The sequence below is a fragment of the Chromobacterium subtsugae genome (assembly GCF_001676875.1).
GTDB classification, from domain to species: domain Bacteria; phylum Pseudomonadota; class Gammaproteobacteria; order Burkholderiales; family Chromobacteriaceae; genus Chromobacterium; species Chromobacterium subtsugae.
On record NZ_JYKA01000017.1, the window covers coordinates 56,273 to 98,049 of the forward strand.

The 41,777-nt window shown below is 63.0% G+C and carries 43 protein-coding genes and 3 tRNA genes (1 of these 46 cut by a window edge); 19 read left to right on the forward strand and 27 right to left on the reverse strand.

All coding sequences use genetic code 11. From position 1 onward, the window contains the following. The 4 genes from MY55_RS17395 to MY55_RS22860 all read left to right on the forward strand — a co-directional run. Positions 1-28, forward strand: partial view of a hypothetical protein gene (locus tag MY55_RS17395; RefSeq protein ID WP_157889382.1) — the 3' end only. Its footprint begins 221 nt before the window's first position; only the last 28 of its 249 coding nucleotides appear in the window; its start codon lies off the left edge, out of view; its stop codon occupies positions 26-28. Between the two features lie 46 nt (positions 29-74). Beyond that, complete coding sequence (locus tag MY55_RS23805; RefSeq protein ID WP_157889383.1) at positions 75-434, forward strand: hypothetical protein; 360 nt, start codon at positions 75-77, stop codon at positions 432-434. 133 nt (positions 435-567) lie between these two features. After that, positions 568-807, forward strand: a complete 240-nt coding sequence (locus MY55_RS23810) for a hypothetical protein (RefSeq protein ID WP_157889384.1) — start codon at positions 568-570, stop codon at positions 805-807. Between the two features lie 22 nt (positions 808-829). Then, entirely contained in the window at positions 830-2,029 is a 1,200-nt protein-coding gene (locus tag MY55_RS22860) for a tyrosine-type recombinase/integrase (RefSeq protein ID WP_081284751.1), read from the forward strand. 97 nt (positions 2,030-2,126) lie between these two features. Here MY55_RS22860 and MY55_RS17400 read toward each other — a convergent pair. The 10 genes from MY55_RS17400 to MY55_RS17445 form a co-directional block, all read right to left on the reverse strand. After that, a tRNA-Pro gene (locus tag MY55_RS17400) sits at positions 2,127-2,203 on the reverse strand. Positions 2,204-2,233: 30 nt separating this feature from the next. Continuing rightward, a complete protein-coding gene (locus MY55_RS17405) occupies positions 2,234-2,599 on the reverse strand; it encodes a MerR family transcriptional regulator (RefSeq protein ID WP_230623367.1) in 366 nt (121 codons plus the stop codon). Beyond that, positions 2,568-2,870, reverse strand: a complete 303-nt coding sequence (locus tag MY55_RS17410; RefSeq protein ID WP_011134908.1) for an integration host factor subunit alpha — start codon at positions 2,868-2,870, stop codon at positions 2,568-2,570. Before MY55_RS17410 ends, MY55_RS17405 begins: the two co-directional genes overlap by 32 nt. A 69-nt stretch (positions 2,871-2,939) precedes the next feature. Beyond that, positions 2,940-5,297 carry a phenylalanine--tRNA ligase subunit beta gene (pheT, locus tag MY55_RS17415; RefSeq protein WP_043575495.1) on the reverse strand — a complete coding sequence of 786 codons (2,358 nt, stop codon included), beginning with the start codon at positions 5,295-5,297 and terminating at the stop codon, positions 2,940-2,942. A gap of 18 nt (positions 5,298-5,315) precedes the next feature. Continuing rightward, positions 5,316-6,302, reverse strand: a complete 987-nt coding sequence (locus MY55_RS17420; protein ID WP_065202809.1) for a phenylalanine--tRNA ligase subunit alpha — start codon at positions 6,300-6,302, stop codon at positions 5,316-5,318. A 142-nt stretch (positions 6,303-6,444) separates the two neighbouring features. Further along, positions 6,445-6,804 carry a 50S ribosomal protein L20 gene (gene rplT, locus MY55_RS17425; protein ID WP_043575501.1) on the reverse strand — a complete coding sequence of 120 codons (360 nt, stop codon included), beginning with the start codon at positions 6,802-6,804 and terminating at the stop codon, positions 6,445-6,447. Positions 6,805-6,817: 13 nt separating this feature from the next. Further along, positions 6,818-7,015, reverse strand: a complete 198-nt coding sequence (gene rpmI / locus MY55_RS17430) for a 50S ribosomal protein L35 (protein WP_011134904.1) — start codon at positions 7,013-7,015, stop codon at positions 6,818-6,820. 154 nt (positions 7,016-7,169) lie between these two features. Then, positions 7,170-7,697 carry a translation initiation factor IF-3 gene (gene infC, locus MY55_RS17435; RefSeq protein ID WP_080509618.1) on the reverse strand — a complete coding sequence of 176 codons (528 nt, stop codon included), beginning with the start codon at positions 7,695-7,697 and terminating at the stop codon, positions 7,170-7,172. Positions 7,698-7,730: 33 nt separating this feature from the next. Beyond that, a complete protein-coding gene (thrS, locus tag MY55_RS17440; RefSeq protein ID WP_043575503.1) occupies positions 7,731-9,632 on the reverse strand; it encodes a threonine--tRNA ligase in 1,902 nt (633 codons plus the stop codon). A gap of 191 nt (positions 9,633-9,823) precedes the next feature. Then, a tRNA-Val gene (locus tag MY55_RS17445) sits at positions 9,824-9,900 on the reverse strand. Positions 9,901-10,024: 124 nt separating this feature from the next. Here MY55_RS17445 and tgt point away from each other — a divergent pair. The 7 genes from tgt (at position 10,025) to MY55_RS17480 (ending at position 18,190) form a co-directional block, all read left to right on the forward strand. Continuing rightward, positions 10,025-11,140: a tRNA guanosine(34) transglycosylase Tgt gene (tgt, locus tag MY55_RS17450; protein ID WP_043575505.1), complete on the forward strand. Its 1,116-nt coding sequence runs from the start codon at positions 10,025-10,027 to the stop codon at positions 11,138-11,140. Between the two features lie 131 nt (positions 11,141-11,271). Further along, complete coding sequence (gene yajC / locus MY55_RS17455; RefSeq protein ID WP_043575507.1) at positions 11,272-11,595, forward strand: preprotein translocase subunit YajC; 324 nt, start codon at positions 11,272-11,274, stop codon at positions 11,593-11,595. A gap of 66 nt (positions 11,596-11,661) precedes the next feature. Further along, complete coding sequence (gene secD / locus MY55_RS17460) at positions 11,662-13,512, forward strand: protein translocase subunit SecD (protein ID WP_043575508.1); 1,851 nt, start codon at positions 11,662-11,664, stop codon at positions 13,510-13,512. Between the two features lie 3 nt (positions 13,513-13,515). Further along, the gene (gene secF, locus MY55_RS17465) at positions 13,516-14,451 is read left to right on the forward strand and encodes a protein translocase subunit SecF (RefSeq protein WP_043575510.1); all 936 of its coding nucleotides are present in this window, start codon (positions 13,516-13,518) and stop codon (positions 14,449-14,451) included. Positions 14,452-14,532: 81 nt separating this feature from the next. Then, complete coding sequence (locus tag MY55_RS17470) at positions 14,533-15,177, forward strand: DedA family protein (RefSeq protein WP_047237153.1); 645 nt, start codon at positions 14,533-14,535, stop codon at positions 15,175-15,177. A gap of 70 nt (positions 15,178-15,247) precedes the next feature. Next, positions 15,248-17,146, forward strand: coding sequence for a DNA mismatch repair endonuclease MutL (gene mutL / locus MY55_RS17475; RefSeq protein ID WP_065202810.1), 1,899 nt, complete (start codon positions 15,248-15,250; stop codon positions 17,144-17,146). A gap of 102 nt (positions 17,147-17,248) precedes the next feature. Beyond that, positions 17,249-18,190, forward strand: coding sequence for an alpha/beta hydrolase (locus MY55_RS17480; protein ID WP_047249031.1), 942 nt, complete (start codon positions 17,249-17,251; stop codon positions 18,188-18,190). A gap of 203 nt (positions 18,191-18,393) precedes the next feature. Here the strand turns inward: MY55_RS17480 and MY55_RS17485 are convergent, their stop codons facing one another. The 4 genes from MY55_RS17485 to MY55_RS17500 form a co-directional block, all read right to left on the reverse strand. Next, positions 18,394-18,714 carry a hypothetical protein gene (locus MY55_RS17485; RefSeq protein WP_065202811.1) on the reverse strand — a complete coding sequence of 107 codons (321 nt, stop codon included), beginning with the start codon at positions 18,712-18,714 and terminating at the stop codon, positions 18,394-18,396. A gap of 331 nt (positions 18,715-19,045) precedes the next feature. Beyond that, positions 19,046-20,335, reverse strand: a complete 1,290-nt coding sequence (locus MY55_RS17490) for an NAD(P)/FAD-dependent oxidoreductase (RefSeq protein WP_043575516.1) — start codon at positions 20,333-20,335, stop codon at positions 19,046-19,048. Positions 20,336-20,396: 61 nt separating this feature from the next. After that, positions 20,397-21,572 (reverse strand): ABC transporter ATP-binding protein, encoded by a 1,176-nt coding sequence (locus MY55_RS17495; protein ID WP_047238254.1) that lies wholly within the window; start codon positions 21,570-21,572, stop codon positions 20,397-20,399. Between the two features lie 394 nt (positions 21,573-21,966). Beyond that, positions 21,967-23,793, reverse strand: coding sequence for a GGDEF domain-containing protein (locus MY55_RS17500; protein ID WP_043575518.1), 1,827 nt, complete (start codon positions 23,791-23,793; stop codon positions 21,967-21,969). Positions 23,794-23,950: 157 nt separating this feature from the next. Between MY55_RS17500 and MY55_RS17505 the strand changes: the two genes are divergently transcribed. The 5 genes from MY55_RS17505 (at position 23,951) to MY55_RS17525 (ending at position 29,781) form a co-directional block, all read left to right on the forward strand. Further along, the gene (locus MY55_RS17505) at positions 23,951-24,739 is read left to right on the forward strand and encodes an alpha/beta fold hydrolase (RefSeq protein ID WP_047238253.1); all 789 of its coding nucleotides are present in this window, start codon (positions 23,951-23,953) and stop codon (positions 24,737-24,739) included. Between the two features lie 27 nt (positions 24,740-24,766). Beyond that, complete coding sequence (locus tag MY55_RS17510; RefSeq protein ID WP_043575522.1) at positions 24,767-25,555, forward strand: enoyl-CoA hydratase-related protein; 789 nt, start codon at positions 24,767-24,769, stop codon at positions 25,553-25,555. A 69-nt stretch (positions 25,556-25,624) separates the two neighbouring features. Beyond that, on the forward strand, positions 25,625-27,046 hold the full coding sequence (gene sbcB, locus MY55_RS17515) for an exodeoxyribonuclease I (RefSeq protein WP_065202812.1): 1,422 nt from the start codon (positions 25,625-25,627) through the stop codon (positions 27,044-27,046). Positions 27,047-27,174: 128 nt separating this feature from the next. Beyond that, entirely contained in the window at positions 27,175-28,803 is a 1,629-nt protein-coding gene (locus tag MY55_RS17520; protein ID WP_043575526.1) for a methyl-accepting chemotaxis protein, read from the forward strand. Positions 28,804-28,956: 153 nt separating this feature from the next. Then, positions 28,957-29,781, forward strand: coding sequence for an undecaprenyl-diphosphate phosphatase (locus MY55_RS17525; protein WP_065202813.1), 825 nt, complete (start codon positions 28,957-28,959; stop codon positions 29,779-29,781). A 4-nt stretch (positions 29,782-29,785) separates the two neighbouring features. On the opposite strand, the gene MY55_RS17530 is transcribed toward MY55_RS17525, so the two are convergent. The 5 genes from MY55_RS17530 to MY55_RS17550 form a co-directional block, all read right to left on the reverse strand. Beyond that, positions 29,786-30,190 (reverse strand): NUDIX hydrolase, encoded by a 405-nt coding sequence (locus tag MY55_RS17530; RefSeq protein WP_065202814.1) that lies wholly within the window; start codon positions 30,188-30,190, stop codon positions 29,786-29,788. A 4-nt stretch (positions 30,191-30,194) separates the two neighbouring features. Further along, positions 30,195-30,656 (reverse strand): thioredoxin family protein, encoded by a 462-nt coding sequence (locus MY55_RS17535; RefSeq protein ID WP_043575530.1) that lies wholly within the window; start codon positions 30,654-30,656, stop codon positions 30,195-30,197. Between the two features lie 14 nt (positions 30,657-30,670). After that, positions 30,671-31,138, reverse strand: coding sequence for an OsmC family protein (locus MY55_RS17540; RefSeq protein WP_043575532.1), 468 nt, complete (start codon positions 31,136-31,138; stop codon positions 30,671-30,673). Between the two features lie 68 nt (positions 31,139-31,206). After that, entirely contained in the window at positions 31,207-32,016 is an 810-nt protein-coding gene (locus MY55_RS17545; protein WP_146008452.1) for a carbon-nitrogen hydrolase family protein, read from the reverse strand. Then, positions 32,013-32,852 carry a segregation and condensation protein A gene (locus MY55_RS17550; protein WP_413783171.1) on the reverse strand — a complete coding sequence of 280 codons (840 nt, stop codon included), beginning with the start codon at positions 32,850-32,852 and terminating at the stop codon, positions 32,013-32,015. Before MY55_RS17550 ends, MY55_RS17545 begins: the two co-directional genes overlap by 4 nt. Positions 32,853-32,953: 101 nt before the next feature. Here MY55_RS17550 and MY55_RS17555 point away from each other — a divergent pair, with 101 nt between their 5' ends. Further along, on the forward strand, positions 32,954-33,379 hold the full coding sequence (locus MY55_RS17555; RefSeq protein WP_043575535.1) for a hypothetical protein: 426 nt from the start codon (positions 32,954-32,956) through the stop codon (positions 33,377-33,379). Here MY55_RS17555 and MY55_RS17560 read toward each other — a convergent pair. From MY55_RS17560 to MY55_RS17590, 8 genes are all read right to left on the reverse strand, one after another. After that, complete coding sequence (locus MY55_RS17560; protein WP_047238472.1) at positions 33,374-34,777, reverse strand: hypothetical protein; 1,404 nt, start codon at positions 34,775-34,777, stop codon at positions 33,374-33,376. The genes MY55_RS17555 and MY55_RS17560 overlap by 6 nt on opposite strands. Positions 34,778-34,875: 98 nt before the next feature. Next, positions 34,876-35,475 (reverse strand): cysteine hydrolase family protein, encoded by a 600-nt coding sequence (locus tag MY55_RS17565; protein ID WP_047238473.1) that lies wholly within the window; start codon positions 35,473-35,475, stop codon positions 34,876-34,878. A 61-nt stretch (positions 35,476-35,536) separates the two neighbouring features. Further along, entirely contained in the window at positions 35,537-35,953 is a 417-nt protein-coding gene (locus MY55_RS17570; RefSeq protein WP_065202815.1) for a VOC family protein, read from the reverse strand. Positions 35,954-36,056: 103 nt separating this feature from the next. After that, a complete protein-coding gene (gene htpG, locus MY55_RS17575) occupies positions 36,057-37,952 on the reverse strand; it encodes a molecular chaperone HtpG (protein ID WP_047238475.1) in 1,896 nt (631 codons plus the stop codon). 119 nt (positions 37,953-38,071) lie between these two features. Beyond that, on the reverse strand, positions 38,072-38,515 hold the full coding sequence (locus MY55_RS17580; RefSeq protein WP_043575544.1) for a ProQ/FINO family protein: 444 nt from the start codon (positions 38,513-38,515) through the stop codon (positions 38,072-38,074). A 181-nt stretch (positions 38,516-38,696) separates the two neighbouring features. After that, positions 38,697-38,781 (reverse strand) — tRNA-Leu (locus MY55_RS17585). 461 nt (positions 38,782-39,242) lie between these two features. After that, on the reverse strand, positions 39,243-39,374 hold the full coding sequence (locus MY55_RS24670; RefSeq protein ID WP_366241015.1) for an SPASM domain-containing protein: 132 nt from the start codon (positions 39,372-39,374) through the stop codon (positions 39,243-39,245). A 74-nt stretch (positions 39,375-39,448) separates the two neighbouring features. Then, positions 39,449-40,381, reverse strand: a complete 933-nt coding sequence (locus MY55_RS17590; RefSeq protein ID WP_047238476.1) for a GlxA family transcriptional regulator — start codon at positions 40,379-40,381, stop codon at positions 39,449-39,451. A gap of 82 nt (positions 40,382-40,463) precedes the next feature. Between MY55_RS17590 and MY55_RS17595 the strand changes: the two genes are divergently transcribed. Beyond that, positions 40,464-41,147, forward strand: coding sequence for a DJ-1/PfpI family protein (locus MY55_RS17595; protein WP_047238477.1), 684 nt, complete (start codon positions 40,464-40,466; stop codon positions 41,145-41,147). Between the two features lie 138 nt (positions 41,148-41,285). Next, entirely contained in the window at positions 41,286-41,663 is a 378-nt protein-coding gene (locus MY55_RS17600; protein WP_047238478.1) for a hypothetical protein, read from the forward strand. Positions 41,664-41,777: the final 114 nt, after the last annotated feature.

Here is a 41,777-nt window from a genome sequence, read left to right on the forward strand (position 1 = left end):
GAAGACCTCTATGTACTGGAAGAAATAGAGCGATAGTCATCGATTAGCTGCACTTATCATTCGGAATACATTTAATGAAAATTCAAGACGACATTCTGCAGCAAGCACGAAATCTGGAAAAGTCAATACCTGAAATTCTACGGCATTTCGCCTTGATAAAAGAGCTACTTCTTGAAATTCAAGGCCAACCTCATACCAATATCGAACATATGGATGCACATCTACAGACAAATGCCGGCCCACATGTTCGAATAACCGCCATAACAAGGGGGGTTCGTCCTGATGTGGCAAAGGCATTAGCCACAAAACGAAACCTTCCAATGAATTACTCAGCAACAACAGGAGATATTTATATCCACAGTGAGCCATGGGCCGTGCTAGTCATTTGTGACACTATGCTCAGCATTTCTCGCAACGTTTCAAACTCAATGTGACGAACAGCCCGCCATCGCGGGCTACTTTCACAGCACTATTCAACAAGCGCCTACTCACCTGCATCGCGGAAATCAAGAGTTTAGAATAGCTGACAGTAAAATGACAAGCAGAATCACAATTACACCGAGATTAATGAAACAAGTAGATGCTGCCGCATACGTTGGAATGTGTGACAAAACATTCCGTAAAATAGTCATGCCTCATGTTCCAAAAATTCCCATTTTTGAGCCTAGAAGCAAAAACAGCCCTGTCGAAATTTTCCATTACGACAGAATAGATCTTGACTCATGGATAGATGATTTAAAAAGGAAAAAATTAACGGGGAAAACCACAGCACAGATAACATTACCAGTCATCAACAAAATCAAATAAAAATCAAACAAGACAAAAGATCATGGCAAGAAAAACAATCTCCGGACTTACTCTGCGAAATAATATCTGGCACATTGATAAACAGATCAAAGGGTATGGACGACTTCGAGAAAGCACTGGCACTGACGACCGGGAAGAGGCGGAGAAGTTTTTAATACATAAACTAGATCAAATTCGCCAAGCTACAATATATGGGGTACGGCCTAAACGACATTGGAGGCAAGCTGCAGCCAAGTATTTATTAGACAATCAAGACATGCCTAGCATAGGAGATGTTGCCATGCACTTAAAATTCCTTGACCCTTACATTGGCGACTTAACATTAGACAAAATACATGATGGGACTTTGGAAAAATTTAAGAATGACAGAAAGAATGGGAGATTAAAATTTCAAAATGGAAAAGGTGTTAAAAACAGAACAATCAATATCGCAATTGAACTAGTAATTCGAATATTGAATCTAGCCTCAAAAAAATGGCGTGACGAATTTGGTATGACTTGGCTGGAGACTGCACCATCAATATCAAAGCTAGATGAAAAAAAAGAAAAGCGCGATCCATACCCCATGAGCTGGGAAGAGCAACGTCTTTTGATGCCACAACTTCCTAATCACTTGGCACGAATGGCATTATTCAAAGTAAATACCGGATGTCGTGAAAAAGAAGTCTGCCATTTAAGATGGGAATGGGAAATATTTATACCAGAGCTAAAAACCAGTGTATTTCTTATCCCCGCATCATTTGGCGGCAGAACTGAAAAATCAGGTGTAAAAAATGGAACAGATCGACTTGTCGTGCTTAATACAGTTGCGAAAGGGATCATCGATTCAATGAGAGGAGCGCACCCTATATACGTATTCCCATTCCACGAAAATAAACAACCAGGAGAAAATGATAACATCGAGAGGATGAACGGACACGCTTGGAGAAAAGCACGGAAAAGAGCCGCAGAAGAGTTCACCAAGCAATATTGGCGAAAAGCGAATCCCGGCTTTGCTGCGATCCGGGTACATGATCTGAAACACACTTTCGGACACCGGCTAAGGGTCGCAGGCGTACCATTTGAAGATAGACAAGTCTTACTAGGCCACCAGAGCAAGAGCGTTACGACGCACTACTCTGCCCCCGAAATCGGGCACCTGATCGCAATGGCAGAAAGGGTAAGAGAAACAAATCAACGACAGCTTGTCTCCCCCACCATGCTAAGAAGGAAAACCGCCTGATGCCACAACCCCACAAAATCCCCACATTATCAGAACGGGGGCAATAAAAAAGCCCTGCCGAAGCAGAGCTAATTTCTTGATAACTAAAGATTTAGTTTGGTCGGGGTGAGAAGATTCGAACTTCCGACCCCCTGCACCCCATGCAGGTGCGCTACCAGGCTGCGCTACACCCCGACTCAAGAGAAACGTATTCTAACCGATTTATTATGGCTTGCCAATACCCGAATCCAGCCAATTCAGGATGGATTCCAATTCGGCGCGCACTTCCTGCGCCGTGATCGGACGCTCGGAAACTTCCCCCATGCCCAAGCGCTGGCGCGCGCCCTGTATGGTGAAACCGTCGTCGTAAAGCAAGGCGCGGATGCGCCTTACCAGCAAAACCTCATGATGCTGGTAATAACGGCGATTGCCGCGCCGCTTCACCTGACGCAGCTGGGAAAATTCCTGCTCCCAATATCTCAATACATGCGGCTTCACACCGGTCAGCTCGCCGACTTCGCTGATGGTGAAGTAACGCTTGGATGGAATTGACGGCAGATCAGCCTTGCTTGTTAGCATGGTATTGCTCAACCATTCCCTTGAGTTTCTGGCTTGCGTGGAACGTTACCACACGACGCGCGGTGATGGGAATCTCTTCCCCAGTCTTGGGGTTGCGTCCCGGACGCTGCGGCTTGTCGCGCAGTTGGAAATTGCCGAAACCGGACAATTTCACCGAATCTCCCGACTCCAGAGCCAGCCGGATCTCTTCGAAAAACGACTCGACCATGTCCTTGGCTTCGCGTTTGTTCAGACCTACCTGGTCAAACAGCAAATCGGCCAGTTCAGCCTTCGTCAAAGTCATGACATTCCCCTCAAACTTCTAAGCAGCAAACGGCGGGCAGCCATCAATGGCTCCCCGCTCACTTCATAATCAAACGCGCAGCTGCGCGCCCAGTCCCGACACGGCATCCAGCAGCGCCTGCAGCGCAGGCTCCACATCCTCGTCGGTCAGAGTGCGGCTATTGTCCTGCATCAGCACGCTAAAGGCCAGACTCTTCTTGCCTTCCGCCACGCCTTTGCCACGATACACATCGAACAAGGCGATATCGGTGACAATTTGCGCGCGTTTCGGCGCGAAGGCTGCCATCAGCTGCGCCACAGTCACCTGCTCGTCCACCACCAGCGCCAAATCGCGGCGCACTGGCTGGAACTTGCTCACCGGCTTGGCCTTGATGCGGTCGCGGGCGATGGCGCAAGCCAGATCCAGCTCGAACAGCACCGGCGCGCTCGGCAGATCGTAAGCCTGCACCCATTGCGGGTGCAGCTCGCCGATCACGCCGGCCAGCTTGCCATCCACCAGCACCTCGGCGCAGCGGCCGGGATGGAAGGCCGGATGGGCCGCCTTGCGGTATTCCGCCTTGAGCGGATGCAGCAGCGCCTCGACATCGGCCTTCACATCGAAGAAATCGACGCGCTCGGCCTTGGCCGCCCACTGCTCGGCCAGGCGCGGCCCCCAGGCCAGGCCCGCCACTTTTTCCGGCTGCTCGAAGCCCTGCTCGCCGCGCAGGAACACTCGCGCCACCTCAAACAAGCGCACGCGCGGATGCTTGCGATTGATATTGCCGGCCAAGGTGTCCACCAGGCCGCCGATCAGCGTCGAGCGCATCACGCTCATCTGGCTGGCGATCGGATTCTGCAGACGAATGGCCTTGTCGTTGCCGGCGAAATCCCGCTCCCAGCGCTCGTCGACAAAGGCGTAGCTGACCACTTCCTGGTAGTCGCGCGCCGCCAACAAGTGGCGCAGCTGGTCTACCGGGCGCTGCTCTTCCGGCTGCTTGAGCATGCTCATGCCGGAGCGCGGCGCGTCGGACGGGATGCTGTTGTAGCCGTAAACGCGAGCCACTTCCTCAATCAGGTCTTCCTCGATCTCGATGTCGAAGCGGAACGATGGCGCCTGCACGGTGAACACGTCGTTTTCCAGCGTGTGCGGTAGGCTCAGGCGCGACAGGATGTCGGCGATCTGCTCGGCGCTCAGCGCCACGCCCAGCACTTTGGCCACGCGGGCGACACGCAGCTTCACCTCTTGGCGCTGCGGCAGCTCGGCAACCTCTTCCACCACCGGGCCGGCGGCGCCGCCGCAGATGTCCAGCACCAGGCGGGTGGCGCATTCGATCGCCTCGCGCTGCAGCTGAAAGTCCACGCCGCGCTCGTAGCGGTAGGACGAATCGGAGCCGAAGCCCAGCTCGCGCGCGCGGCCGGCGATGGCGGCCGGCGCAAAGAACGCCGACTCCAGGAAAATGTCCTGGCTCGCGGCGGTGACGCCGCTGTGCTCGCCGCCCATGAAACCGCCCATCGCCAATACCTTGGCGTCGTCGGCGATCACCAGATGATGCGGCTTCAGCTCGACAGTCTTCTCATTCAGGCACAGCAGGCTTTCGCCCGCGCGCGCCATGCGCACGGCGATGCCGCCCTCGACCTTGGCCAGGTCGAAAGCGTGCATGGGCTGGCCCTGCTCCAGCAGGATGTAGTTGGTGATGTCCACGATGGCGGAGATCGAACGCAGGCCGGAACGCTCCAGGCGCTGGCGCATCCAGGCCGGCGTCGCCGCGGCGGCGTTGACGCCCCTGACCACGCGGCCCAGGTAGCGGCCGCAGGCCTCGCGCGCCTCGATCTTCACCGGACGCACGTCATCGATGGACGGCTTCACCGCCTCGATCGCCACCGGGCGCAGCTCGGCGCCGGTCAGCGCCGCCACTTCGCGGGCGATGCCGCGGATCGACAAGCTGTCGGCGCGGTTGGGGGTGATCTTCAGCGTGAACAGCTGGTCGTCCAGGCCCAGGTACTCGCGGATGTTCTGGCCGATCGGCGCGTCGTCCGGCAGCAGCATCAGGCCGTCCACATCATCCGGCACGCCCAGCTCCTTGCCGGAGCACAGCATGCCGCCCGATTCCACGCCGCGCATCTTGGTCGGCTTGATCTTGAAGTCGCCCGGCAGCACCGCGCCCGGCAGCGCGCAGGGAATGCGCACGCCGACGGCGACATTGGGCGCGCCGCAGACGATCTGCACCAGCTCGCCGCTGCCGACGTCAACCTTGGTCACGCGCAGGCGGTCGGCGTTTTCGTGCTTGACGCACTCTTTCACCTCGGCGATCACCACGCCGGAGAACGCCGGCGCGGCGGCTTGCGTTTCTTCCACTTCCAGACCCGCCATCGTCAGCAGGTGGGACAGTTCATCGGTGGTCAGCGCCGGATTGACCCAGCTTCTCAGCCATTGTTCGGAAAATTGCATAGTCGGCTCCGTGCGCGATCAGTTGAATTGCTTCAGGAAGTTGAGATCGTTCTCGAAGAACAGGCGCAGGTCGTTGACGCCGTAGCGCAGCATGGCGAAACGATCCAGGCCGATGCCGAAGGCGAAGCCGGTGTAGGTTTCCGGATCGATGTTGGCGATACGCAACACATTCGGGTGCACCATGCCGCAACCGCCCACTTCCAGCCAGCGGCCCTGCTCGTCGAGCACGTCGATTTCGGCCGAAGTTTCAGTGAACGGGAAAAAAGACGGACGGAAACGCACTTGCAGATCGTCGCGCTCGAAGAAACGGCGCAGGAAGTCGGTGACCACCGCTTTCAGGTCGGCGAAGGACACGCCCTCATCCACCCACAGGCCTTCCATCTGGTGGAACATCGGCGAGTGGGTCGCATCGGAATCCACGCGGTAGACGCGGCCCGGCGCGACGATCTTGATCGGCGGGCGATGGCTTTCCATGAAGCGCGCCTGGATCGGGCTGGTATGGGTGCGCAGCACGTCGCCGTTTTCAACGTAGAACGTGTCCTGCATCGCGCGCGCCGGATGGTTTTCCGGAATGTTCAGCGCCTGGAAGTTGTAGAAATCGCTTTCGATTTCCGGGCCGTCGGCCACTTCGAAACCCATGGTGCGGAACAGGCCGGCGATGCGCTCCAGCGTCAGCGCCACCGGGTGCAGGCCGCCGCCGACCAGGCCGCGGCCCGGCAGCGTCACGTCCAGCACCTCGGCGGCCAGCTGGGCTTCCAGCTTGGCGGCGTTGAGCTGATCGCGCTTGTCGTTGTGCGCGGTTTCAAAAGCCTGCTTGGCCAGATTGATGGTGGCGCCGGCGGCCTTGCGCTCTTCCGGCGCCAGCTTGCCCAGTTGCTTGAGGAGTTCGGTCAGCTCGCCGCTCTTGCCAAGGTAGCGCGCCTTGACCTGCTCGAGCTCTATCAGATCGGCCGCGGCGGCGACTGCCGCCTGGCCGGCTTGGAGAATCGCGTCGACGTTGTTCATCGTGTTCCACACCGTATGCGAAAAGAAGGCTGACCACAGCAGGCGCTTGCCGCACCCGGTCTAATCAGCGTTCTTGCGGCGCCAGGGCGCCGATGGCAAAAAAAAGGGAGGCAGAAGCCTCCCTTTAGATCCGTCCAGACGATTAAGCAGCGAGGCTTGCTTTCGCCTTTTCGACGATCTGCGCAAAAGCGGCCTTTTCGAACACGGCCAGATCGGCCAGGACCTTGCGGTCGATTTCGATGCCGGCTTTCTTCAGACCGTTCATGAACTTGCTGTACGGCAGGCCGTTTTCACGGGCAGCTGCGTTGATACGAGCGATCCACAGTTGACGGAACTGACGCTTTTTCTGACGACGGTCGCGGTAGGCGTATTGGCCCGCCTTCATCACCGCCTGTTTGGCGATGCGATAGACGTTCTTCCGGCGGCCGCGATAGCCTTTCGCCAGTGCGAGGATTTTCTTGTGACGAGCACGTGCGGTTACACCGCGTTTTACGCGTGGCATATTTCAGGTCTCCTTAAGCGTAGGGCATCATTGCGCGAACAGACGCCACGTTGGTCGCGTCCACCATGGAGGTGCCGCGCAGCTGGCGTTTGTTCTTGGTGGTCTTCTTGGTCAGGATGTGACGCTTGAAGGCGTGTGCACGCTTGAAACCACCGCCACCCAGTACTTTGAGACGCTTTTTCGCGCTCGACTTGGTCTTCATTTTCGGCATGGAAATGCTCCTGCTGAATTTTGTTTAGATTAGACACAGGGTGGCCCGAAAGCTCTTGAAACCACTGCGTCACGCTTTTGAGCAGATCGTTGCCGACCTACAAAACCGACACGGCAGAGCTGAGTCTGCCGTGTCGGAAAAACGATTATACCGATTATTTCTTCTTCGGTGCAATCATCATCACCATCTGGCGGCCTTCCAGGCGCGGGAACTGCTCCACCGTGCCCACTTCCGCCAGATCGGCTTCCACGCGCTTGAGCAGCGCGAGGCCGATATCCTGGTGCGCCATCTCACGACCGCGGAAGCGCAGAGTGACCTTGGCCTTGTCGCCTTCAGTCAGGAAACGAACCAGGTTGCGCAACTTGACGTTGTAATCGCCATCGTCGGTGCCCGGACGGAACTTGATTTCCTTGATCTGAACTTGTTTCTGCTTCTGCTTGGCTTCGTGGCGCTTCTTGGACATTTCGTACTTGTACTTGCCGTAGTCCATCAGCTTGCACACCGGAGGCTGAGCGGTCGGGGAAATCTCCACCAGGTCCACATCACCCTCTTCGGCCAGAGCCATTGCTTCACGCAGACTGACGATGCCAATCTGCTCACCTTCCTTACCTACCAGACGAATCTCACGAGCGGTAATCTCGCCGTTGATCCGTGCTTCGCGTTCCTGAGCTATAGCTGAAATCTCCTAATAAATGATGAGTATGCCGCCGCTGGATCAGGCCTCAGGCATCTCAGCCTTGAGGCGCGCGATGAACGCATCCAGCGTGAGCTGGCCCAGATCTTCGCCCCGGGCGCGCACGGCAACCAGACCGCCTGCCTTTTCCTTGTCGCCGATCACGATCTGATACGGCAACTTCTGCAGGCTGTGTTCGCGAATTTTATAGCCGATCTTCTCGTTTCTCAAGTCAAGCGCAACACGGAAGCCTTGTTTCTCAAGAGATTTGGCCACTTCAACAGCATAATCGGCCTGCGCTTCGGTGATATTCATCACCACCAGCTGCACCGGAGCCAGCCACAAGGGGAAGGCGCCGGCGTGGTTTTCGATCAGAATGCCGAGGAAGCGCTCCAGCGAGCCCAGCGCCGCGCGGTGCAGCATCACCGGGCGTTTGCGACTGTTGTCGTCGGCCACATATTCGGCATCCAGGCGCTCCGGCAGCATGAAGTCCAGCTGCAGGGTGCCGCACTGCCAGGAGCGGCCCAGCGCGTCCTTGATGTGGTATTCGATCTTGGGACCGTAGAAAGCGCCCTCGCCCGGCAGCTCTTCCCACTCGACGCCGCAGGCGCGCAGCGCCTCGCGCATGCCTTCCTCGGCCTTGTCCCAGGTGGACTCTTCGCCGATGCGCTTTTCCGGACGCAGCGCCAGCTTGATCGACACCTTGTCGAAGCCGAAGCGGTCGTACACTTCCATCACCAGGCGGTGGAAGTCCTTGGCCTCCTGGTTGATCTGGTCTTCGGTACAGAAAATGTGGCCATCATCCTGCACGAAGCCGCGCACGCGCATGATGCCATGCAGCGCGCCAGACGGCTCGTTGCGGTGGCAGGAACCGAATTCGGCGTAGCGCAGCGGCAGGTCGCGATAAGAGCGCAGGCCGCTGTTGAATACCTGAACGTGGCCCGGGCAGTTCATCGGCTTGACCGCATAGTCGCGCTTTTCCGATTCGGTGATGAACATGTTCTCGCGGTAGTTGGCGGCGTGGCCGGAACGCTCCCACAGATGGGCGTCCATCATCATCGGGGTGCGGATTTCCTTATAGCCTTCGCGGTTCAGCTTGTCGCGCATGTATTGCTCGACGCTCTGCCACAGCTGCCAGCCTTTCGGATGCCAGAACACCATGCCCGGCGCTTCGTCCTGCAGGTGGAACAGGTCCAGCTGCACGCCCAGCTTGCGGTGGTCGCGCTTTTCCGCCTCTTCCAGCATATAGAGGTAGGCTTCCAGATCTTCCTTCTTGGCCCAGGCGGTGCCGTAGACGCGCTGCAGCATCTCGTTCTTGCTGTCGCCGCGCCAGTAGGCGCCGGCCACCTTCATCAGCTTGAACACCTTCAGCTTGCCGGTGGACGGCACGTGCGGGCCGCGGCACAGGTCGGTGAATTCGCCCTCGCGGTACAGCGACAGCACTTCGCCCTGCGGGATCGATTCGATGATCTCGGCCTTGTACGCCTCGCCGATCGACTTGAAGTAGGCGATGGCCTCGTCGCGCGGCAGCTCGTAACGCTCCACCGGAATGTCCTTCTTGGCCAGTTCGGCCATCTTCTTTTCGATGGCGACCAGGTCTTCCGGCGTGAACGGACGCTTGTAGGCGAAGTCGTAGTAGAAGCCGTTTTCGATCTCCGGCCCGATGGTCACCTGCGCCTCCGGGAACAGCTCCTTGACAGCGTAAGCCAGCAAGTGAGCGGTGGAGTGGCGGATGACGGACAGGCCGTCGGCGTCCTTGTCGGTGATGATGGCCAGATCGGCGTCGCCGTCGATCTGGAAGCTGGTATCCACCAGCTTGCCGTCCACGCGGCCCGCCAGCGCGGCGCGCGCGAGGCCGGCGCCGATGGAGGCGGCCACTTCATGGACCGTTACCGGTTTGTCGAAAGAACGGATAGAGCCGTCCGGCAAGCGAATGTCTGGCATATCAACTCCAACGAGGGCGAGTATTTTGTGTGATCGAATCTAAAACGAATTCAGAAAAAAGGGTAAAAAAAAGTGCGGCCTGAGCCGCACTTCTTTTTCGCATGGTACAACCCGCAAGGCTCAGCTTTGGTGAGTATGTCGGGTGGTGGTAGTTCGCAAGAAATTCACTTGGCAACTCCATGCATTGAATTTGGTAGGCACGATTGGATTCGAACCAACGACCCCCACCATGTCAAGGTGGTGCTCTAACCAACTGAGCTACGTGCCTGTCGTCGAGTGATGAATAATAAAGAAAGGCGCCTCTCTTGGCAAGAACAATTTTCCAGATGCGCCGCACATGCCGCGCTTCCTGTATACTAGCGGACTGATTTTGCTAAAAAAACATATCCAGAATGCTGAAGTTTACCGTACACAAGACCTCCGGCGGCGCGCGGCGCGGTACGCTGGAACTGAACCACGGCACCGTGGAAACCCCGGTTTTCCAGCCGGTGGGCACTTATGGCTCGGTCAAGGCGATGAGCCCGGTCGAGCTCAAGGATATCGGCGCCGAGATCATCCTGGGCAACACTTTCCACCTGTGGCTGCGCCCCGGGCTTGAGATCGTCGAGCAATTCGGCGGCCTGCACGAATTCATAGGCTGGGACCGCCCCATCCTCACCGACTCCGGCGGCTTCCAGGTGTTCAGCCTGTCCGACATGCGCAAGCTGACCGAGGAAGGCTGCACCTTCCAGAGCCCGATCAACGGCGACAAGCTGTTCCTGAGCCCGGAAATCTCGATGAAAATCCAGACCGTGCTCAATTCGGACATCGTGATGCAGCTGGACGAATGCACGCCCGGCCAGGTGGACCACGCCACCGCGCAGAAATCGCTGCAGATGAGCCTGCGCTGGGCCGAGCGCTCGCGCCGCGCCTTCGACGACCTGAAAAACCCGAACGCGCTGTTCGGCATCGTGCAGGGCAATCTGTACACCGACCTGCGCCAGGAGTCGCTGGAAGGCCTGCTGCAGGTTGGCTTCGACGGCATCGCCATTGGCGGCCTGTCGGTGGGCGAGCCCAAGCCTGAAATGTACCGAATGCTGACTGAACTGAAGGACATGCTGCCGGCCGACAAGCCGCACTACCTGATGGGCGTGGGCACGCCGGAAGACCTGGTGCACGGCGTGGCCAACGGCGTCGACATGTTCGACTGCGTGATGCCGACCCGCAACGCGCGCAACGGCTGGATCTTCACCCAATGGGGCGACGTCAAGATCAAGAACGCGCGCTACAAGGACGACAAGCGCCCGCTGGACGAGGCTTGCGAGTGCTACACCTGCAAGAACTTCAGCCGCGCCTACCTGCACCACCTGCACCGCGTCGGTGAGATTTTGGGCGCGCGCCTGAACACCATCCACAATCTGTTCTACTACCAGGAACTGATGCGCCAGGTGCGCAAGTCCATCGAAGACGACCGCTTCGAGGACTTCCGCCTGGAGTTCGCCGCCAACCGCGCGCGCGGCGTCAATTAATTAAAGCAGGGAACCAGGCGGCGCCGGAAACGGTCCCACGCCGCTGCCGCGCTCCATGGTTGGAAAAGCCATGGAGCATGGCTACAATGCCCTGTTTGAATCAGCAGCCATAACAACTAGGAGTCATCCTGATGTTCATCTCCCCCGCCTTCGCCGCCGGCAGCGGCAGCCCCGCCGGTTTCGACCTGATGGGCTTCCTGCCCATGATCGTGATTTTCGTGCTGTTCTGGTTCCTGATGGTGCGCCCGCAGCAGAAGCGCATGAAGGAAACCCAGAAGATGCTGTCGGAAATCCAGAAGGGCGATGAAGTCGTCACCCAGGGCGGCATCGTCGGCCGCGTGGCGAAAACCAGCGAGCAGTACCTGACCCTGGAAATCGCCAACGGCGTGGAAATCACCGTGCAGCGCGGCGCCGTCAGCGCCAAGCTGGAAAAAGGCACGATGAAGTCCCTGTAAGCAAGCCCCGGCCGCCCCGGACATCGTCCGCGGCGGCCTGTTCATTTCCCTCCCCAGAACTAGAACATGAACCGCTACCCTCTCTGGAAATACCTCGTCATCGTGGTGGCGCTGATCCTGTCGGCGATCTACACGCTGCCCAACTTCTACGGCGAAACCCCCGCCGTGCAGGTCTCCAGTTCGCGCCAGTCCGTCCCGGTGGACACCGCAGTGATGGCGCGGGTGGAAGAGGCGCTGAAAGCGCAGAACATCAGTCCTGACGGCGTCTTCCTCGACGCCGCCAACAGCCTGAAAGTGCGCTTCAAGGACACCGACACCCAGTTGAAGGCGCGCGACGCCATCCAGCACGCGCTGGGCGACAACTACATCATCGCGCTGAACCTGCTGCCGGCCTCCCCCGCCTGGCTGACCGCGCTGCACGCCAACCCGATGTTCCTGGGCCTTGACCTGCGCGGCGGCGTCCACTTCCTGCTGGAAGTCGACATGAAGGCCGCCACCGACAAGACCATGGAACGCTACGCAGGCGATCTGCGCCGCGAGCTGAAGAACAAGCAGGTGCGCTACGGCGCCATCAAGCGCAACGGCAATACGCTGGAAGTGCAGCTGCGCGACGGCGACACGCTGAAATCGGCGCAGGACGTGGCCTACCGCACGCTGCCGACCCTGGCGGTGCAAACCGACGACGCCAGCAACCGCCTGCTGCTGACGCTGAAGCCGGAAGAAATCACCAAGATCCAGAGCGACGCGGTCAAGCAGAACATCATGACGCTGCATAATCGCGTCAACGAGCTGGGCACCACCGAACCCATCATCCAGCAGGCGGGCCCCAACCGCATCGTGGTGCAGCTGCCCGGCATCCAGGACACCGCCCGCGCCAAGGACATCATCGGCCGCACCGCCACGCTGCAGGTGCGCATGGTGGAAGACGACCAAGGCAAGCTGAGCGACGCCGTCAACGGCAACGTTCCCTCTGGCTACGAACTGCTGGACGACGTCAGCTCGCGCGGCCACAGCAAGATCCTGCTGAAGAACGACGTGGAGCTGACCGGCGACAACATCAACGACGCCAACCCCAGCTTCGACCAGTTCGGCGCGCCCGCCGTCAGCATCACGCTAGACAGCGCCGGTGCCGCCATCTTCCGCCAGCTCACCGCCGAGAACGTCGGCAAGCGCATGGCGATGGTGCTGGTGGAAAAGGGCCGCAAGGAAGTGGTGACCGCGCCGGTGATCCGCCAGGAAATCGGCGGCGGCCGCGTGGAAATCTCCGGCAGCATGAACGCCGCCGAAGCCAACGACACCGCGCTGCTGCTGCGCGCCGGCTCCCTGGCCGCCCCGATGAACATCATCGAGGAACGCACCATCGGCCCGAGCCTGGGCCAGGAAAACATCGAGAAGGGCTTCCACGCCACGCTGTGGGGCTTCGCCGCCATCGTCGCCTTCATGGTGCTGTACTACGGCCTGTTCGGCGTGTTCTCCGGCCTGTCGCTGGCGATCAACGTGTTCCTGCTGGTGGCCATCCTGTCCGCGCTGCAGGCCACGCTGACCTTGCCCGGCATCGCCGCCATCGCGTTGGCGCTGGGCATGGCGATTGACGCCAACGTGCTGATCAACGAGCGCATCCGCGAGGAGCTGCGCAACGGCGTGCCGCCGCACTCGGCGATCCAGGCCGGCTACGGCCACGCCTGGGCCACCATCCTGGACTCCAACGTCACCACGCTGATCGCCGGCCTGGCGCTGATGATCTTCGGCACCGGTCCGGTGCGCGGCTTCGCCATCGTGCACTGCCTCGGCATCCTGACCTCGATGTTCTCGGCGGTGCTGGTTTCGCGCGGTCTGGTCAACCTGTGGTACGGCCGTCGCCGCAAACTGACCTCGCTGGCCATCGGCCAGGTGTGGAAACCGGAAAACAAGGGCTAAATCATGGAGCTTTTCCGCATCAAACGGGACATCCCGTTCATGAGCTACGGCAGGCTCACCACGGCGATCTCGCTGGTGACCTTCATCGTGGCGGTATTCTTCCTGGCCGCCCGCGGCCTGAATTTCAGCGTGGAATTCACCGGCGGCACCGTGCTGGAAGTGCAATACCAGCAATCGGCCGACCTGGACAAGATCCGCGACACCGTCGACCAGTTGAAGCTGGGCGAAGCCACCGTGCAGAACCTGGGCAGCAGCCGCGACGTGATGATCCGCCTGCCGAACAAGCCGGGCACCAGCTCGGCCCAACTGTCCGACAAGGTGATGGGCCAGCTCAAGGCCGCCGACAGCAGCGTGCAGCTGCGCAAGGTGGACTTCGTCGGCCCCAGCGTCGGCGCCGAACTGGTGTCCAGCGGCCTGACCGCCGTCATCCTGGTGTGCCTGGGCATCATGGCCTACCTGGCGCTGCGCTTCGAATGGCGCTTCGCGGTGGCGGCCATCATCGCCAACATGCACGACGTGGTGATCATCCTCGGCTGCTTCGCCTTCTTCCGCTGGGAATTCTCGCTGACCGTGCTGGCCGGCATCCTGGCGGTACTGGGCTACTCGGTGAACGAGTCGGTGGTGGTGTTCGACCGGATCCGCGAAAACTTCCGCAAGCCTGGCATGCGCGGCCAGGCGGTGGCCTCAGTCATCGACAACGCCATCACCTCGACGATGAGCCGCACCATCATCACCCACTTCTCCACCGAGATGATGGTGGTGTCGATGCTGGTCTTCGGCGGCCCGGCGCTGCACGGCTTCGCGATGGCGCTGACCATCGGCATCCTGTTCGGCATCTACTCGTCGGTGCTGGTGGCCAGCCCGATCGCGCTGTGGCTGGGCGTGACGCGCGAGCACATGATCAAGCCGGTGAAACCAAAAGAGGAAGCGGTAGTCTGACCTCCGCCCACTGAACGACTGGCCGGCCTTGTCCGGCCAGTTTTTTGTCCCGCCCACCCCGCAATACGCACTGGAACCCTCATGGAAGTTCTGACATTCCTGATCGATTTCATCCTGCACATCGACACCCACCTGGCGCAACTGGTGGCCGACTACGGCCCGTGGATCTACGCCATCCTGTTCCTGATCATCTTCTGCGAAACCGGCCTGGTGGTGACGCCCTTCCTGCCCGGCGACTCGCTGCTGTTCGTCGCCGGCGCCTTGGCCGCGATGGGCAAGATGGACGTGCACGCGCTGACCGCCACGCTGATCGTCGCCGGCGTGCTGGGCAACACCGCCAACTACACCATAGGCCGCTACCTGGGCAAAGCGCTGCTGCAGCGCTACCCGCGCCTGATCAAGCAGGACTACCTGGACAAGACCCACGCCTTCTTCGCGCGCCACGGCGGCAAGACCATCATCTTCACCCGCTTCGCGCCCATCCTGCGCACCTTCGCCCCCTTCGTCGCCGGCATCGGCGCGATGGGCTACCGCCAGTTCACCATCTACAACGTGGCCGGCGCGGTGATCTGGGTGGCCAGCTTCGTCTACGCCGGCTACTTCTTCGGCAATCTGCCCTTCGTGCGCAAGAACCTGGAACTGCTGGTGCTGGGCATCATCTTCGTCTCCTTCCTGCCGGCCATCATCGAATTCGCGCGCCACAAGCGCGCGGCCGCCAGGTCGTAATCCGTAGTAAAATCGACCAGGCCGCCCCAAGGGCGGCCTTTCGCTTTGATACCACGCCACAACGCCGCCCATGAAACGCATCCAACGCCTGCCCGACCACCTCGTCAACCAGATCGCCGCCGGCGAAGTGGTGGAACGCCCCGCCTCCGCGCTGAAGGAAATGCTGGAAAACAGCCTGGACGCCGGCTCGACGCGGATCAGCGTGGATCTGGCCCAGGGCGGCATCAAGCTGATCCGCGTCACCGACAACGGCGCCGGCATCGCGGCGGATGATCTGCCGCTGGCGCTGGATCGCCACGCCACCAGCAAGATCGCCTCGCTGGACGACCTGGAATCGGTGGGCACGCTGGGCTTCCGCGGCGAGGGGCTGGCCAGCGTGGCGTCGGTGTCCCGGCTGACGCTGGTGAGCCGGCCGCAAGACGCCGATCACGCGCACCAGATCATCGCGATAGACGGCACGCTGCACCCGGTGGAGCCGGCCGCACATCCGCACGGCACCAGCGTGGAAGTGGTGGACCTGTATTTCAACACCCCGGCGCGGCGCAAATTCCTCAAAAGCGAAAACACCGAGTACGCGCACTGCGTGGCCACTTTCGAGCGCATCGCGCTGGCGCATCCGCATGTCGAATTCCTGCTGCGCCACAACGGCAAGGTAGCGTGGCGGCTGCCGTCGCAAAGCGCCGAGGACCGCGTGGCCGCGCTGCTGGGCAAGGACTTCGTCGCCGCCGCCATTCCACTGGACAGCCAGGCCGGCCCGCTGGCGCTGACCGGCTTCGTCGCCTCGCCCACTTACTCCAAGGCCAGCCGCGACGCCCAGTACTTCTACGTCAACGGCCGCTTCGTCCGCGACAAGACCGCGCAGCACGCGCTGCGCCAAGCCTACCGCGACGTGCTGCACCACGACCGCCACCCGGCCTACGCGCTGTTCTTCACGCTTGAGCCGTCCGGCGTGGACGTCAACGTGCACCCGACCAAGATCGAAGTGCGCTTCCGCGAATCGCAAGCCGTGCACCAATTCCTGTTCCACAGCGTGCACAAGGCATTGGCCGGCACCAGCGCCGGCGCCGCTCCGACGGTGCAGGTGGAAGGCGCGGAACCGGCCGCGCCGCAGCTGCCGCGCGGCGAGTCGGCCCCGCTGTTCGCCAGCCCCGCGCCCCGGCCGGCCTCGTCCGGCGCGCCGGCGCCGCAAGCTTTCCAGTATCATCAACAGCAGTCCATCCCGCTGAACGTCGCGCGCGAGGCCGTAGGCGTCTACGACAAGATGTTCGGCGGCCTGCGCGAGGAAGAACGGGCGCTGTCGCGCGCCGAGCCGGCCATGCCCTCCCCCGCCGCGCCGCTGCCGCACCCGGCGATGCTGGCGATGCCGGCGCACGACGAAAACGGCATCCCGCCGCTGGGCTTCGCGCTGGCCCAGCTGCACGGCGTCTACATCCTCAGCCAATGCGCCGAAGGGCTGATTCTGGTGGACATGCACGCCGCCCATGAGCGCATCGTCTACGAACGGCTGAAAACCGCGCTGGAATCGGACGCCATCCCGCAGCAGCCGCTGCTGCTGCCGGTATCGTTCGCCGCCGACCGCATGGAAGTGGCCACCGCCCACGAGCACGGCGAAGAGATGAAACGGCTGGGCGTGGAGCTGGCGCCGCTGTCGCCGACGCAGATCGCCGTGCGCGGCGTGCCGGTGTGGCTGAAGGATGGCGATCCGGTGGACTTGGCGCGAGCGGTGCTGAAGGACGTGCGCGAGTTCGGCCTGACCCAAGTGCTGACCGAACGCCGCAACGAGCTGTTGGCCACCATGGCCTGCCACGGCGCGGTGCGCGCCAACCGCCAGCTGACCCTGCCGGAAATGAACGCGCTGCTGCGCGACATGGAAGCCACCGAGCGCTCCGGCCAGTGCAACCACGGCCGCCCCACCTGGAGCCGGCTGACCATGCGCGACCTGGACAAGCTGTTCATGCGCGGGCAGTAAGATTGTCGCGCCGCAGCCACGGCCGGCGTCTGCGGCGGCGACGCTTCATGACGTAGCAATACCCCGCGCCATATGATGGATGTTTCCCTGCAGGAGCCCATCATGCGTCTACTCCCTTACGCCGTTCTGCTTGCCGCGCTGGCGAGGCCCGCCCTGGCCGCGAACGAGTTGCCCATCGCGCTGGATACCGCCAGTGGCCGCATCGCCGGCTCGCTGCTGTTGCCGGAGCCCCCCGGCAAAGCGCCGGTCGCGCTGATCATCGCCGGCTCCGGCCCGACCAACCGCGACGGCGACAATCCCGGCCTGCCCTATGGCAGCGGCGGCTATCTGAAACAGCTGGCTCAGGCCTTGGCCGACGCCGGCATCGCTTCGGTACGCTACGACAAACGCGCCATAGGCGAAAGCCGCGCCGCCGGCCTGGACGAGGCGGCGCTGCATTTCGACGACTATGTGGACGACGCGGCCGGCTGGATCGCCAAGCTGAAAACCGACCCGCGCTTCTCCAAGGTCGCGGTGATCGGCCACAGCGAAGGCTCGCTGATCGGCATGCTGGCCGCGCAGAAGCAGAACGCCGCCGCGTTCGTTTCGCTGGACGGCCCGGCGCGCAACGCGGCCGATTTCCTGCGAGCCCAGCTGGCGCCGCGGCTGCCGGAAGATCTGGCCAAGCAGAGCGAGCGGATTCTGCAAGCGCTGCGGCAGGGCCGCGAAGCCGACAACGTTCCAGGCCCGCTGCTGGTGGTGTACCGCCCCAGCATCCAGCCCTATCTGATTTCGTGGTTCCGCTACACTCCCACCGAGGCCATCCGCGCGCTGAAAGCGCCGACGCTGATCGTGCAGGGCGGCGCCGACCATCAGGTGCCGAAGGCGGAAGGCGAAACGCTGCACGCGGCCAAGCCGGACAGCCTGCTGCAAAACATCCCCGGCATGAATCACCTGCTGCGCGACGACGATCCGCAGCATCAAGCCTCCTACGGCGCAACGCCGCAGCCGTTGTCGCCAACGCTGGCGCCATCGGTCATTCGCTTTCTGAAACAGGCCCTGTAGGGAAGAAGCCCGGCCTTGCCGGGCGTTCTGCCGACGCGCATAGACTTCTGCGCCTACATGCGTCATCGCACAGTGGGCCTGGCCAGCGATACAGTCTGGCTCACGATTGGACATGATTCATTTTGCCTGCTGCAGGAACACTGCTGTGGCAAACATCAGGCTTCACAGCTGCCGCGTCCCAGATCACCCCAAGATGCGCAGAGTCAAACGGCCTTGTCAGCCCGTTGCGTTTGTCCATGCTCAACAAGAAAGGCCCTCAGGACTTGGCAAATATATTGCGCATCGACCTTGCAACCCATCGCCAAAATTTCTATTTGCCTAGCCTCCGGCGGCTGAAGCTTAGGCGTTGCTGCCTTTTTCAATTCGATGATCAATCTCGGCTTGCTCGCTCTGGATCCATAGCAGAAATCAATATCATGAATCTCTGCCCATTCCAGCAAATAATGTCGCCCCTTGTCATCAAGGCTCAACCAGCTCTTCTCTATATCAATACGACCGCGACCTGAATCGCATTCAAACACCATGCGGCCATCTGTATCCACAGCTTGCTTTGGCCAACGCGTAAATCGTAGATATGACGAACCCAAGGGCCGTAGGTTGGGCTGAATAAAATGAAGCCCAACGTTTACCGAGAAAACCCAGGCCCCCCATAAATACTAATCGCCATACATCGCGATAAACGTCGGGCCTATCAAGCCCAGCTCGACCTACACCCCTAAAAATTCAACTCTTAAAAATCAGCACAATACCGCAAATAAACCAGCAATTATGTTCCAGCAAACAAGCAGTAAGTAAATAGCCCGAGCACACTCTCGCATGCCCGGGCTTCAGACATAACGCCTACGCCGGCGCTGTCTACAGATAATCCCGCATCCGGTAGTAAGCCATCCCTAACACCAGCGCCGGGGTGCGCAACAACTTGCCGCCGGGAAAGTCGCGGTGGCGGATCTTGCCGAACAGGTCCAGCCGCGACGAGGTGCCGGCGATGGCCTCCGCCACCACCTTGCCGGCCAGGCCGGTGATGTTGACGCCGTGGCCGGAGAAACCCTGCAGGTAATAGACGTTGCCCGACAAGCGGCCGAAGTCCGGCGCGCGGTTGGCGGTGATGTCGCAGAAGCCGCCCCAGGCGTAATCGATGCGCGCGTCCGCCAGCTGCGGGAACACGCGCAGCATGTCGGCGCGCATGGCGCCGGCCAAGTCGCGCGGCTCATGGCCGGAATAGCTGACCTTGCCGCCGAACAGCAAGCGGTGGTCGGCCGACAGCCGGTAGTAGTCGAGCACGAAATTGGTGTCGCACACCGCCATATTGTCGGCGATCAGCGCGCGCGCCCTCGCCTCGCCCAGCGGCTCGGTGGCGATCACATAGGTGCCGGCCGGCATGATGCGCCGCTCCAGCTGCGGCGCCAGCGCGCCGATGTAGGAATTACAGGCCAGCACCAGTTGGCGGCAGCGGACCACGCCGTGCTCGGTGAATACCTTGGGCGCGTCGCCCTGCTCGATGCGCAGTGCCGGCGTCTGCTCATGGATGGCCACGCCGGCCCCCAGCGCCGCGCGGGCCAGGCCCAGCGTATAGTTGAGCGGGTGCAGATGGCCGGAGCGCGGGTCGAACAGCCCTCCCTGGTAGCGTTCGCTGGCCAGTTTGCCGCGCAGCGCGGCGCGGTCCCACAGCTGCTGGCCGCCATAGCCGTAGCGCTGCTCGGCCTCGCGCTGCCAGTCTTCCAATTCCCGCAGATGGCGGGGCTTCACCGCCACGTTGACGTAGCCGCGCTGCCAGTCGCAGGCGATGGCGTGGCGCCGCACGCGCTCGTCGATGATCTCCACCGCCTCCACCGACATGTCCCACAGCGCCCGCGCCGCCTCGTCGCCCAGCTGGCGGCGGATGCCGTCGATATCGCCGGCATAGCCGGCGATCACCTGGCCGCCGTTGCGGCCGGAGGCGCCGAAGCCGACCTGCGAGCCCTCCAGCAGAATCACCGAGAAACCCTTCTCGCGCAGGTTCAGCGCCGCCGACAGGCCGGCCAGCCCGCCGCCCACCACGCATACGTCGCAGCTGGCCTCGCCGCGCAGCGGCGGCTGCGGATCCCAGGCGTGGGCGGTGGCGGCGTAATAGGATGGCGGATGCGGCTGATGAGCGAAGCGCAGCATGGATTCCTCGATGTCGATTGCGGATAGGCCCCGGCAAGCCGGGGCCGGACAGGCAGGCGTGTTACTGGGTCAGCACCACCGGCGCGTCGGAGCGCCAGCTGACATGCACCGGGTCTCCCCAGGTGGGCGGCGTTTCATTGGCGTCGCACCAGCGCGACGACGGCACGATGGATTTGACGACCTTGCCGCCCGCCAGTTTCACGTGATAGATGGAATAACTGCCCAGGTAGGCGATATCCTGCACCGTGCCGGCGGCGCGGTTGGGGCCGGGCGGCAAGGGCTGCTTGTCCAGCCGAACGTCCTCCGGCCGCACGCTGGCCCACACGTGCATGCCCTTGGGGCCTGTGATGCCGTGCTCGATGCGGATCACGCCGCCCAGCTCCTGCGAATGGATCTCCACCAAGTCCGGCTCGTCCACCGCCACCGCGCCCTCCAGCATATTGGTCTCGCCGATGAATTCGGCGGTGAAGCGGCAATTCGGGTATTCGTAGATCTCGGTCGGGGTGCCCACCTGCAGCAGTTTGCCCTCGCTCATGATGCCGATGCGGCTGGCCATCGTCATCGCTTCTTCCTGATCGTGGGTCACCATGATGCAGGTGACGCCGACCGCCTCGATGGTGTTGACCAGCTCCAGCTGGGTCTGCTGCCTGAGCTTCTTGTCCAGCGCGCCCAGGGGCTCATCCAGCAGCAACAGCTTGGGCCGCTTCACCAGACTGCGCGCCAGCGCCACCCGCTGCTGCTGGCCGCCGGACAGCTGATGCGGCTTGCGGCCGGCGAACTTGCGCATCTGCACCAGGTCCAGCATTTTCGCCACCCGCTCGGCGATTTCGTCCCTCGGCACCTTGTCCTGCTTCAGGCCGAAGGCCACGTTCTCTTCCACCGTCATGTGCGGAAACAGCGCGTAGTTCTGGAACATCATGTTGACCGGGCGCTGGTAGGGCTGCAGGCCATGCATGTCCTGGCCGTCAAGAATGATGCGGCCGGCGCTTGGCGTCTCCATCCCCGCCAGCATGCGCAGCAGCGTGGACTTGCCGCAGCCCGAGCTGCCCAGCAGGGCGAAGATTTCCTTTTTGCGGATATCTAGGTCGATGTGATCCACCGCCAGGTGTTCGCCGAATTTCTTCACCACCCCGGCAATCTTCAGATACGGGGCCTCCTCGTTGCCGCTGACGCCGGAAACGGCTCCGACGGCGGGAATGGCTGCTACGTGTTTCGTGGCCGCAATGGCTTCCGACATGATCTGACTCCCTCCAACTCTAACCCCGGGCAGGCGCGATGCCGATGGATGGCACGCGGCCTGCGAATGAATGGAACCGGGCAAGAAACGGGCTATGCCGCGGCGGGCAGCGACGGGCTACGCGCTACCAGCATGGCAAAGCACGGCCAGCCCTGCCTGATAAAGATGCAACGAAGTTAAGCGAAAAGCGAGCGGGAAGGCGCGGCGGGGACGGCGCGAGCAAACGAATGGAACGGGCCATGATGTCTCCTCTTTATCTGCCGTCCTGCGGACAGCGCGGCCGTCGTCGGATGCGGCGGCTTTTGGGGACAGCCTATGCCATGTTTAATAAATTTGACAAGTGGCGGAGATAGTTGCCGTAGTAATTGTCTGACAACGCTGTCGTTTTCCCGCCTCAGCCGCCGCCCTCGGCCAGGCCGCAACGGCAGCCGGCAACCGTCGCGGCGGGCTGGCGTCTTTCGACGAACAGACTGTTGCCGGGGATTTTCTTCGCCTGCTTCTTGGCCTCGGCGGTCACCGCGCCGATCTCGTGATGGCTGCCGAACTGCCCCGGCTTCACCCGCACCACGCCCAGGGACAGCGTCGTCAGCGGCTGGAACACTGTCTCTCCGTTGCGCGCCGCCACCTCGAAGCCGCCGGCCTCGCGGTGGCGGTCGGAAAAATGCGGCGCGGCCAGCCGGCCGAACGCTTCCAGCACGCATTGCAGGCGCGCCTCCCAGTCGTCCGCCTGCATCAGCACCACGAAATCGTCGCCGCCGACGTGGCCGACGAAATCGCGTTCCGGGTCGGCATGCTCCAGCAACAGGTGGGCCACCAGTTCGATCAGGCTGTCGCCGGCGGCATAGCCGTATAAATCATTAAACGGCTTGAAATGATCCAGGTCGGCGTAGGCTGCGACGAACGGCGTCTTCATGCCCAGCAGGCGGTCGATGGCCTCGTTGATCGGCACATTGCCTGGCAGGCCGGTCAGCGGGTTGGCGTAGCGGGCTGCCGACAGCTGCAGCTCGGTGATCTTGCGCATCAGCGCGAAGCCGGTGCCCATGCCCAGGTAGCGACCGTTTTCCGTGATGATGAAGCCGTCCACCAGATAGCGCTGCTCGGCCGCCACCACCAGGCTGGACAATTCATGCACATTCAAGTCGGCGCTCACCACCAACGGCTGCTTGTCCATCATCAGGTGGCAGGGCTTCTTGCCGTACAGCTCGCGGTTGAACGGCTTGGCGAAGCTTTCCAGCAGGTGGTGCCGGCGCAGCAGCCCCACCGGCACGCCATCCTCCACCACCGGAATGGCGAAACAGTCGGGGTGGTCGGCGAAACGGCGGTAAGCGGTTTCATTGGGCACCCGCGCCTCCAGCGGCGCCACCTCCAGCAGCAGGTCGCGCGCCAGCGGCTGGTTGCGCAGGCCCTGGCGGCGGTTGCCGGCCCATGGCAGCGCGTGCGCCGGCAAGGGCAACGCGTGGGCGGGATTGGCCTGGGGCCGGGCCAGCAGATAGCCCTGGCCGTAGCGGACGCCCAGCCGGCACAGCGTGCGCAGCTCCGCCGCCGACTCTATCCCCTCCGCCACCAGCAGCGCGCCGGACTGGCGGGCGATGTCGGCGATGGAGCGGACGAACTGCTCCTTCAGCGGGTCCAGATGGATGTTCTGCACGAAATGCTTGTCCAGCTTGACGAAATCCGGCCGCAGCTCCGACCACAGCCTGAGATTGGAGAAGCCTTCGCCCAGGTCGTCCAAGGCGATGCGCAGGCCGCCCTGCCGGCAGGCGGCGGTGACTTCGCGCAGCGCCAGATAGCCGCCGTTTGGCCGGGTTTCGGTCAACTCCAGGATCACGCGCTTGCTGTCCAGGCCGATCTGGCCGAGAAATCCCAGGATGGAAGCCGGTCGCTGCCCTTGCAGCAACAACGTCTCCGGGTGGAGGTTGACGAACAGCAGGCCCGGCAGCGCCAGTTCCGCGAAGCGCTCGGCGCAGGCCCTGAGGCAGGCCAGGTCCAGCGGCAGCGTCATCCGGCAGCGCTCCGCCGCCTCGAACAACATCATCGGCGAATGCAGCGCGCTGTCGGACGGGCCGCGTATCAGGCCCTCGTAGCCCAGTATGCTGCCGGCGTCCAGATCGACGATAGGCTGGAATACCGGCTGCAGCCTGCGCCTGCCTATGATTTCCTCCAGCTCCTGACACCAGCCCGCCGCCCCGGGGGACAGGAGCGGCTCGACGCAACTTTGCATGATCTTGGGAAAACAGCCTGATTTCGTTCGAACGAGATAATCTAAGCCAGAAAAATGTCAAAGACATTACATCGCGCGATTTGCGCGCCCCACCTGTTCAGCGATGCCGGACGGGTTCTAGAATGAATAGCACCGCAGCCAGAAACAGGAGCTTGCCATGCCGTACGCCCAGATAGACGGACGCCAGGTGTACTATGAGGAAAGCGGCCATGGCGGCCAGACACTGCTGCTGTTCAACGGCATCACCATGTCCACGGTGGGCTGGACGCTGATGCTGCCGCAGCTGGAGCCCCACTTCCGCCTGCTGCGGATGGATTTTCTCGGCCAGGGCCAGAGCGACCATCCGCCGGCCGAGTACTACCAATTGACCGAGCAGGCCGACCTCGCCGCCGCCCTGCTGGAGCTGCTGGGGATAGAACAGGTCTACCTGGTGGGCCTGTCCTACGGCGGCATGGTGGCGCAGCACTTCGTCCATCGCCACCCGGAACGAGCCAGCCGGCTGTTTCTCGCCGGCACCCTGGCCTGGGCCGACAGCGTCAACGGCCATATCGGCGACAGCTGGATCGCCGCCAATCAGCAAGGCGGACTGGACCTGCGCTACCAGGTCAGCATTCCCTGGCTGTTTTCCAGCCGCTTTCTGGCCAGCAACGCCGCGATGCTGGACGATCTGAAAATGCTGGCCGGCATGGTGGACTGGGACGCGGTGATCCGCCTGATCGACGGCGTGCGCCAGCACGATGCCCGCACCTGGCTGCCCGAGCTGCAACTACCGGTGCATATTCTGGTCGGAGACGAAGACCGGCTGACGCCCTTGTACCAGGCCAAGCTGCTGCACAGTCTGATTCCGGACGCCGAACTGGAAATCCTTCCCGGCGCCGGCCATGTACTGCACATCGAAGCCGTGGAGGCTTTCGCCCGCGGCATCATTCAATTCAGCCCGCGCTGACGCGGCCATCCATCAGGGGGAGAACTCATGGGCAACGAAGCCGTATTGCTGAGCGTCAACAAACAGGGCGTGGCCACCGTCACGCTGAACCGCGCCGACCTGCACAACGCGCTGGACGACGAAACCATCAGCCTCTTGGCCGCCACGCTGGAAACCCTGGCCGAGGACAACGACGTGCGGGCGGTGGTCCTGACCGGCCAGGGCATCAGCTTCTCCGCCGGACACGACCCCGATTGGCTGCGCCGGCTGTCGCAGTTTTCCGCCAGCGAGCTCAACCGCTACGCGCAGCAGACCGCCCGCCTGCTGCACACCCTGGACACCCTGCCCAAGCCCACGCTGGCCAGAGTGCAGGGCTCGGCCTTCGGCCTGGGCATGGCGCTGGTGGCCTGTTGCGACATCGCCATCAGCGTGTCCGAAGCGCTGTTCAGCCTGTCCGATGTCCGCTTCGGCCAGATTCCGGCGTTGGCCGCGCCCTACCTGATCCGCGCGATAGGCGAACGCCCCACCCGCCGCTACTGCATCAGCGCCGAGCGCTTCAACGCCGGCAAGGCCAAGCGGCTGGGCCTGATCCACCAGGTGGTGGAAAACGACGAGCTGGACGCGGCGGTCGAACACATGCAGGGCCAGTTGCTGCTCAACAGCCCGGCGGCGATGCGCGCCGCCAAGCACCTGATAGGCGAGATCGGCCAGCACGACATCACGCCGCAGGTGATGCAGCAGTGCATAGAGCACAGCCTGACGGTGCGGATGAGCGACGAAGGCCGCGAAGGCATGCTCGCCCTGATCGAAATGCGTAAGCCGGCCTGGATGGAATAAGCCCGTCCGGCTGGCTGAACCGGCGGCGGCGATGCGACAATGGCGGCTTCACCGTACGCCGCCCCGCCCATGTCCAATCACACATTCTTCTGGCACGACTACGAAACCTTCGGCGCCGTGCCGCGCCGGGATAGGCCGTCCCAATTCGCCGGCATCCGCACCGACGCCGAACTGAACGAAATCGGCGAGCCGGTGATGCTGTACTGCCGGCAGGCGCCCGACTACCTGCCGACGCTGCAGGCCTGCCTGCTCACCGGCATCACCCCGCAGCTGTGCCAGCAGCGCGGCGTCGACGAGCACGAATTCGCCGGCGTGATCGAACGGGAGCTGGCTACCCCCGGCACCATCGGCGTCGGCTACAATTCGCTGCGTTTCGACGACGAAGTCACCCGTTTCCTGTTCTGGCGCAATCTGATCGACCCCTACGCGCGCGAATGGCAGAACCATTGCGGCCGCTGGGACTTGCTGGATCTGGTGCGCGCCACCTATGCGCTGCGCCCGGAAGGCATCGTCTGGCCCGAACACGAGGATGGCCGGACCAGCTTCAAGCTGGAGCACCTGTCGGCCGCCAACGGCCTGGCGCACGAAGCCGCCCACGACGCGCTGTCAGACGTGCGCGCCACCATCGCGCTGGCGCGGCTGATCCGCCAGCGCCAGCCCAAGCTGTTCGACTACTACCTGACACTGCGCAAGAAAGACGCGGTCAAGGTCCAGCTATCGCTGCACGCCCCGAAGCCGGTGCTGCACATCTCCGGCATGTACGGCGCGGAACGCGGCAACCTGGCCGTGGTCTGGCCGCTGGCGGCCCACCCGACCAACGCCAACGAAGTCATCGTCTGGGACCTGGCGCACGACCCGGCCGAGCTGCGCGGCCTGACGGCGGAAGCCATGCGCCAACGGCTATTTAGCCGCGGCGAAGACCTGCCCGAAGGCGTGGCGCGGCTGCCGATCAAGACCATACACATCAACAAGTCGCCGTTCGTGGTGGCCAACCTCAAAGTGCTGAGCGCGGAACGCGCCGAGCGCTGGGGCGTGGACATGGCCGCCATCGCGCGCCACGCTGAAGCCGCGCGCGCGCTGCCCGACCTCGCGCCGCTGTGGCGCGGGGTGTTCCAGCGCGAAGCCGGCGAAGCGCGCGACGTCGACGAAAACCTGTACGGCGGCTTCGTTTCCAACAACGACCGCAAGGTGTTGCAGAAAATGCGCCGGCTGTCGGCGCTGCAACTGGCCGGCGAAATGGGGCTGTTCGAAGATCCGCAGCTCACCGAGCTGTTGTTCCGCTACCGCGCCCGCAACTTCCCCGCCACGCTGTCCGGCGCCGATCAGGCGCGCTGGCGGCAGTGGTGCCGGGAACGCCTCCAGCGCGCCGCCCCGGCCTTCCATGAGGAGCTGGCGGCGTTGCAGGCATCCGACCTTTCCGCCGCCCAACGGCAGCTGCTGCAACAGGTAGCCGACTACGCGGCCAGCCTGCAGGCTTCGCTGCAAGCCTGACCCCCTCCGGAGCCGGCCGCCGCCGGCTCCTCCCCCGCTCCCGATACGCGTTTATGCGTATGAACTTCCACAATGCGATGATCTAGAACTATTTATATGTAATTACGCAATGCATTCGGGAGACACGCATGCTGCATCAGCTTACCGTGCGCCAAAAACTTCTCAGCGGCTTCGCCTTGCTGATCCTGCTGCTCTGCGCCGTGGTTCTCATCGCCTATAGCAAGCTGGTCACCATCCAGAACAATGTCAGCGAGATCAAGGAGGACCGCTATCCCAAGATCGTGCTGTCCAACCGCCTGTCGCTCAACCTGCTGCAAATCGGCCGCGAAGTGCGTGACGGCGTGTTGGCCCGCGATCCCCAGGCCATAGAGCGCCACATCCGCAATGTCGACGCCATCCGCGCCGCCAACCAGGCCGATCTGGACAAGATGGAGCCGCTGCTGGGCCAACCCGAAGGCCGTGCGCTGTTCGCCAAGATCCGCGATGCCCAAAACCAGCAACGCCCATTGTTCGAACCGCTGTACGCGCTGATGCGCAGCCACCAGAGCGACGCCGCGCGCGAGCTGCTGGACGGCAAGTTCGCGCCGGCCAACAACGCCTTCATCTCTGCGCTGCAATCGCTGCGCGAACGGCAGCAGGGCCGGCTGGAAAAATCGATGGACATCGCGCAGGACTCCAGCCAGCAGGCGATCAACATCCTGCTCACCACCGCTCTGGTTTCGCTATTGCTTGCCATCGCCGTCGCGCTGTTCATCTCCGACCTGATCACCTCGCCGCTGCGCAAGTCGGCCAGCTTGGTGCATCAGATCCGCGAAGGCGATTTGTCCGGCGTCTCCGAACCGATCCCCGACGCGCGCGACGAAGCCATGGTCATCGCCCGCGACATCCAGGAAATGCGCGAGGGCCTGCGCGCGGTGGTGCTGAGCATCCAGGAGAACGCCCACCAGGTGTCGGATTCGGCGCGCGCCTTGTCCGGCATGGCGCAGCAGGTGGCCACCGGCGCCCAGACCCAGGCGGAAGCCACCACCTCCGCCGCCGCCTCGATCGAACAGCTGACGGTCAGCATCAACCAGGTGGCCGACAATTCCAGCGAAGCATCCGAGCAGGCGCAGACCGCCGGCCAGCTGGCCAACCGCGGCGGCAGCGAAGTGCTGGAGTCGGTGGGCAAGATACGCTTCGTCACTACCTCGGTAGACGACACCGCCAAGCAGATGAACAGCCTGACCAAGGAAGTGCAGCAGATAGGCAATATCGTCACGGTGATCCGCGACGTCGCCGATCAGACCAATCTGCTGGCCTTGAACGCGGCGATAGAAGCGGCGCGCGCAGGCGAGATGGGCCGCGGCTTCGCGGTGGTGGCCGACGAAGTGCGCAAGCTGGCCGAGCGCACCACCACCTCGGCGCAGGAAATCACCACGATGATAGGCTCGATCCAGCAAGGCGTCGGCCAGGTGGTGCACAGCATGGGCCAGAGCCTGGACTGCGTGGAAGGCGTGTCCGGCACCGCCGAGCAGGCCTCGCACTCGATGCGCGAGATAGAAAACAGCGCCGACACCATCATGCGCACCATCCACAGCATCACCGGCGCGCTGACCGAACAGCGCAGCACCAGCCTGAGCCTGGCGCAGGACATGGAAAAAGTGTCGCGGATGGCCGAGGAAAACAACGCCACCGTGCAGGAACTGGCCACCACCTCCAGCCAGCTGAGCACGCTGTCCGCCAATCTGCAAAACGTGACCACCCGCTTCCGGCTGTAAATCACAATGCTCTCCTCTTTACGCCGCGCCCTTAGGCGCGGCATCGTTTTTCCCGCAACATTTGCACGATCAGAGGAGACTGCCCAGCACAAACCGCCCGATTTTTGCCATTTGCATTTATAATCGCGCCACTCTCATCCCCGCGAGCGCGCAATGGACCCCATCCTGCTGTTGCATTCCCTGATCATGGGCCTGGTGGAAGGCATCACCGAATTCCTGCCCATCTCGTCCACAGGCCACCTGATCCTCGCCGGCGACCTGCTGGATTTCCTCGACAAGGACAAGCGCGACGTCTATGAGATTTTCATCCAGCTGGGCGCGATGCTGGCGGTGGTGTGGGAATACCGCGCCAAAATAGGCCACACCGTGGCCGGCGCGGCACGTCCAGGCGGCGAGCGCAACCTGCTGCTCGGCATCGTCATCGCCTTCATCCCGGCCGCAATCGCCGGGCTGCTGTTTTCCAAGCAGATCAAGGCCGCGCTGTTCAACCCGGTGTGCGTGGCCATCGCCTTCATCGTCGGCGGCCTGATCATTCTGTGGGCGGAGAGGCGCGAGCATAAGATAGCGGTGGAAACGGTGGACGATCTGAGCCTGAAAGACGCGCTGAAAGTGGGCCTGTGCCAATGCCTGGCGCTGATACCGGGCACCAGCCGCTCCGGCGCCACCATCATCGGCGGGCTGTTCCTCGGCCTGTCGCGCAAGGCGGCTACCGAGTTTTCCTTCTTCCTCGGCATCCCGACGCTGGGCGCCGCCTCGCTGTACAGCCTCTTCAAGCACCGCGACGCGCTCAGCGCCGACGATATCGGCGTGTTCGCCGTCGGCTTCGCAGCGTCCTTCGTGTTCGCCTTCCTGGCCATCCGCGCGCTGCTGCGCTTCATCTCCACGCACAGCTTCGCGGTATTCGCCTGGTACCGCATCGCCTTCGGCCTGATCGTGCTGGCCAGTTGGCAAACCGGCTGGGTGAACTGGAGCGCCTGAGCGCTTAGAAGCGGCCGCTGACCGCCGCGCCGGCGTAGTTCAGGCAGTCTTCCACCCGGCGGCGCTGCACCGCGCCCAGCTCGTCCAGCGCGAAATAGCGCCAGGCCGAATGCTCGGCACTCAGCCTGGGCTCCGTGCCCGCCGGCGCCTCGCAGCGGAATACGAAGGCCTGAGAATGGTAGGCGCTGTGGTAATAGACGCCGCTCAGATAGCGCGGCGACACTTCCCAACCCAGTTCCTCGCGGCACTCGCGCGCCACGCATTCATGAATGGTTTCGCCTGGTTCCAGCGCGCCTCCCGGCAGACCCCAGGCCAGGTCGCCGTAGGTCGCCTTCAGCAGCAGCACCCGCCCGGCGGCGTCGGTGATCACCGCGTGGGCGCTAAGGCGAAAAGTATCGTCAAACGCCACCGTCTTACTGCGCGGCCTGACGGCTGACCCGTTCGAAAAATTCATAAATGCCGGTTTCGCTCATCCGGCGCGCGTCGGCCAGTTCGCCGGCGCGGGTGGCGTAAAGCACCTTGTTGTCCGGCGACAGCACCACCGCGGCCGGAATGCCCTTGGCGATCGGGTGGCCGTAAGCGGCGTCGATGTCGAGGTTATGGTCGAAATTGCCGACATCCACCTTCACCACCTTGAAGGCGCGCGCGATCAGTTCGGCGCTCTTCCCGCTTTTCAGCGCCGCGTCCAGCGCGCGGCAGTCCTCACACCAGTTGGCGCCCAGGATCAGCAGCACCGGCAGATGGCTTTGCTGCGCGGCCGCCAGAGTCTGCCGCAATTCCGCCTGGGCGTCGGCCTTTTCGTCGTACGGCCAATCGCCGGCCAGCGCGGCGGCGCTGCCCAACAGCAGCGTCAGCAGGATCAACAGTTTTTTCATGGGAATCTCCGCAATCAGGCCAGCCGGGGCCGGCACAGCACTTCGGTCTTCACCGAATGCGCGATGAAGCATTCGGCATGGGCGGCGTGATGCAGCTGCTCGAACTGCTCGGCCGTCGGCAATCTGTCGCCGGAAAACGAGACGCCGGGCTGCAGCGTCACCCTGGCCACCCAGGCCTTTCCGGCCTCGTTCTTGCCCATCTCGCCGACGGCGACGTCATGGTATTCGTCGACGCGGAAACCGGCGCGGGCGGCGATATCCAGAAACCACAGCATGTGGCAGCTGGACAAGGCGGCGATGAAAGCCTCTTCCGGGTCCACCGCGGCCGGGTCGGAATACGGCGGCGGCACCACTTGCGGCGCCGACGATCCGGCCACCTGAGCGCCGCCGTCGAACTTCAACACATGCTTGCGGCTGTAGCGGCGGTCCAGGAAATCCTGCTCGCCGCGCCGCCAGATCACTTCCGCTTGATGCTGCGCCATATCCTCATCTCCGCAATGGGCCATTGCCGCAAATCATAGCACGGCGATGACAAGGACATGATCGCCGCTCAGCGGTAGCAGTCCGGCCGCAAGGCGGCCTCTCCCCACACTTCGTCCTGCTCGGCGCGCCAGCGGCGCAAAGCCGCCAGGTCCAGCTCGGCCAACGTTAAGGCCGGCTCGCTTCCCGCCAAGGCCAGCAGGCGGCCGCGCGCGTCGATCAAACCGCTGCCGCCATCGTATTGCGGCGCCGGGTAATTGCACAGCGCGACGGCGAAGCGGTTTTCCAGCGCCCGGCCGCGCAGCTGCTGCAGGCGCGCGTCGCCCAGCTCGGCATCGTCCCGCATCGGGCAGGCATTGGGCGCCAGCACCAATTCCGCCCCTTGCCGCATCAACGCGCGGCCGGCCTCGGGAAATTCGCGGTCGAAACAGATCATCGCGCCGACGCGCACCGTTTCGCCGCCCAGCGCGATATCGGCGCAGACGAAGCCGTCGCCGCCTTGCAGCGCCGTTTCGGCGCCGTCGGTGAAGCCGCAGATGTGGACCTTGTCGTATTGCAGCGCCAGCCGGCCGTCGGCGCCATAGAGGCGCAAGCGGTTGCGCAGCGCGCCGCCGCGGCGGGCGAGATACGTGAAGCCGATGGCGAGCCCAAAATCGGCGGCCAGCCGGGCGACGCCGTCCAAGTCCGGCGCATCGTCATCCCAGGCGTGGACCTCATGCATTTTCTCCGGCGCGTAGCCGGTAGACCACAGCTCGGGCAATAGCAGCAGATGGCCGCCCGCCGCCGCCGCTTCGCCGCACCACTGCCGCAGCAGCGGCATGCGGCGGGAGGCGTCTTCCGGCGCGGGCTGCTGGGCCAGGACCAATCGGATCCGGCTCACGCCAGCGCGATCCGCACATAGATGGGCTGGTACGGCGCATCCTGGCTCACCTTCACCAGCCCCTCCTTCACCAGTTCCAGCACGGCGATGAAATTGACCACCAGGTGGGCGACGCCCTTGGCGATGTCGAACAGCTCCTCGAACGGCACGTATTCGCGGCCATCCAGATAGCGCAGGATCCAGCTCATCTGCTCGCGCACCGACAACTCGTCCTTTTCCACCTTGTGGTGGCGGTGGTGTTTGGCGCGCGACAGGATGGCCATCCAGGCCTGGCGCAGATCGCCGGCGCTGACATCGGGCAGCCGCTGCTCGGCCGACTGTTCCACCAGCACCGCCAGCCAGGCGAAATCGCGGTCGGCCTGCGGGATCTTGTCCAGCTCCAGCGCCGCCAGCTTCATCTGCTCGTACTCCAGCAGCCTGCGCACCAGTTCGGCGCGCGGGTCGTCCGGCTCGCCGTCTTCGTCCAGTTGCGGGCGCGGCAGCAGCAGCCGCGATTTGATCTCGATCAGCAGCGCCGCCATCAGCAGGTATTCCGCCGCCAGCTCCAGCCGGCCCTGCTGCATCACGTCGATATAGGACATGTACTGGACGGTGATGGCCGCCATCGGAATGTTCAGCACATCGAGGTTTTGCTTGCGGATCAGGTAGAGCAGCAGATCCAGCGGGCCTTCGAAGCTTTCCAGGATCACCTGCAGCGCGTCGGGGGGGATGAACAGGTCTTGCGGCACTTCCAGCACCGGCTGGCCGAACACATGGGCGATCGGCACGCTGGGCGGCAGTTCGGGCGCGGTCAGCTGGAAATCGGGGCCATCGGCGGACGCGGGGGTATCGGGCACGGCATTCATGGCGACAAGGATACCAGCTAGCGCCGCGCGCGGCGGTTGAACTTTTCATCCGCCGCGCGCACCAACAGGCTTTCCCTTCAGACAACGCCAGCGTGCCGCCACACAAACCGCCACTTCTGCCCTGCCTGTTTTTCCTGCTGAGCCTGCTGGCCGGCTGCCACACCGATTCCGCGCCCGGCGTCGCCGAGCTTGCCGCCGATCAGCCGCGGCCGGCGGAGCCGGACCGCCGCCACTTCTGGCGCAAGCGCGAGATCGAAGAAGTCAGCCGCCGCATCATCGAACGGGAGCTGGGGCATCGGGAAGCGTTGCGCTTCGCCGCCGACCGCGACGGCGGCGACGGCCGCTACCGTTTCCGCCTGATCGCACCGCCGCGCGGCCGCCTGGGCTTTGCCAGCGACGAAGCGGCCTTCGCGGTGCAGGCGGACCTGGCCAACGGCAGGATCATCAGCATCCACTGCCGCCAAAACGACGGCAGCCAGCGGATGTGTTATCCCTACCGCGATCCCGCGCGCTCATGATGCGGCGTCGCGGCGCGCCAGCGTTTCCTCCAGCCGCACCTCGATCAGCTGGCAGCTACCGGTCTGCTGCAGCAGCCGTTGCGCCCGCACCAGCCATTCGCCGCCGGCGCCGCGCACCTTGAACTGCCGCATCGCCTGATAGCGCCGCCCGGCCAGCGCCAGCACGCCGCGCTGGCGGAAATCGCGTTCGCCATGCAGCAGCAGGCCGTTTTCCATGCCGCCGTCCGGGTGGCTGGTCACCGCCGCCGCCTCCACCGCCATCGGCCGCTTGCCGACGAACTCTATCCCGCACTCGGCCGGCTGCTCGCCGCCCGGCAGGCTGATCCAGCGCACCAGGCCCAGCTGCCAGCCGAAACCGCGGCGCTTGACCATCGCGATGCTGCCGGCCTGCACCTCCTGCGGGCCGAAATCGCCGCACAGCCGCATGCCGGACGCGCTCAGATTGCCCAGCAACAGATCCGCCGCCTCTGCGGCGTCCGGCGGCAGCCCTGCCCGCGCCAGACGCCAGCAAGCATCGAAGCCCGCCAGCAAGGCCACCCGCTGGCCGTTGCGCTGGTTCAGCCGCGGATGCCGGCGTTGCGGCGGACTGCGCCACTCCGCTTCCAGCCGCGCAAGCATCTGCCATTCGACCATGCCCAGCTGCTGCCGGCGCCGTTCCGCTTGCCCGCGCAGACGCTCCAGCGCGGGGCCGGCATCTGCCAGCCAGCGCGCGTCGCCCGGCGCCTCTCTTTCGCCATCGACGAAGCGTCCGGGCATGTCTGCCTCTGCCGGCACCAGCCAGCAGGGCTGTTCCGGCGCTTCGCCGCGCCAAGGCGTCAGTTTCAAGGCGGAACCGCATGTTTCCACCCAGTCCAGCAGCAGATGCTGGCGCTGGGCATCCAGCCGGTTGCTGGCGCTCATGCCCAGCAACAGCAAGCGCCGGTACCAATCGCCCAGCGCGACGGCGCCGTCTCCGGGCGCGCGCCGCTCCCAGCCGCGCTGGCCCGCCATGGCGAACAGGCGGTGGCAATCGCGCCAAAACCCGGCGCACAAAGGCGAATAGCCGAGAACGTGGGCGCGCAGCGATTGCCAGGCGCTGGAAAAAGCCAGCGCCAGCGCCTCCTGCTGCGGCCTGCCATGATCGAACAAGCCGGCCGGCTGCGCGCCGGCCGCTGCCGCCAAGCGTTTGCACGCCTCATGCAGCCGCCGCCACAACGGGCAGGTCAAAGCGCCATGGCCGCCGGCGTCTTCGCTGCGCCGCTGCAAATCCACGCCAGCCAGCAGCAATGCGCGCAGCGCGGCGGTATTGGGCGCCGCCTCTTCCCAGCGCGCCAGCAGGCGCAGCAGCGCGGCCGCCGCTTCAGCCGTCTCCAGCCCGGACAGCCGGCGCAGCTCGCCGCCCAAACCATGGAGATCCATCTCCGCTCCGGGAGCCGAATCGCGGGAGGCAGTCAATTTCAGCATAATGACAATGACAAATCGGACAGGGTGCGCATCTTAGCCTTTTGGCATGGCGCTTACGACAGGCCGGCCTCGGCATTATTACCAAGCGCGGCCAGCGCGTCGGCGCTGGCGCACACCCGACAGTATTCGCCGTGCAGATTGGCCAGGCTCATCGCATGCACCTCCTCCGCGCGGCGCGGCCTTCCCTGCCAGTCGGTCTTGTCGAAGGCGAAGCAGCCATCCTCGACCAGGCTGACCGCAAACCCGAGATTGCCGGCCATCCTCACCGTCGCCTCGACCGAGTTGCTGGTGCTGACGCCGGCCACCACCAGCTCCCGCCAGCCGCGCTCGCGCAGCATGGCCTCCAGGCCGGTGCCGATGAAGGCGCTGTTGGTCTGCTTGGCGACCACGGTTTCGCCCGCCAGCGGCAAGGTTTCCGTCTTGAAGGCGTGGCCGGGCCGATCCGGCCGGAAAGTGGAGTCGGGCTCGGTGGAGTCGTGGCGGATATGGATGATAGGCAGGCCGCGTTCGCGCCAGGCGGCCAGCAGCTTGGCGCACACCTGCTCCGCCTGCGGATTGTTGCGCGGCCCCCAGCTGGGGTGATCCACCGCCTGCTGCATGTCTATCAGCAGCAGCAGCGGCTCGGCGGTGGCGAATTTCAACAGCGCGGGCATCGCTCGCTCCCGTAATGAAAACGGCATGATGCCATGACGCGGATGCCGCCGCATCAACGGTTCAGGATTCCCAGTATTCGCCCGGCAGATAATCGCTGAAATACCATTGCTGGCCTTCCAGATCGCGCGCCAGATAACCGTGCGCGCCGTAATCCTCTTTTTTCAGCCCCTGCACGATTTCCGCGCCTTGCGCGCTGGCGCGCGCGTAATGCGCGGCCGGATCCGCCACGTAAACGCATAGCGCCTGGGCGAGGCCAGGCAGGCTGCCGGCGCCGATCCAGTTGCGGTCGGGATTGGGGCTGGACACCATGACCACCGCGTTGCCCAGGCTCAGTTCCGAATGATGAACCCGGCCGTTCTCGATCGCCGCGAAACGGCGCTGGAAACAGAACACCCGCTCCAGCCACGCCAGCGCCGCCACCGCGTCGTCGTAGCACAGGCAAGGGTATGCGCCAGGCAAGGCTCTGATCTCGCTCATTTCGTCCTCCGCGATCCGCTTGGGAAATTCCCATCTTAGGACAATGGCAATAAAAAACCGCCCTCGCAAGGGCGGTTTGCCTGTCATTCCGGCTCAGCCTGACTCAGGCCGACAGCTCCAGCATCAGCTTGTTGATGCGCTTGACGAAGGAGGCAGGGTCTTCCAGCTTGCCGCCTTCGGCCAGCAGCGCCTGGTCGTACAGCACCTGGGCCAAGTCGGCGGCGCGGGCCTCGTCGGTTTCGCCGGCCAGCTTTTTCACCAGCACGTGCTCCGGGTTGATCTCCAGCGTCGGCTTGCTGCCTTCCACCTTCTGGCCGGCGGCCTTCAGCATCCGCTCCAGATGGGCGCTCATGTCATGCTCGCCCGCCACCAGGCATGCCGGGCTCTCGGTCAGACGGGCGGTGGCGCGCACTTCCTTCACCTGCTCGCCCAGCGCCTTTTGCACCTTATCCACCACCGGCTTGGACGCCTCTTCCACCTGCTTCTGCGCTTCCTTGTCGGCTTCGTCCTCCAGCGCGCCCAAATCCAGCGCGCCCTTGGCCACCGACTGCAGCGCCTTGCCGTCGAATTCGAACAGCGAGCCGGTCACCCACTCGTCGACGCGGTCGACCAGCAGCAGCACTTCCACGCCCTTCTTCTTGAACACTTCCAGGTGCGGACTGTTCTTGGCGGCGGCCAGCGTGTCGGCGGTGATGTAGTAGATCTTGTCCTGGCCTTCTTTCATCCGGCCGATGTAGTCGGCCAGCGATACCGTCGGCTCGCTGCCTTCCGACGCGGTGGAAGTGAAACGCAGCAGCTTGGCGATGCGCTCCTTGTTGGCGTGGTCTTCGCCTACGCCTTCCTTCAGCACCTGGCCGAACTCCTTCCAGAACGCAGCGTATTTTTCCGGCTGGTTGGCCGACAGATCTTCCAGCAGGCCCAGCACCTTCTTCACGCAGCCATTGCGGATGGCGTCGATGTCCTTGCTTTCCTGCAGGATTTCGCGCGATACGTTCAGCGGCAGGTCGTTGCTGTCGATCACGCCGCGCACGAAGCGCAGGTAATGCGGCATCAGCTTTTCGGTGTCTTCCATGATGAAGACGCGGCGCACGTACAGCTTCACGCCCTGCTTGCGTTCGCGGTCGTACAGGTCGAACGGCGCGCGCGACGGGATGTACAACAGCTCGGTGTATTCCTGGCGGCCTTCGACGCGGGCATGGCTCCAGGCCAGCGGCTCGGTGAAGTCATGGGCGACGTGCTTGTAGAATTCCTGGTACTGCTCGTCGCTGATGTCGTTCTTGGCGCGGGTCCACAGCGCGGAAGCGGAGTTGACCGCCTCCATGTCGTCGCTGACGATCACTTCGCCGTTTTCGCCGTAGCTATTGCCCTTCTTCATCTCGATCGGGATGGAGATGTGGTCGGAATACTTGCGGACGATGCCCTTCAGCTTCCAGTCGTTCAGCAGCTCGTCTTCGCCTTCCTTCAGGTGCAGCACAATCTCGGTGCCGCGTTCGGCCTTTTCCACGGTTTCCAGCGTGTACTCGCCTTCGCCTTGCGACTCCCAGCGGACGGCTTCGGTTTCGCCGGCGCGGCGGGTGGTCAGCGTCACCTTGTCGGCGACGATGAAGGCCGAATAGAAGCCCACGCCGAACTGGCCGATCAGATGGGCGTCTTTTTTCTCGTCGCCGGACAGCTGTTCGAAGAAGGCCTTGGTGCCCGACTTGGCGATGGTGCCGATGTGCGACACCACTTCGTCGCGACTCATGCCGATGCCGTTGTCGGCGATGGTGAGGGTGCGGGCATCCTGGTCGAAGCCGATGCGGATTTTCAGCTCGGCATCGTTCTCGAACAGCTCCGGCTTGGCCAGGCCCTCGAAACGCAGCTTGTCGGCGGCGTCGGAGGCATTGGAGATCAGTTCACGCAGGAAGATTTCCTTGTTGGAGTACAAGGAGTGGATCATCAACTTGAGCAGTTGTTTGACTTCGGTCTGAAAACCCAGGGTTTCTTTCTGTGCACTCATGGTCGGCAATGAAAAGAGGTTGGCAATGCCTGTGAAATGGAGGCTGGCCAGGCGTTTTCAAGTGCCGGAAATGCAAAAAGCCCTGCATATCGCAGGGCTTTGTCGGGATCGAGGGGCGATCAGGATTCGGCCTGGCCCGGTTGTTCCGCGGCTACGGCGGACATCTCGACCTGAGCCGCAACGGGCTCCGCAACGGCGGCATCGGCCGCCGGCTGGTTTTTCGGTTGCATCTGCAGCTCGGCGGCGCGCTTTTCTTCGGCGCTGACTTCGCCCTGCGGCTTGCCGTTCAGGTCGAAGCGCTTGCCGCCGCGGGCCAGCGATTTCAGGTAGCGCGGCTTGCGGCAGTGATTGGCGACGACGCGGGAAATCAGCGCCGGCTCGAACTGCGACAAGGCTGCGATCAGGCTCTCGTGGATGCCCAGAGCCAGCGGCCGGAACTGGCGAAACACGTCGAACTTGCCGTAGATGTGATCCGCGATCATCTCGGTCTGCTTTTTCTTGGACAGGCTTTGAACAGCAGACTTGAGAGCAGCACCGAGTGCCGTTTCAGTATTTGGCTTCATGAACTTCTATCTAGATCCATTAATGCAAAGACAGCAAATGCTGCCCAATCAAGAGGCGTGATGCAACCGGCCACTTGTCCAGTTAGACGACAGGCGTCGCGTGCAATGTCATTTTAATACAACGAGATTCACGCCGCCATCCGCCATGCGCGCAGGAAAAGCCACGCGCTCCGCCATTTGATGGTGCCCCGGGCCGGGGTCGAACCGGCACAGCCTAAGCCGAGGGATTTTAAGTCCCTTGTGTCTACCAATTTCACCACCGGGGCCAACAGAGCAGGCGATTGTAGCCCAGAGGGCCCATGCTGACAATGCATTTTAAATAATGCAAATCCATGAAAAATCAGCGGATTCGCGTATTGCCAGGGCGCATCGCCAATCCTGAGGGATTTCACGAGCCGCGCCGCTGGCAGCGGCTTCTCGTTCAGCGGCAACAGCTTGATTTTAAAGCTTCGGCCACTGCGAGAAAGTCCAGCACTTTATCGACAAAGCAAAACGCTGTCAACGACGCCCCAGGCTGGCGAGCTTCCCGGCAACGGATGTCGAAAACATAAAATCACTGTATTAAGAGGAAATAATATTGCGATGCCATGAGAATGAAAATGCGCATCGACTTTATTCGTCCATCTTGATGTTTTATCAATAAAACACTATTTACTTGATCGCAAAAGATATTGCGCGATGTTATTCAAATAAAAACCCAATCCTCACCCGCCATTTCACATGCTGGTCAGCATGCTCGACATCTGCGGGGCCTTCGGTCCCTCGATCGGCATGCCGGCGACGAAAAACGGGTAAATCGCATGGAATTCCATATCTTACCGAGGCCGGCACGCTGAAAATCCTTCATGTTCATTTCCATCACGCCGCGCCACAATCAAAACCATCATTGTCAAACAATAAGCACTTGCACTCCGCGCCAGGCAGGCCAACCGCCTACCGTTTCAGCGCGGATGGCGGCGCGCCCAATATCCTCAGAAAGCTGCGCCGCATCCGCTCCACCTCACCGAAGCCGCATTGCCGCGCCAGGCGCTGCAAGGAAGCCTCACCGCTTTCCAGCGCGCCGCGCGCGGCCTCCACCCGCAAGCGCTCCACCGCCTTGGCCGGCGGCACGCCCACCTCCTCCAGAAACAAGCGCGAAAAATGGCGCGGACTAAGGCAGCTGCGCTCGGCCAACTCCGCCACCGTCCAGGCGGAACCGAGATTGCGCCGCACATGGTCTAGCAATCCGGCAAAACGCCCGCCCGGCTGCTGCATCTCCAGCAAGGAGGAAAATTGCGACTGCCCGCCAGGCCGCTGGCAATACACCACCAGGCGCTGCGCGCTCTGGCGCGCGACCTCCGCCCCCAGATCATCGGCCACTAAAGCCAAAGCCAGGTCTATGCCCGCCGTCACCCCCGCCGCCGTCCAGATCTGGCCTTCGCGGATGAACAGCCGGTCGGTTTCCAACATCGTGTCCGGGTATAGGCGGGCGAAATCGGCTGCGTGCGCCCAATGGGTAGTCGCGCGCCGTCCGGCCAGCAAGCCGGCCTCTGCCAGCAAAAAGGCCCCGGTGCATACGCTGGCCACTCGGCAGCCCGCCGCCTCGCAACGCTGGATCCAGGCTAGCGTTTGCGGGCAGCGGCATGCCGCCGCCACCCCTTCTCCTCCTGCCACCAGCAAGGTATCCGGCAAGCTGACGGCATCGCATGCCTCGGCCTGCAGCGTCAGCCCGGAGGAACTGCGCACCAGGCCGGCTTGCCGCGCCACCGCCCGCACCCGGTAAGCATCGCAGCGGTAACGCCCGGCCGCTTCGAAAACCGCGGTCGGCCCGCTAGCGTCCAACAGCTGGAAACCGGGGAAGATCAATACCGCAATGCGATGGGCCATGGCATGAAAAGGTGGAATGATGTCATTTACGCCAAATCATAAGCAGGTGAGCATGGCAAGGTCAAACCCAGGGAGAACCGCCATGCAGCCATCCTTCACCATCGTTTTCGCGCTCTATCCACGCGTCACCCAGCTCGACTTCACCGGCCCGCACGAAGTGCTGGCCCAGCTGCCCGGCGCCCGCTGCGTGCTCGCCTCTGCGCAGGGAGGCAATATCCGCACCGACAGCGGCATCACCTTCGCCGAGCTTGCCCGGCTGCAAGACATCGCCGGCTGCGACCTGCTATGCGTGCCAGGCGGCCTGGGCACCATTGCCGCGCTGGAGGACCAGGACTTTCTCGCGCAATTGCGCCGCCTGTCCGCATCGGCCCGCTACACCGCTTCGGTTTGCACCGGCTCGCTGCTGCTGGGAGCGGCAGGCTTGCTCAAAGGCAAGCGGGCAGCATGCCATTGGGCCTGGCGCGACTCGTTGGCCGCGTTCGGCGCCCAGCCCGATCCGGCGCGCGTGGTGGTGGACGGCGATATCATCAGCGGCGGCGGCGTAACTGCCGGCATCGACATGGCGCTGACCCTGATGGCCGAAATCGCCGGCGCCGACTACGCGCAGACGGTGCAACTGGCGCTGGAATACGCGCCCGCGCCGCCGTTCGCCGCCGGCCGTCCCGAGGATGCCAGCCCAGCCATACTCGCAGCGGCCAGGACCAGGCTGGACGCGCTGCGCGACCAGCGCGAAGCCGCCATCATCCAGGCCGCCGCCCGGCTGTGACGCCGGCCGTCTCCCGCCATGCCGGGAAAACTGGCCAAGCGGACCGTCCATCGCGTCCGCTTTTCCAGCTACACCTAGCTAAAGCGCCTGCCAAACAGCCATTCGGCGCCCGCTTCTTCATTGCCATGGGAGATTGCGATGAGCCTTTACGCCGAACTGGTAAGAAAAGCCGCCGATCAATACCGCAGCCAGCTGGACGCGATATACGCCCAGCAGAAGCTCATCAATCGAGCCGACCATATCGCCGGCCTGCTTCTCAAAGCCGGCTTGCAGGCCAAGGCCCAGGCGGACGACTGCTACCATCCTTTCATTCTGCTGCAACTATCCGAAGAACTGCAGCCGCTGCAAAAGACCGTGCTGCTATACGTAAGCAATGTATTGGAATGCCAGATAGAAGAAAACGGCAGCCGGGACGGCCTGGATTGCTTCCTGATTCCGCCCGGCGGCGACACCGGCCAGGCCCGACTGCCCTTGCTGGTGGAATCCGCGCAAAGCGTGATCCTTCCAACAGGATAAGCGGCCGCCAGACGGCAAAGCCAAATGTGGCGAGGAGGAGAATTGTGAGATTGCTACGATTCTGTGAAATAAATAACAAAAGCCCGTAAATCCTGAGATTTACGGGCTTGAATT

Excerpts from the sequence above, each read along its gene's own strand:
- MY55_RS17565 (WP_047238473.1), bottom strand. The coding sequence starts at position 35,475 with ATGCCCGCGCTGTTGAAATTCGCCACCGCCGAGCCGCTGCTGCTGCTG.
- MY55_RS17600 (WP_047238478.1), top strand. The coding sequence starts at position 41,286 with ATGAGCCTTTACGCCGAACTGGTAAGAAAAGCCGCCGATCAATACCGC.
- MY55_RS24670 (WP_366241015.1), bottom strand. The coding sequence starts at position 39,374 with ATGGAAATGAACATGAAGGATTTTCAGCGTGCCGGCCTCGGTAAGATA.
- MY55_RS17480 (WP_047249031.1), top strand. The coding sequence starts at position 17,249 with ATGCGTCTACTCCCTTACGCCGTTCTGCTTGCCGCGCTGGCGAGGCCC.
- MY55_RS17495 (WP_047238254.1), bottom strand. The coding sequence starts at position 21,572 with ATGTCGGAAGCCATTGCGGCCACGAAACACGTAGCAGCCATTCCCGCC.
- MY55_RS17560 (WP_047238472.1), bottom strand. The coding sequence starts at position 34,777 with ATGGATCTCCATGGTTTGGGCGGCGAGCTGCGCCGGCTGTCCGGGCTG.
- MY55_RS17535 (WP_043575530.1), bottom strand. The coding sequence starts at position 30,656 with ATGAAAAAACTGTTGATCCTGCTGACGCTGCTGTTGGGCAGCGCCGCC.
- MY55_RS17595 (WP_047238477.1), top strand. The coding sequence starts at position 40,464 with ATGCAGCCATCCTTCACCATCGTTTTCGCGCTCTATCCACGCGTCACC.
- mutL (WP_065202810.1), top strand. The coding sequence starts at position 15,248 with ATGAAACGCATCCAACGCCTGCCCGACCACCTCGTCAACCAGATCGCC.
- MY55_RS17520 (WP_043575526.1), top strand. The coding sequence starts at position 27,175 with ATGCTGCATCAGCTTACCGTGCGCCAAAAACTTCTCAGCGGCTTCGCC.
- pheT (WP_043575495.1), bottom strand. The coding sequence starts at position 5,297 with ATGCAATTTTCCGAACAATGGCTGAGAAGCTGGGTCAATCCGGCGCTG.
- MY55_RS22860 (WP_081284751.1), top strand. The coding sequence starts at position 830 with ATGGCAAGAAAAACAATCTCCGGACTTACTCTGCGAAATAATATCTGG.
- rpmI (WP_011134904.1), bottom strand. The coding sequence starts at position 7,015 with ATGCCGAAAATGAAGACCAAGTCGAGCGCGAAAAAGCGTCTCAAAGTA.
- MY55_RS17540 (WP_043575532.1), bottom strand. The coding sequence starts at position 31,138 with ATGGCGCAGCATCAAGCGGAAGTGATCTGGCGGCGCGGCGAGCAGGAT.
- MY55_RS17420 (WP_065202809.1), bottom strand. The coding sequence starts at position 6,302 with ATGAACAACGTCGACGCGATTCTCCAAGCCGGCCAGGCGGCAGTCGCC.
- MY55_RS17500 (WP_043575518.1), bottom strand. The coding sequence starts at position 23,793 with ATGCAAAGTTGCGTCGAGCCGCTCCTGTCCCCCGGGGCGGCGGGCTGG.
- yajC (WP_043575507.1), top strand. The coding sequence starts at position 11,272 with ATGTTCATCTCCCCCGCCTTCGCCGCCGGCAGCGGCAGCCCCGCCGGT.
- secD (WP_043575508.1), top strand. The coding sequence starts at position 11,662 with ATGAACCGCTACCCTCTCTGGAAATACCTCGTCATCGTGGTGGCGCTG.
- MY55_RS17485 (WP_065202811.1), bottom strand. The coding sequence starts at position 18,714 with ATGGTGTTTGAATGCGATTCAGGTCGCGGTCGTATTGATATAGAGAAG.
- MY55_RS17470 (WP_047237153.1), top strand. The coding sequence starts at position 14,533 with ATGGAAGTTCTGACATTCCTGATCGATTTCATCCTGCACATCGACACC.
- MY55_RS17580 (WP_043575544.1), bottom strand. The coding sequence starts at position 38,515 with ATGAAGCCAAATACTGAAACGGCACTCGGTGCTGCTCTCAAGTCTGCT.
- tgt (WP_043575505.1), top strand. The coding sequence starts at position 10,025 with ATGCTGAAGTTTACCGTACACAAGACCTCCGGCGGCGCGCGGCGCGGT.
- MY55_RS17570 (WP_065202815.1), bottom strand. The coding sequence starts at position 35,953 with ATGAGCGAGATCAGAGCCTTGCCTGGCGCATACCCTTGCCTGTGCTAC.
- thrS (WP_043575503.1), bottom strand. The coding sequence starts at position 9,632 with ATGCCAGACATTCGCTTGCCGGACGGCTCTATCCGTTCTTTCGACAAA.
- MY55_RS17410 (WP_011134908.1), bottom strand. The coding sequence starts at position 2,870 with ATGACTTTGACGAAGGCTGAACTGGCCGATTTGCTGTTTGACCAGGTA.
- htpG (WP_047238475.1), bottom strand. The coding sequence starts at position 37,952 with ATGAGTGCACAGAAAGAAACCCTGGGTTTTCAGACCGAAGTCAAACAA.
- MY55_RS23805 (WP_157889383.1), top strand. The coding sequence starts at position 75 with ATGAAAATTCAAGACGACATTCTGCAGCAAGCACGAAATCTGGAAAAG.
- MY55_RS17505 (WP_047238253.1), top strand. The coding sequence starts at position 23,951 with ATGCCGTACGCCCAGATAGACGGACGCCAGGTGTACTATGAGGAAAGC.
- sbcB (WP_065202812.1), top strand. The coding sequence starts at position 25,625 with ATGTCCAATCACACATTCTTCTGGCACGACTACGAAACCTTCGGCGCC.
- secF (WP_043575510.1), top strand. The coding sequence starts at position 13,516 with ATGGAGCTTTTCCGCATCAAACGGGACATCCCGTTCATGAGCTACGGC.
- MY55_RS17510 (WP_043575522.1), top strand. The coding sequence starts at position 24,767 with ATGGGCAACGAAGCCGTATTGCTGAGCGTCAACAAACAGGGCGTGGCC.
- MY55_RS17490 (WP_043575516.1), bottom strand. The coding sequence starts at position 20,335 with ATGCTGCGCTTCGCTCATCAGCCGCATCCGCCATCCTATTACGCCGCC.
- MY55_RS17590 (WP_047238476.1), bottom strand. The coding sequence starts at position 40,381 with ATGGCCCATCGCATTGCGGTATTGATCTTCCCCGGTTTCCAGCTGTTG.
- MY55_RS23810 (WP_157889384.1), top strand. The coding sequence starts at position 568 with ATGAAACAAGTAGATGCTGCCGCATACGTTGGAATGTGTGACAAAACA.
- MY55_RS17525 (WP_065202813.1), top strand. The coding sequence starts at position 28,957 with ATGGACCCCATCCTGCTGTTGCATTCCCTGATCATGGGCCTGGTGGAA.
- rplT (WP_043575501.1), bottom strand. The coding sequence starts at position 6,804 with ATGCCACGCGTAAAACGCGGTGTAACCGCACGTGCTCGTCACAAGAAA.